General features: G+C 72.5%; 52 protein-coding genes, 1 tRNA gene, 1 pseudogene and 1 riboswitch. Of the genes and pseudogenes, 27 read left to right on the top strand and 27 right to left on the bottom strand.

The window, feature by feature from the left end; translation table 11 throughout:
* Nucleotides 1-118: 118 nt before the first annotated feature.
* Nucleotides 119-457 carry a DUF2516 family protein gene (locus ACFWP3_RS10610; RefSeq protein ID WP_384218545.1) on the top strand — a complete coding sequence of 113 codons (339 nt, stop codon included), beginning with the start codon at nt 119-121 and terminating at the stop codon, nt 455-457.
* 109 nt (nt 458-566) lie between these two features.
* On the opposite strand, the gene ACFWP3_RS10615 is transcribed toward ACFWP3_RS10610, so the two are convergent.
* The 3 genes from ACFWP3_RS10615 to ACFWP3_RS10625 form a co-directional block, all read right to left on the bottom strand.
* Entirely contained in the window at nt 567-1,913 is a 1,347-nt protein-coding gene (locus ACFWP3_RS10615) for a PP2C family protein-serine/threonine phosphatase (protein WP_384218548.1), read from the bottom strand.
* A 484-nt stretch (nt 1,914-2,397) separates the two neighbouring features.
* Nucleotides 2,398-3,501, bottom strand: coding sequence for an NlpC/P60 family protein (locus tag ACFWP3_RS10620; RefSeq protein WP_384218551.1), 1,104 nt, complete (start codon nt 3,499-3,501; stop codon nt 2,398-2,400).
* Nucleotides 3,502-3,777: 276 nt separating this feature from the next.
* Nucleotides 3,778-4,599: a class I SAM-dependent methyltransferase gene (locus ACFWP3_RS10625; protein WP_384218553.1), complete on the bottom strand. Its 822-nt coding sequence runs from the start codon at nt 4,597-4,599 to the stop codon at nt 3,778-3,780.
* A 219-nt stretch (nt 4,600-4,818) separates the two neighbouring features.
* Between ACFWP3_RS10625 and mshA the strand changes: the two genes are divergently transcribed.
* The gene (gene mshA, locus ACFWP3_RS10630) at nt 4,819-6,204 is read left to right on the top strand and encodes a D-inositol-3-phosphate glycosyltransferase (protein ID WP_384218555.1); all 1,386 of its coding nucleotides are present in this window, start codon (nt 4,819-4,821) and stop codon (nt 6,202-6,204) included.
* Nucleotides 6,197-6,685 (top strand): YbjN domain-containing protein, encoded by a 489-nt coding sequence (locus ACFWP3_RS10635; protein ID WP_384218557.1) that lies wholly within the window; start codon nt 6,197-6,199, stop codon nt 6,683-6,685. The genes mshA and ACFWP3_RS10635 overlap by 8 nt, the downstream gene beginning before the upstream one ends.
* Here the strand turns inward: ACFWP3_RS10635 and ACFWP3_RS10640 are convergent.
* Nucleotides 6,657-7,994: an MDR family MFS transporter gene (locus tag ACFWP3_RS10640; protein WP_384218559.1), complete on the bottom strand. Its 1,338-nt coding sequence runs from the start codon at nt 7,992-7,994 to the stop codon at nt 6,657-6,659. The two genes, ACFWP3_RS10635 and ACFWP3_RS10640, sit on opposite strands and share 29 nt — an antisense overlap.
* 150 nt (nt 7,995-8,144) lie before the next feature.
* Here ACFWP3_RS10640 and ACFWP3_RS10645 point away from each other — a divergent pair, with 150 nt between their 5' ends.
* Nucleotides 8,145-8,906 (top strand): phosphoglyceromutase, encoded by a 762-nt coding sequence (locus ACFWP3_RS10645; protein WP_384218561.1) that lies wholly within the window; start codon nt 8,145-8,147, stop codon nt 8,904-8,906.
* A 423-nt stretch (nt 8,907-9,329) separates the two neighbouring features.
* Here the strand turns inward: ACFWP3_RS10645 and phoU are convergent, their stop codons facing one another.
* On the bottom strand, nt 9,330-10,007 hold the full coding sequence (gene phoU, locus ACFWP3_RS10650; protein ID WP_384218563.1) for a phosphate signaling complex protein PhoU: 678 nt from the start codon (nt 10,005-10,007) through the stop codon (nt 9,330-9,332).
* A 214-nt stretch (nt 10,008-10,221) separates the two neighbouring features.
* Between phoU and ACFWP3_RS10655 the strand changes: the two genes are divergently transcribed.
* Together ACFWP3_RS10655 and ACFWP3_RS10660 are read left to right on the top strand one after the other, a co-directional pair.
* The gene (locus ACFWP3_RS10655; protein ID WP_384218566.1) at nt 10,222-11,460 is read left to right on the top strand and encodes a sensor histidine kinase; all 1,239 of its coding nucleotides are present in this window, start codon (nt 10,222-10,224) and stop codon (nt 11,458-11,460) included.
* A complete protein-coding gene (locus tag ACFWP3_RS10660) occupies nt 11,457-12,137 on the top strand; it encodes a response regulator transcription factor (protein ID WP_030387286.1) in 681 nt (226 codons plus the stop codon). Before ACFWP3_RS10655 ends, ACFWP3_RS10660 begins: the two co-directional genes overlap by 4 nt.
* A 113-nt stretch (nt 12,138-12,250) precedes the next feature.
* Here the strand turns inward: ACFWP3_RS10660 and ACFWP3_RS10665 are convergent, their stop codons facing one another.
* Entirely contained in the window at nt 12,251-12,916 is a 666-nt protein-coding gene (locus ACFWP3_RS10665; protein ID WP_384218568.1) for a DUF461 domain-containing protein, read from the bottom strand.
* A gap of 697 nt (nt 12,917-13,613) precedes the next feature.
* Between ACFWP3_RS10665 and ACFWP3_RS10670 the strand changes: the two genes are divergently transcribed.
* From ACFWP3_RS10670 to ACFWP3_RS10695, 6 genes are all read left to right on the top strand, one after another.
* Nucleotides 13,614-14,096 carry a CarD family transcriptional regulator gene (locus tag ACFWP3_RS10670; RefSeq protein WP_003953493.1) on the top strand — a complete coding sequence of 161 codons (483 nt, stop codon included), beginning with the start codon at nt 13,614-13,616 and terminating at the stop codon, nt 14,094-14,096.
* Nucleotides 14,097-14,400: 304 nt separating this feature from the next.
* On the top strand, nt 14,401-15,147 hold the full coding sequence (ispD, locus tag ACFWP3_RS10675) for a 2-C-methyl-D-erythritol 4-phosphate cytidylyltransferase (protein WP_384218570.1): 747 nt from the start codon (nt 14,401-14,403) through the stop codon (nt 15,145-15,147).
* On the top strand, nt 15,137-15,664 hold the full coding sequence (gene ispF, locus ACFWP3_RS10680) for a 2-C-methyl-D-erythritol 2,4-cyclodiphosphate synthase (protein WP_384218573.1): 528 nt from the start codon (nt 15,137-15,139) through the stop codon (nt 15,662-15,664). Before ispD ends, ispF begins: the two co-directional genes overlap by 11 nt.
* Before the next feature lie 94 nt (nt 15,665-15,758).
* Nucleotides 15,759-17,159, top strand: coding sequence for a cysteine--tRNA ligase (gene cysS, locus ACFWP3_RS10685; RefSeq protein ID WP_384218575.1), 1,401 nt, complete (start codon nt 15,759-15,761; stop codon nt 17,157-17,159).
* Nucleotides 17,160-17,254: 95 nt separating this feature from the next.
* A complete protein-coding gene (rlmB, locus tag ACFWP3_RS10690) occupies nt 17,255-18,226 on the top strand; it encodes a 23S rRNA (guanosine(2251)-2'-O)-methyltransferase RlmB (protein ID WP_384218578.1) in 972 nt (323 codons plus the stop codon).
* A gap of 190 nt (nt 18,227-18,416) precedes the next feature.
* The gene (locus tag ACFWP3_RS10695; protein ID WP_384218580.1) at nt 18,417-19,946 is read left to right on the top strand and encodes a DoxX family protein; all 1,530 of its coding nucleotides are present in this window, start codon (nt 18,417-18,419) and stop codon (nt 19,944-19,946) included.
* Nucleotides 19,947-20,122: 176 nt separating this feature from the next.
* Here the strand turns inward: ACFWP3_RS10695 and ACFWP3_RS10700 are convergent, their stop codons facing one another.
* From ACFWP3_RS10700 to ACFWP3_RS10710, 3 genes are all read right to left on the bottom strand, one after another.
* Nucleotides 20,123-20,881, bottom strand: coding sequence for an NDP-sugar synthase (locus ACFWP3_RS10700; protein ID WP_384218582.1), 759 nt, complete (start codon nt 20,879-20,881; stop codon nt 20,123-20,125).
* A 28-nt stretch (nt 20,882-20,909) separates the two neighbouring features.
* Complete coding sequence (locus ACFWP3_RS10705; protein WP_384218584.1) at nt 20,910-21,326, bottom strand: hypothetical protein; 417 nt, start codon at nt 21,324-21,326, stop codon at nt 20,910-20,912.
* Nucleotides 21,327-21,591: 265 nt separating this feature from the next.
* Nucleotides 21,592-22,680 (bottom strand): ABC transporter ATP-binding protein, encoded by a 1,089-nt coding sequence (locus tag ACFWP3_RS10710; RefSeq protein WP_384218587.1) that lies wholly within the window; start codon nt 22,678-22,680, stop codon nt 21,592-21,594.
* A gap of 209 nt (nt 22,681-22,889) precedes the next feature.
* Here ACFWP3_RS10710 and ACFWP3_RS10715 point away from each other — a divergent pair.
* Nucleotides 22,890-22,964 (top strand) — tRNA-Thr (locus ACFWP3_RS10715).
* A 145-nt stretch (nt 22,965-23,109) separates the two neighbouring features.
* Here ACFWP3_RS10715 and ACFWP3_RS10720 read toward each other — a convergent pair.
* A complete protein-coding gene (locus ACFWP3_RS10720) occupies nt 23,110-24,501 on the bottom strand; it encodes an NAD(P)/FAD-dependent oxidoreductase (protein ID WP_384218589.1) in 1,392 nt (463 codons plus the stop codon).
* Nucleotides 24,502-24,656: 155 nt separating this feature from the next.
* Here ACFWP3_RS10720 and ACFWP3_RS10725 point away from each other — a divergent pair, with 155 nt between their 5' ends.
* The 3 genes from ACFWP3_RS10725 (at nt 24,657) to ACFWP3_RS10735 (ending at nt 27,267) form a co-directional block, all read left to right on the top strand.
* On the top strand, nt 24,657-25,427 hold the full coding sequence (locus ACFWP3_RS10725) for a DsbA family protein (RefSeq protein WP_384218591.1): 771 nt from the start codon (nt 24,657-24,659) through the stop codon (nt 25,425-25,427).
* A gap of 328 nt (nt 25,428-25,755) precedes the next feature.
* Nucleotides 25,756-26,667 (top strand): aminoglycoside phosphotransferase family protein, encoded by a 912-nt coding sequence (locus ACFWP3_RS10730; RefSeq protein WP_384218594.1) that lies wholly within the window; start codon nt 25,756-25,758, stop codon nt 26,665-26,667.
* A gap of 123 nt (nt 26,668-26,790) precedes the next feature.
* Entirely contained in the window at nt 26,791-27,267 is a 477-nt protein-coding gene (locus ACFWP3_RS10735; protein WP_384218596.1) for a GNAT family N-acetyltransferase, read from the top strand.
* 64 nt (nt 27,268-27,331) lie between these two features.
* Here ACFWP3_RS10735 and ACFWP3_RS10740 read toward each other — a convergent pair whose 3' ends face one another.
* The 5 genes from ACFWP3_RS10740 to ACFWP3_RS10760 all read right to left on the bottom strand — a co-directional run bounded on the left by ACFWP3_RS10740 (nt 27,332) and on the right by ACFWP3_RS10760 (nt 30,895).
* Nucleotides 27,332-28,513 carry a methyltransferase domain-containing protein gene (locus ACFWP3_RS10740; RefSeq protein ID WP_384218599.1) on the bottom strand — a complete coding sequence of 394 codons (1,182 nt, stop codon included), beginning with the start codon at nt 28,511-28,513 and terminating at the stop codon, nt 27,332-27,334.
* Nucleotides 28,510-28,656, bottom strand: a complete 147-nt coding sequence (locus tag ACFWP3_RS10745; RefSeq protein WP_266817403.1) for a hypothetical protein — start codon at nt 28,654-28,656, stop codon at nt 28,510-28,512. The genes ACFWP3_RS10740 and ACFWP3_RS10745 overlap by 4 nt, the downstream gene beginning before the upstream one ends.
* Nucleotides 28,657-29,012: 356 nt before the next feature.
* Complete coding sequence (locus ACFWP3_RS10750; RefSeq protein ID WP_384218601.1) at nt 29,013-29,216, bottom strand: hypothetical protein; 204 nt, start codon at nt 29,214-29,216, stop codon at nt 29,013-29,015.
* Nucleotides 29,217-29,303: 87 nt separating this feature from the next.
* Complete coding sequence (locus ACFWP3_RS10755; RefSeq protein ID WP_384218604.1) at nt 29,304-30,146, bottom strand: helix-turn-helix domain-containing protein; 843 nt, start codon at nt 30,144-30,146, stop codon at nt 29,304-29,306.
* Entirely contained in the window at nt 30,143-30,895 is a 753-nt protein-coding gene (locus ACFWP3_RS10760) for a DUF6879 family protein (protein ID WP_384218606.1), read from the bottom strand. The genes ACFWP3_RS10755 and ACFWP3_RS10760 overlap by 4 nt, the downstream gene beginning before the upstream one ends.
* Nucleotides 30,896-31,012: 117 nt before the next feature.
* Here ACFWP3_RS10760 and ACFWP3_RS10765 point away from each other — a divergent pair.
* Nucleotides 31,013-31,141, top strand: a pseudogene (locus tag ACFWP3_RS10765) (hypothetical protein); the annotation flags it as partial.
* A 401-nt stretch (nt 31,142-31,542) separates the two neighbouring features.
* Here ACFWP3_RS10765 and ACFWP3_RS10770 read toward each other — a convergent pair.
* The gene (locus ACFWP3_RS10770) at nt 31,543-32,535 is read right to left on the bottom strand and encodes a zinc-binding dehydrogenase (protein ID WP_384218656.1); all 993 of its coding nucleotides are present in this window, start codon (nt 32,533-32,535) and stop codon (nt 31,543-31,545) included.
* 238 nt (nt 32,536-32,773) lie between these two features.
* Here ACFWP3_RS10770 and ACFWP3_RS10775 point away from each other — a divergent pair, with 238 nt between their 5' ends.
* Complete coding sequence (locus ACFWP3_RS10775) at nt 32,774-33,421, top strand: pentapeptide repeat-containing protein (RefSeq protein ID WP_384218658.1); 648 nt, start codon at nt 32,774-32,776, stop codon at nt 33,419-33,421.
* Between the two features lie 341 nt (nt 33,422-33,762).
* Here ACFWP3_RS10775 and ACFWP3_RS10780 read toward each other — a convergent pair whose 3' ends face one another.
* The 3 genes from ACFWP3_RS10780 to ACFWP3_RS10790 are packed head-to-tail and all read right to left on the bottom strand — an operon-like array spanning nt 33,763 to nt 36,236.
* Complete coding sequence (locus ACFWP3_RS10780) at nt 33,763-34,266, bottom strand: hypothetical protein (protein ID WP_384218608.1); 504 nt, start codon at nt 34,264-34,266, stop codon at nt 33,763-33,765.
* A gap of 57 nt (nt 34,267-34,323) precedes the next feature.
* The gene (locus ACFWP3_RS10785; protein ID WP_384218610.1) at nt 34,324-34,947 is read right to left on the bottom strand and encodes a response regulator; all 624 of its coding nucleotides are present in this window, start codon (nt 34,945-34,947) and stop codon (nt 34,324-34,326) included.
* Nucleotides 34,944-36,236 carry a sensor histidine kinase gene (locus ACFWP3_RS10790; protein WP_384218612.1) on the bottom strand — a complete coding sequence of 431 codons (1,293 nt, stop codon included), beginning with the start codon at nt 36,234-36,236 and terminating at the stop codon, nt 34,944-34,946. The genes ACFWP3_RS10785 and ACFWP3_RS10790 overlap by 4 nt, the downstream gene beginning before the upstream one ends.
* A 537-nt stretch (nt 36,237-36,773) precedes the next feature.
* Here ACFWP3_RS10790 and ACFWP3_RS10795 point away from each other — a divergent pair.
* Together ACFWP3_RS10795 and ACFWP3_RS10800 are read left to right on the top strand one after the other, a co-directional pair.
* Entirely contained in the window at nt 36,774-37,364 is a 591-nt protein-coding gene (locus tag ACFWP3_RS10795) for a heme-binding protein (RefSeq protein ID WP_384218614.1), read from the top strand.
* 40 nt (nt 37,365-37,404) lie between these two features.
* Nucleotides 37,405-38,817 carry a M1 family metallopeptidase gene (locus ACFWP3_RS10800; protein WP_384218617.1) on the top strand — a complete coding sequence of 471 codons (1,413 nt, stop codon included), beginning with the start codon at nt 37,405-37,407 and terminating at the stop codon, nt 38,815-38,817.
* Between the two features lie 19 nt (nt 38,818-38,836).
* Here the strand turns inward: ACFWP3_RS10800 and ACFWP3_RS10805 are convergent, their stop codons facing one another.
* The gene (locus ACFWP3_RS10805) at nt 38,837-39,376 is read right to left on the bottom strand and encodes a GNAT family N-acetyltransferase (RefSeq protein ID WP_384218619.1); all 540 of its coding nucleotides are present in this window, start codon (nt 39,374-39,376) and stop codon (nt 38,837-38,839) included.
* Between the two features lie 79 nt (nt 39,377-39,455).
* The gene (locus tag ACFWP3_RS10810; RefSeq protein WP_384218622.1) at nt 39,456-40,031 is read right to left on the bottom strand and encodes a TerD family protein; all 576 of its coding nucleotides are present in this window, start codon (nt 40,029-40,031) and stop codon (nt 39,456-39,458) included.
* Between the two features lie 167 nt (nt 40,032-40,198).
* Between ACFWP3_RS10810 and arfB the strand changes: the two genes are divergently transcribed.
* The gene (gene arfB, locus ACFWP3_RS10815) at nt 40,199-40,624 is read left to right on the top strand and encodes an alternative ribosome rescue aminoacyl-tRNA hydrolase ArfB (protein ID WP_384218624.1); all 426 of its coding nucleotides are present in this window, start codon (nt 40,199-40,201) and stop codon (nt 40,622-40,624) included.
* 200 nt (nt 40,625-40,824) lie between these two features.
* On the opposite strand, the gene ACFWP3_RS10820 is transcribed toward arfB, so the two are convergent.
* Nucleotides 40,825-41,310 (bottom strand): flavin reductase family protein, encoded by a 486-nt coding sequence (locus tag ACFWP3_RS10820; protein ID WP_384218660.1) that lies wholly within the window; start codon nt 41,308-41,310, stop codon nt 40,825-40,827.
* Between the two features lie 387 nt (nt 41,311-41,697).
* On the opposite strand from ACFWP3_RS10820, the gene cdgB reads away from it, so the two are divergent.
* Both cdgB and ACFWP3_RS10830 read left to right on the top strand, forming a co-directional pair.
* Entirely contained in the window at nt 41,698-43,569 is a 1,872-nt protein-coding gene (gene cdgB, locus ACFWP3_RS10825) for a diguanylate cyclase CdgB (protein ID WP_384218626.1), read from the top strand.
* A gap of 68 nt (nt 43,570-43,637) precedes the next feature.
* Nucleotides 43,638-44,672: a CBM35 domain-containing protein gene (locus ACFWP3_RS10830; RefSeq protein WP_384218629.1), complete on the top strand. Its 1,035-nt coding sequence runs from the start codon at nt 43,638-43,640 to the stop codon at nt 44,670-44,672.
* A 12-nt stretch (nt 44,673-44,684) separates the two neighbouring features.
* Here the strand turns inward: ACFWP3_RS10830 and ACFWP3_RS10835 are convergent, their stop codons facing one another.
* The 3 genes from ACFWP3_RS10835 to ACFWP3_RS10845 all read right to left on the bottom strand — a co-directional run bounded on the left by ACFWP3_RS10835 (nt 44,685) and on the right by ACFWP3_RS10845 (nt 47,804).
* On the bottom strand, nt 44,685-45,608 hold the full coding sequence (locus tag ACFWP3_RS10835) for a 1-phosphofructokinase family hexose kinase (RefSeq protein WP_384218631.1): 924 nt from the start codon (nt 45,606-45,608) through the stop codon (nt 44,685-44,687).
* Between the two features lie 100 nt (nt 45,609-45,708).
* Nucleotides 45,709-46,872, bottom strand: a complete 1,164-nt coding sequence (gene nagA, locus ACFWP3_RS10840; RefSeq protein ID WP_384218633.1) for an N-acetylglucosamine-6-phosphate deacetylase — start codon at nt 46,870-46,872, stop codon at nt 45,709-45,711.
* The gene (locus tag ACFWP3_RS10845; RefSeq protein ID WP_384218662.1) at nt 46,872-47,804 is read right to left on the bottom strand and encodes an ROK family protein; all 933 of its coding nucleotides are present in this window, start codon (nt 47,802-47,804) and stop codon (nt 46,872-46,874) included. Before ACFWP3_RS10845 ends, nagA begins: the two co-directional genes overlap by 1 nt.
* 166 nt (nt 47,805-47,970) lie before the next feature.
* Here ACFWP3_RS10845 and ACFWP3_RS10850 point away from each other — a divergent pair, with 166 nt between their 5' ends.
* The 3 genes from ACFWP3_RS10850 to otsB all read left to right on the top strand — a co-directional run bounded on the left by ACFWP3_RS10850 (nt 47,971) and on the right by otsB (nt 50,542).
* Nucleotides 47,971-49,275, top strand: a complete 1,305-nt coding sequence (locus ACFWP3_RS10850; protein WP_384218635.1) for an extracellular solute-binding protein — start codon at nt 47,971-47,973, stop codon at nt 49,273-49,275.
* Nucleotides 49,276-49,374: 99 nt separating this feature from the next.
* Entirely contained in the window at nt 49,375-49,611 is a 237-nt protein-coding gene (locus tag ACFWP3_RS10855) for a DUF3263 domain-containing protein (RefSeq protein ID WP_069921326.1), read from the top strand.
* 82 nt (nt 49,612-49,693) lie between these two features.
* Nucleotides 49,694-50,542 (top strand): trehalose-phosphatase, encoded by an 849-nt coding sequence (otsB, locus tag ACFWP3_RS10860; protein ID WP_384218638.1) that lies wholly within the window; start codon nt 49,694-49,696, stop codon nt 50,540-50,542.
* Nucleotides 50,543-50,919: 377 nt separating this feature from the next.
* Here otsB and ACFWP3_RS10865 read toward each other — a convergent pair whose 3' ends face one another.
* Together ACFWP3_RS10865 and ACFWP3_RS10870 are read right to left on the bottom strand one after the other, a co-directional pair.
* On the bottom strand, nt 50,920-52,278 hold the full coding sequence (locus tag ACFWP3_RS10865) for a trehalose-6-phosphate synthase (RefSeq protein ID WP_384218640.1): 1,359 nt from the start codon (nt 52,276-52,278) through the stop codon (nt 50,920-50,922).
* Between the two features lie 46 nt (nt 52,279-52,324).
* On the bottom strand, nt 52,325-53,302 hold the full coding sequence (locus ACFWP3_RS10870; RefSeq protein ID WP_384218643.1) for a glucosyl-3-phosphoglycerate synthase: 978 nt from the start codon (nt 53,300-53,302) through the stop codon (nt 52,325-52,327).
* A gap of 196 nt (nt 53,303-53,498) precedes the next feature.
* Nucleotides 53,499-53,650: riboswitch (SAM riboswitch) on the top strand.
* Here ACFWP3_RS10870 and thrC point away from each other — a divergent pair.
* Complete coding sequence (thrC, locus tag ACFWP3_RS10875) at nt 53,644-54,942, top strand: threonine synthase (RefSeq protein WP_384218645.1); 1,299 nt, start codon at nt 53,644-53,646, stop codon at nt 54,940-54,942. Its footprint overlaps the riboswitch before it by 7 nt.
* The last annotated feature ends 197 nt before the right edge of the window (nt 54,943-55,139 follow it).

A 55,139-nucleotide genomic window follows, 5' to 3' on the forward strand; every position in this document is an offset into this window, starting at 1 on the left:
GGCACCTTGAGGGTGTCCGGCCCGTTGTCATTCGTGAGGGCGGCCGTGCCGGTAGCGTGGAATCGGGCGGCATTCCGTCAAGGGTGCGAAGCGAGAGCGTGAGAAGGCGGTCCAAACGATGTTGATGGACGGGTTCGATCGAGGCGTGATCCCCATGCTGGGGCTCGCCATGCTGGTGCTCGCCGTCGTGGCCTTCGTGTTCGCGGTCCTCGCGCGCGAGGACGCGTACCGGGCGGCCGGCAAGCAGACCAAGACGTTCTGGCTGGTCATCCTGGGCATCACCGTGATCGTGGACTTCTTCCTGCAGATGCTGTTCCTGCAGATCGCCGGTCTCGTCGCCACCATCGTGTTCTTCGTCGACGTGCGCCCCGCGCTCAAGCAGGTCTCGGGCGGCGGGCGGCGCAGCGGCGGCAGCAGCAGCGACGGGCCGTACGGTCCGTACAACGGCGGCAGGTAGACCGGAGGGGCAGGGCGGTCCGGGGTGGGCGGTCCGGGGCGGTTCGGTCCCGTATCCCCTTGGGGTGGTCCGGTCCCGTATCCCTCTTCCTCCCGTCTTCCTCCCGTCGTCAGGACGCGCCGCGGGAGAGCAGGACCACGGCCACGTCGTCCGTGAGCTCGCCGCCGTTGAGGCGGCGGGCCTCGGTGACGGAGGCTTCGAGCAGGTTCTCGCCCGTGAGCCCCTCGTCCAGGTGGCGGTTGATCATCTCGACCATGCCGTCCTGCCCCAGGCGCTCCTTGCCCGCGCCGATCCGGCCCTCGATCAGCCCGTCGGTGTAGAGCATCAGGCTCCAGGTGCCGCCGAGCTCGACCTGGCGCCGCGGCCAGCGGGCCTTGGGCAGCAGTCCGAGCGCCGGACCGCTGTTCTCGTACGGGAGCAGTCGCGCGGGGCGGCCCGGCCGGGAGATCAGCGGTGCCGGGTGGCCGGCCAGGCACAGTCCGGCGCGGCGGCCGTCGGGGGAGATGTCCACCGTGCACAGCGTCGCGAAGATCTCCTCGCAGGGCCGCTCCACTTCCAGGACCTCCTGGAGGGTGGCCAGCAGGTCGTCGCCGCAGAGCCCGGCCAGGGTCAGGGCGCGCCAGGCGATGCGGAGCTCGACGCCGAGGGCCGCTTCGTCGGGGCCGTGGCCGCAGACGTCGCCGATCATGGCGTGGACGGTGCCGTCGGGGGTGCGGACGGTGTCGTAGAAGTCGCCGCCCAGCAGGGCCCGGCTGCGGCCGGGGCGGTAGCGGGCGGCGAAGCGGAGGTCGGAGCCCTCCAGGAGCGGGTTGGGGAGCAGGCCGCGCTCGAGGCGGGCGTTCTCCTGGGCGCGCAGTTTCGATTCTGCAAGTTTGTACTGGGCGATGTCGGCCCGTTTTCTCTCCACCGCGTAGCGGATGGCGCGGCTCAGCAGCCGGCCGTCGAGCTCGTCCCGGAAGAGGAAGTCCTGGGCGCCGACCCGGACGGCCTCGGCGGCGCGTTCGGCGTCCTCCTCGGCGGTGAGGACGAGGACGGCGTGGCGGGGGGCGAGGCGGAGCACCTGGCGGAGGTTGGACAGCTGGTCCACGGCGGTGGCGCCGGCGGCGGCCGTCGTCCGGGGGCCCAGGTCCGGCAGGGCCAGGTCGAGCAGGATGCAGTGGACGTCGGGCGTGAGCAGCCGTGCGGCCTCGGTGAGGTTGCGGGCGGTGCGGAGCCGGATGCGGTGGCCGTCGGTGTCGAGGATCTCGGGGACGGTGAGGCCGCCTGCGGGGTCGTCCTCGATGACCAGGAGCGTCAGCGGGGTCGTGTGGGTGGTCGCGTGTGCGGCTGCCGACGGGGTCGCCTGCGGGGTCGCCTGTGGCGTCGCCTGCGCCAGGGGCGGGGCGGCGGCGGTCAGAACAGCCTGACCGTTCTCCGTGGCCGGGGTGTCCCTCTGCCGCGGTACGGGTACGGGCATCGTCTCCGGTTCCTTCCCTCCCCCCGAGGGTGCGCTCGTGCGCCGACCCTAGCGGCCCGGCCCGGCGGGCGGAATGCCGTGCCGGGTCAGGGCCTCCGTCATATGCCGTTATCGCGGGGGAAAATCGGCCTCACTGGATGACAAAGGTCACGGCGGGGCCGCGTTCCGTCCCGTCTACCGAGACGTCCGGGGGCCTCCTTTGGTTGCCTGGCCACCCCCTGGCCCGCCGAACCCGCCGATCCCGCGCGGCGGTCCGCCGAGTGGCGTCCGCCACACCCGGCCCGGCCCCTGCCGCGCAGGCGGGCGGGTGTGCAGGCGGGCCGGTGTGCAGGCGGGCAGCCGAGCTGCCGGGCGCGCCGAGCCGACGGGCACGCCGAGCCTCCGGGCACGCCGAGCCGCCGCGCAGGCAGGCAGGCTGGCGCGCACCCCCGAGTGCCCCGGTGGGACCGGCGCGGCCCGGGGTGGGTCGGCGGCCCCGCAGGGGTTACGCGTCGGGGCGGACGACCGCCTTGATCGGCATGGAGCCCGCGCCCGCCATCGTCACGTGGCGGCCCGGGCGCGGGGCGTGGACCATCGCGCCGTCGCCGACATACATCGCGACGTGGCTCGCGTCGTCGAAGTAGATGATCAGGTCGCCCGGGCGCATGTCCTTCAGCGCGACCTTCGGCAGCAGCCGCAGCTGCTCCTGCGAGGTGCGCGGGATCGACTTGCCCGCCGCCAGCCACGCCTGCGAGGTCAGGCCGGAGCAGTCGAACGCGGCCGGGCCCTCGGCCCCCCAGATGTAGGGCTTGCCCATCTGGGCGGTGGCGTACTGCACGGCCCGCTTCCCGGCGTCCGTGGCCACGCCGTTGACGTCCTTCATCGCGCCCGTCGACAGCCAGGCCGTCTGCGCCTTGTACTGCGCTTCCTGCTCCAGCTGGATCAGCCGGGCCTTCTCCTCGGCCTCCAGCTTGTTCTCCAGCTCCTCGGCCGCCTTGATCTTCTCCTCGATCTGCTTCTTCGAGTTCTCCTGCTTGATCCGGTTGTCCTCGAGCAGCGCCCACTGCGCGCTCGCGTCCTCCGCGTACCGCTTCAAGTCGTTCTGCGTGCGGTCCAGTTCCGTCAGCATGTCCGAGGCGGCCTTCTCGCCCTGGCGCAGCCGGTTCGCCCCGTCGAGGAACTGGTTCGGATCGTCGCTCAGGGCCAGCTTCGCGCCGGGCGGCAGGCCGCCCGAGCGGTACTGGGCGCGGGCGGCGGCGCCCGCGCGGCCCTTCAGGGTCGAGATCCGCTCCTGGCCGGCCACGATCAGGTTGGCGATCTCGACGATCTTGTCCGACTGGGCCTTCGCTTCGGCCTCGGCCTGGTTGTAGGCGTCCGTGGCGGTGCCCGCCTGCCGGTACAGCTCCTCGATCTCCTTGCGGACCTCTTCGAGCGACTTCGCGCCCGGCTGCGGAGCAGGAGCCGCCGGGGTCCCGGGAGTTGCCGGTGCCACGGGCACGGCCGGCGCCGCGTACGCCATACCCGTCGCCAGGCCCGGCGCCGTCAGTATCGCCATCGCGCACAGCAGTACGAGCCCGCTCGCGCCGCGCCGTCGCCGTTCGGCTCCCATGGTCCCCCCAGGCACCCGGAGTCAGATCCCGCAGTACCCTGCATCAGATCTGACTATTCATCAGTAACTTGTCTCTGCCTTCGGGATGGTGCCACGAGCCGGTGAATTCCGACACCCTTGTGGATGTCCTTCGGATCTTGTCCGCCCCAACGGACCCCACCCCTCACGGCTCAACGGGCGATCCCTATCACCGGTTCCCCGCCGCCCCGTATTCACCCCTGAGCGCCCCGATCATCCCACTTACCCCGAGTGCCCCACTCACCCCGGTCACCCCACTCACCCCGTCGGGCGCAACGCCTCCCACCGCACCGTGAGTTCCCCCTGCCGCCACCGCACCGGCCCGTCCGCCAGCGGCCAGTCGCCGGACAGCGCCCGCGCCGTCCGGATCCAGCGCTGCCGCGCCCCGTACGAGGCGTACGGAGCCGCCGCCGCCCACGCCCGGTCGAAGTCGCGCAGGAACGCGTGCACCGGCTCGCCCGGCACGTTGCGGTGGATCAGCGCCTTCGGCAGCCGCTCCGCCAGGTCCGAGGGGCGCTCCAGGGAGCCCAGCCGGGTCGCGAACGTCACCGTGCGCGCCCCCTCCGGCCCCAGCGCCACCCACACGTGCCGCCGCCCGATCTCGTCGCAGGTCCCCTCCACCAGCAGCCCGTCCGGAGCCAGCCGCGCGCACAGCCGCTCCCACACCGCCGCGACCTGCTCCTCGTCGTACTGGCGCAGTACGTTCGCCGCCCGGATCAGCGCCGGGCGGACCCCGTCCTCCAGCGGCACCTCGAACCCGCCGTGCCGGAAGCTCAGGCCCTCCCGCTCGTACGGCTTCGCCCCCGCCACCCGCGCGGGCTCGATCTCGATGCCGACCACCCGCACCCGCGGAGCCGCCTCGCGCAGCCGCGCCAGCAGCTCGACGGCCGTCCAGGGCGCGGCCCCGTAGCCGAGGTCCACCGCGACCGGCGCCTGCGCGCGCCGCAGCGCCGTCCCGTGCGTGGCGGCGATCCAGCGGTCCATCCGGCGCAACCGGTTCGGATTCGTCGTCCCGCGCGTCACCGAGCCCACGGGACGGCCGGGGGCGCGGCTCGGGGTCGGAGGGGTGCGGGGGGCCATGAGCCGAGGGTAAGCGGAGGGCACTCGCCGGATGAAAAACGTGCTCCGGCCGAGAAAAAGACAGGGAAATCCGGCCACCCCGGAATGCGCGGGACGGCCATCCGGGTTGCACTCCATGCAGGGCGCCCGGCGCGCCCCTGTCGGCATGCCCGGCAGCCGTCCGAGTGGCGTCCCCGCGGCGTCCCGTCCCCGTGTCGTCGAGCGAGAGGAACTGCTCCCTTGAGCCAGTACGTGTCCCGCCTCGGCGGCAGCCTCACCGGCCGCCTCTCCGCCGCCCGCGTCGTCACCCGGCACGAGCCGCCGCGACTGCGCCTGCCGGCCGTCGGCCACCACCGCAAGCCGCGCCGCGTGGCCATGCTCAGCGTCCACACCTCGCCGCTGCACCAGCCCGGTACGGGCGACGCCGGCGGCATGAACGTCTACATCGTGGAGCTGGCCAAACGCCTCGCCGCGATCAACATCGAGGTCGAGATCTTCACCCGGGCCACCGCCGGCGGCCTGCCGCCCGTGGTCGAGCTGGCCCCCGGGGTCCTCGTACGGCACGTGGACGCGGGGCCGTACGAAGGCCTCGCCAAGGAGGAGCTCCCGGCCCAGCTGTGCGCCTTCACGCACGGCGTGATGCAGGCCTGGGCCGGCCACCGCCCCGGCTACTACGACCTCGTGCACTCCCACTACTGGCTCTCCGGCCACGTCGGCTGGCTCGCCGCCGAGCGCTGGGGCGTCCCGCTCGTGCACGCCATGCACACCATGGCCAAGGTCAAGAACGCGGCGCTGGCCGAGGGCGACACGCCCGAGCCCGCCGCCCGCGTCATAGGCGAGACGCAGATCGTGTCCGCCGCGGACCGGCTCATCGCGAACACCGCCGAGGAGGCCGACGAACTCGTCCGGCACTACGAGGCCGACCCGGGCAAGGTCGCCGTCGTGCACCCCGGTGTGAACCTCGACCGCTTCACCGTCGGCGACGGCCGGGCCGCCGCCCGCGCCCGCCTCGGCCTGCCGCAGGACGTCGTCATCCCGCTCTTCGCCGGGCGGATCCAGCCGCTGAAGGCACCCGACATCCTGCTGCGCGCCATCGCCGAGCTCGTCGACCGGGATCCCTCGCTGCGCGGCCGCCTCTTCGTCCCCGTCGTCGGCGGGCCCAGCGGCAGCGGCCTGGCCAAGCCGGAGGGCCTGCAGAAGCTCGCCGCGAAGCTCGGCATCGCCGATCTCGTGCACTTCCACCCGCCGGTGGGCCAGGACAGCCTCGCCGACTGGTTCCGCGCCGCGTCCGTGCTGGTCATGCCCTCGTACAGCGAGTCCTTCGGGCTGGTCGCGATAGAGGCGCAGGCCAGCGGCACGCCGGTGCTCGCCGCGGCGGTCGGCGGACTGCCCGTCGCCGTCAACGACGGGGTCACCGGCATCCTCGTACCCGGCCACGACCCGGTGGACTACGCGCGTGAGCTGCGGCGCTTCGTGGACGACCCGTGGCTCGCCGACCGGATGGGCGCCGAGGCCGCGCGCCACGCGCAGTTCTTCGGCTGGGACACGGCGGCCGGCGGCACGGCGGATGTGTACACCGCGGCGATGCATGATCACCGCCGTCGCGTACGCTCCCACCATGGCTGACACCGCCGAGATCATCGAGGCCACGCTCGCCGGCGCCGAGCTGAGCTGGGAGAGCCCCGAGCCGGGCTCGTACGTCGTCCAGCTCCCCGGCACCCGCAAGCTGAGCACCACCTGCTCGCTGCGGGTCGGCCGGCACTCGCTGTCGGTCAACGCGTTCGTCATCCGCCACCCGGACGAGAACGAGGCCGGCGTGCACCGCTGGCTGCTGGAGCGCAACCTCAAGCTGTACGGGCTGGGCTACGCGGTGGACCGCCTCGGCGACGTCTACCTGACGGGCCGGCTACCGCTCGCCGTGGTCACCCCGGAGGAGCTGGACCGGCTGCTCGGCACGGTGCTGGAGGCGGCGGACGGGGCCTTCAACACCCTCCTGGAGCTCGGTTTCGCCGGGGCGATCCGCCGCGAGTACGAGTGGCGCGTCTCCCGCGGCGAGCCGACCCACAACCTGGATGCGTTCAAGCACCTGACGCAGCCGTCGGCCTGACCTCGGCGGGGGCCCCGGCAGGGGCGGCTTCCACGGGCTCGGCGCGGGCGGTTGCCACGGCCTCGGCGACCAGCCCCGGCCCGGGCCCCGGCCCCGGCCCCGTCTCCGGCGGGAGCGCGCGCATCAGCAGCCAGTATCCGAGCGCGGCGACGGTCCCCAGGACCGCCGTCGACCCCCACAGCCAGCCCGCGCCGAACCGGTCGATGACCCCGCCCGCGAGCAGCGGCGCGATCAGCGAGGCCACCGCCCAGGACATCGTGTACATCCCCTGGTAGCGGCCGCGTCCGTGCAGCGGGGAGAGCCGCGCGACCAGGCCCATCTGAGTGGGCGAGTTGATGATCTCGCCCAGCGTCCACACGCAGACGGTCAGCGCCAGCACCCCGAGCGAGCCGCCGAACGCCGTCAGCCCGAACCCGTACCCGGCCAGCAGCGCCGAGACCACGAGCAGCCGCTTCGGGTCGCGGTGCTCGATGAACCGGGTGACCGGGATCTGCAGCACCACGATCATCACGCCGTTCACGGCGGCGACCAGCCCGTAGTCCCCGGTGGAGAAGCCCGCGGTGCCCATCGCCAGCGGCAGCCCGAACGACCCCTGCATGAAGATCAGCGAGATCAGGAACGACAGCCCGACCACCGCCATGAAACGCCCGTCGCGCAGCACCGCGCCGAGTCCGATCTCGGGCTCGTCCGCCGCCGTGGCCGGGTCGCCCTTCTCGGGACGGGACTCGGGCAGCTTCACGAAGACGAGCACCGCGCACACCAGCGTCAGCGCCGCCTCGCCCAGGAACCCGGCCAGGTAGCTGTACTCGGCGATGAAGCCGGCGACCGTGGCGGAGATCGCGAAGCCGAGGTTGATGGCCCAGTAGTTCAGCGCGAAGGCCCGGACCCGGTCCTCGGGGCGGACGATGTCGGACAGCATCGCCTGCACGGCGGGCCGCGAGGCGTTGGAGGCCATGCCGACCAGCAGTGCGACGGCCGCGATCGCCGCCGGGTGCTCCATGAATCCGAGCAGCGCGACCGACAGGGCGGTCGCGACGTTCGCGGCCATCAGCGTGGGCCGGCGCCCGAGCCGGTCGGTCATCACCCCGGCGACGAGCGAGGAGATCACACCGCCGAGCCCGTGCAGGGCGACCACAAGTCCCGCGAAGGAGGCCGAGTAGCCCCGGTCCAGGGTCAGGTACAAGGTCATGAATGTGGCGACGAAGGCCCCGAGCCGGTTCACCAGGGTGCTCGTCCACAACCACCAGAACGCGGGCGGCAGACCCGACACGCTCTCCCGGGCGGCCCGTCTCAAACTGGCAGCGGACATAAGGAATCCCCCCGCGATGTAAGTGCCTCTTCGGTGATCCGCACGTTACGAGCGGCGGTCTGCCGACGCCAGTCAATTGACGTCCGGTGTCAATCGACGGCCCCGGACGCCGCGCGCGAGCGCCCCGGGCCGTCCATTAGGCTCGTACGCATGGCCGACGCACCGTACAAGCTGATCCTGCTCCGCCACGGCGAGAGCGAGTGGAACGCGAAGAACCTGTTCACCGGCTGGGTGGACGTCAATCTCAACGAGAAGGGCGAGAAGGAGGCGGTCCGCGGCGGTGAGCTGCTCAAGGACGCCGGCCTGCTCCCCGACGTGGTCCACACGTCCCTCCAGAAGCGCGCGATCCGCACCGCGCAGCTCGCCCTGGAGTCCGCCGACCGCCACTGGATCCCCGTCCACCGCTCGTGGCGCCTGAACGAGCGCCACTACGGCGCCCTCCAGGGCAAGGACAAGGCCCAGACCCTCGCCGAGTTCGGCGAGGAGCAGTTCATGCTGTGGCGCCGTTCGTACGACACCCCGCCGCCGGCCCTCGAGGACGGTACGGAGTTCTCCCAGTCCGAGGACCCGCGCTACGCGACGATCCCGCCGGAGCTGCGCCCCAAGACGGAGTGCCTCAAGGACGTCGTCGTCCGCATGCTGCCGTACTGGTACGACGGCATCGTCCCGGACCTGCTCGCCGGCCGCACCGTCCTGGTCGCCGCGCACGGCAACAGCCTGCGCGCCCTGGTCAAGCACCTGGACGGCATCTCCGACGCGGACATCGCGGGCCTGAACATCCCGACCGGCATCCCGCTCGCCTACGAGCTCGACGCCGACTTCAAGCCCGTCAAGCCCGGCGGCACCTACCTCGACCCGGACGCGGCCGCGGCCGCGATCGAGGCGGTCAAGAACCAGGGCAAGAAGAAGTAGCCCTCACGTACGAAACGGCCCCCTGCCTGCGGTTCTCCCGTCGGCAGGGGGCTTTTTGCCGCCGTGGGGCAGGGGCTGGGCGACGGCCGCGCGCGCACGTGGGCCCCGTCCCGCCTGCTCGGCGTGGACGGGGCCCTCGGGGTACCGGAGGCGGCGGGGATCAGCCGCCGCACTGGCACGGCGCGCCGGACTGGCATCCGCAGCCGCAGCCCGAGCCGCAGCCACACGCTGCGAGCAGCGGGAGGCGCAGCGGCTCCGGTCGGGGCGGCTGCTCCTGATCGGGCGTGATGGGGACGGGGGAATCGGGCATGGTTCCTCCTCGCGCAGGCGGCGTACGGGCCGCCGTACGACGGACCGCCTCCGCCTCATTCATACCCAGCCGCACCGGCGCGTCAACGGCGCACGGGGGCTCGTGCCCGTGCGTCAGACGCCCTCGACCTGGGTCGGAGGCTGGAGCTCGTCCGCGTGCTCGCCCGTCACCAGGTACACCACGCGCTTGGCCACCGACACCGCGTGGTCGGCGAAGCGCTCGTAGTAGCGGCCCAGCAGCGTCACGTCGACCGCCGTCTCGATGCCGTGCTTCCAGCGGTCGTCCATCAGGTGCTGGAACAGCGTGCGGTGCAGCTGGTCCATCTCGTCGTCGTCCTGCTCCAGCTGGAGCGCGAGGTCGACGTCCTTGGTGATGATGACCTCGGCCGCCTTCGCCATCAGGCGCTGCGCCAGCTGACCCATCTCCAGGATGGTGGCGTGCAGGTCCCGCGGCACGGCCGTGGCCGGGAAGCGCAGCCGGGCGAGCTTCGCCACGTGCTGGGCCAGGTCGCCGCTGCGCTCCAGGTCCGCGCTCATGCGCAGCGAGGTCACGACGATGCGCAGGTCGGTGGCGACCGGCTGCTGCCGGGCCAGCAGGGCGATGGCCCGCGCCTCCAGGTCGTGCTGGAGGTCGTCGACCTTCTGGTCGGCGGCGATGACACTCTCGGCGAGCTTCAGGTCGGCGTCGAGCATGGACGTCGTGGCCCGCCCGATCGCGGAACCGACCAGCCGGGCCATCTCGACCAGGCTCTCTCCGATCGAGTCCAGTTCCTCGTGGTACGCGTCACGCATGTCTGGTGTCCCTCTCTTGACCTACAGCACTACTGCCCGGGGGCCGGCCGGGGCGGCCGCTGGCCCCACGTTGACACGGTGACCCGCGAACGCGTCCGACTCCGGCATCACAAATGAATCAACCCCGTCGCCAGGGTGAACTCTGGGCGACGAGTGTTCGAGGTGGCACCCGAACGGCTGTGGAAGTGTCGTCGTGCCTGCTTAACCTGGATGCATGGACGTGAACGCGGCGGTCGCCGCAGCTGCAGCGATCGCCGGTCTTTGCACCGGTGTGATCGCGATGCTGGCGTTCCGCTGGAGCGAGCGCGACCAAGCCCGCCCCACCCGGAGCTCCATGCGCCCCGACATCAACGCGGTGCTCCCGCCCGGCGTGGACACCGTCCTCTCCGTGCTCCGCTCCTCCGCCGTCGTCCTCGACGAGGGCGACGCGGTGGTCAAGGCCAGCTCGGCGGCGTACGCGCTGGGCCTGGTCCGCGGCGGCAAGCTCGCCGTCGAACCCATGCTCCACATGGCCCGCGACACCCGCCGCGACGGGGAGATACGCCAGGTCGAGCTGGACCTGCCCCGGCGCGGCACCGGCCGCGGCGAGGCCCTCGCCGTCTCGGCGCGCGTGGCCCCGCTCGGCTCCCGCCTGGTGCTCCTCCTGGTCGAGGACCTCACCGAGGCCCGCCGCATCGAGGCCGTGCGCCGCGACTTCGTCGCCAACGTGTCCCACGAGCTGAAGACCCCGGTCGGAGCGATCTCGCTGCTCTCCGAGGCCGTCATGGACGCCGCGGACGACCCCGAGGCGGTCAGCCGCTTCGCCGGCCGCATGCAGATCGAGGCCACCCGCCTGATCAACCTCGTGCAGGAGCTCATCGACCTCTCCCGGGTGCAGAACGACGACCCGCTGGAGGACGCCGAGCCCGTCCGCGTGGACACGCTGGTCGCGGAGGCGATCGACCGCTGCCGCCACACGGCCTCGTCCAAGCAGATCATCATGGCCGCGGGCGGCACCGCCGACCTGCGCGTCTGGGGCAACCGCGGACAGCTCGCGGCAGCCCTCGGAAATCTGGTCGAGAACGCCGTCAACTACAGCCCGGCCCGCACCCGCGTCGGCATAGCCGGGCGCAGGGTCGCGGCTCCCGGGGGAGACTTGATCGAGATCGCCGTGACCGACCAGGGCATCGGCATCCCGGAAAAGGACCGCGAGCGCATCTTCGAGCGCTTCTACCGCGTGGACCCGGCCCGCTCCCGCGCCACGGGAGGCACGGGCCTCGGCCTTGCGATCGTGAAGCACGTGGCCGCCTCGCACGGTGGGGAAGTGTCGGTGTGGAGTTCGGAGGGCCAGGGCTCCACGTTCACGCTGCGACTCCCCGAAGGGGGCGCGCCGGCCCCGGCGACGACCCCCGCACCCGCCCCATCCCTGACTGAACCAGCAACAGCCATTCCTGCCCCGGAGGTCCTTCCGTGACCCGAGTGCTCGTCGTCGAGGATGAGGAATCATTCAGCGACGCCCTGTCCTACATGCTCCGCAAGGAGGGTTTCGAGGTCGCCATCGCCGCGACCGGGCCCGACGGGCTGGACGAGTTCGAGCGCAACGGCGCCGACCTCGTCCTCCTCGACCTGATGCTCCCCGGCCTGCCCGGCACGGAGGTCTGCCGGCAGCTGCGCGGCCGCTCCAACGTCCCCGTGATCATGGTGACCGCGAAGGACAGCGAGATCGACAAGGTCGTCGGGCTGGAGATAGGAGCCGATGACTACGTCACGAAGCCCTTCTCCTCGCGGGAGCTGGTCGCCCGCATCCGCGCGGTCCTGCGCCGCCGCGGCGAGCCGGAGGAGGTCACCCCGGCCGCGCTGGAGGCGGGCCCCGTACGGATGGACGTCGACCGCCACGTGGTCACCGTCGCCGGCGGGAAGGTGGACCTCCCGCTGAAGGAGTTCGACCTACTGGAGATGCTGCTGCGCAACGCGGGCCGCGTACTGACCCGCATGCAGCTGATCGACCGGGTCTGGGGCGCGGACTACGTCGGTGACACCAAGACCCTGGACGTCCACGTCAAACGCCTGCGCGCCAAGATCGAGCCCGACCCGGGCGCGCCGCGCTACCTGGTCACGGTGCGAGGCCTGGGCTACAAGTTCGAGCCGTAAGCCGGCGGCGCGGGCGCGGCTCCCGTTCGGGCCGTGGCCGACGGCGCACGTTGCAGGGATGAGGGAAGGCCCCGGTCGCGGATGCGACCGGGGCCTTCCCTTGTGCGATGTGCTCAGTGGCCCGCGGCGTGCGAGGCCGAACCCGACGGGCTGCCCGCGGGGGCGCCGGCCGGCGTGCCCGAGGGGGTGCCGGACGGGCTGCCCGAGGGGCTGCCGGACGGGGTGCCCGCGGCGCTGCCCGACGGGGTGGGGCCCGCGGCCGGGGGCGCGGTCGGGCCGTAGCCCGCGTACATGCCGGTGGCCGGGACCACGAAGGCCTGCAGGCCGACGTCGCCGGTGCTGCTCAGCTGGAAGACGACCTCCTGGACGTCGCCGTCCTTGGGGCCCTCGGCGCCGTTCTCGATCGTGGCGGACGGGTTGCCCTTGCCGCCCAGGACCACGGAGCCGCCGGCCGGCACGACGATCTTGCCGGTGCCGGTGGCCGCCTTCAGTACGACCTTGCCCTTGCCACCCGGGAGGGTGATGCCGTCAAGCGTCTGCTCCTTGGTGCCCGAGTTGAAGACCGTCGCGGAAACGGCGGCCGGGCCCTTCTTGTCCTTCGCGCCCTGGCTGATCACCAGTGCGTTCTGGACCTTGATGTCGCCCTTGGTGGCGGCGGCGTTGTCCGGCTTGATCTGGAGGGTCTCCGCGTCGTTGCCCGCTGCGCATGCGGCCAGCGAGGCGATCGAGAACACGACGGCGGTGGCGGCGAGGGCGCCGCGTCGAAGGCTGCGGCTCACGGCGGCGGCAACTCCTTGGACGTACGGAACGGGAGGGTGGGCTCCCTTGGGAACGGCCGAGGTAAAGCCGCTCTAAGGGTGTGTCAGCGGGCCTTAGGTTACCGAGCCGCCGCCCCGCCCCCGCACCCGACCCTCCGCAGTACGGCGGCCGCCCTGCCGGGGCTCCGCGCCCGCTCCCGCGATCTCGTAATCCGCAGGTCGATCACGGTGCCGATCACCAGTCGATCACCGGGCTGATCGCGAGTCGATCACCAGGCCGATCACGGTGCCGATCACCACGCCGTTCACGCGGCGATCACGCGCCGATCATGTGGCACCCGCATATCACCCGACGCGCGTCCGGTGATCAATTCCGGGATTCCGCCGAACCCCTCCGAGTGATCAATTCGGGATTGGGCCGGAACCGCTCCGCCCGAGGTGGCCGCCAGTCGAACGGAGTAGTTCGGTTTCCCGACTCCGAAACCGGCAAAACGGGATGTACCTCACACTGACGGGGGAGCCGGACGGGTGTAGCGTGGCCCTTTCGCCCGGTCCGCACAGCACCCCCGACCTGCGAATACCCCCTTCCGGAAGCCCTCCGCAGCACGTTCCTGTCGCTGTTGTCAAGCCCTGAGATGTGCTCTGACCTGCGAAAACGCCATTCATAACAGTCAGTTCTCGTGTTACCCTGGATAGCCACGGAAGGGGTACCTGTCACATGACGTTCAAGGTTGGCGACACCGTGGTCTATCCCCATCACGGGGCCGCGCTGATCGAGGCCATTGAGACTCGTCAGATCAAAGGCGTGGACAAGACCTACTTGGTGCTCAAGGTCGCCCAGGGCGACCTGACGGTTCGTGTGCCTGCGGACAATGCGGAGTTCGTCGGCGTTCGCGACGTAGTCGGCCAGGACGGGCTGGACCGGGTCTTCGAGGTGCTCCGCGCACCGTATGCAGAAGAGCCGACGAACTGGTCCCGGCGCTACAAGGCAAATCTGGAGAAGCTCGCTTCTGGCGATGTCATCAAGGTCGCCGAAGTGGTGCGTGACCTGTGGCGTCGTGAGCGTGAGCGCGGGCTTTCCGCGGGTGAGAAGCGCATGCTCGCGAAGGCGCGCCAGATTCTGGTGAGCGAACTCGCGCTCGCCGAGAACACGAACGAGGACAAGGCCGAGGCCCTCCTCGACGAGGTGCTCGCGTCCTGACGCGAGACCCCGTACAGCAAACAGTGTTCATCAGAACAATGTGTACACAGTTGTGCCGCGGTGCCCGCTGACAAGGCCTCTCCTCCACGAGGGGCCTGTTGCCGGGCGCTGCGGCATGTCTGTACCCACACCTTCTGTACTCACACCTGCTTGCACCACCTGTTGCACCACCTCACTGGCGTGCCGGGTCCGGGCAGCCTGCTCGACCGGTCGTCACGGAAGGGGCGAGGGCGTCGCACCCGGCACCCTTCAGGCCATACCCATGTCGGCCGAAGTCACAAACCTGGCTCGGAGCTACCTACTGATGTCTGACGAAACGCGTCCCCACCGCACCGCCGCGGTGATCCCGGCCGCCGGCCGCGGCGTACGCCTCGGCCCCGGCGCCCCCAAGGCCCTGCGCGCCCTCGGCGGGATCCCGATGCTCGTGCACGCCGTCCGCGCGATGGCCCGCTCCCGCGCGGTCTCCCTCGTGGTCGTCGTCGCACCGCCCGACGGAGCCGAGGGCGTACGCCTCCTCCTCGACGAGCACGCGCTGCCCGAGCGCACCGAGATCGTGGTCGTGCCCGGCGGGGAGACCCGCCAGGAGTCCGTACGCGCCGGTCTCGACGCCCTGCCGCAGGACGTCACCTCCGTACTCATCCACGACGCGGCCCGCCCGCTGGTCCCCGTCGACACCGTGGACTCGGTCATCGAGGCCGTACGCGACGGGGCCCCGGCCGTGGTGCCCGCCCTGCCGCTGGCCGACACCGTCAAGGAGGTCGAGCCCGGCAAGCCCGGCGAGCCCGAGCCGGTCGTCGCCACGCCCGAGCGGGCCCGGCTGCGCGCCGTTCAGACCCCGCAGGGCTTCGACCGCGCCACCCTCGTCCGCGCGCACGAGGAGATCGCCGTGGCCGGCGAGGGAGCCACCGACGACGCGGGCATGGTCGAGCGCCTCGGTGTCACCGTCGTCGTGGTCCCGGGCCACGAAGAGGCCTTCAAGGTCACCCGCCCCCTCGACCTGGTCCTCGCCGAGGCCGTACTCGCCCGCAGGAGGGCCACCGATGCGTACTAGCCCCACCGGCCCGGCCGACCACGGCGCGGGCGCCCCGCTGCTGCCGCTCGTCGGCATCGGCACCGACGTGCACGCCTTCGAGGCCGGCCGCGAGCTGTGGTGTGCCGGACTGCTGTGGGAGGGCGAGGACGGCCTCGCCGGGCACTCCGACGGCGACGTCGCCGCGCACGCCGCCTGCGACGCCCTGTTCTCCGCCGCCGGCGTCGGCGACCTCGGCGCGCACTTCGGCACCTCGCGTCCCGAGTGGTCCGGAGCCGCGGGCGTCACCCTCCTGGCGGAGGCCGCCCGCATCGTCCGCGCCGAGGGCTTCGAGATCGGCAACATCGCCATCCAGGTGATCGGCGTACGCCCGAAGATCGGCAAGCGGCGCGAAGAGGCACAGAAGGCGCTCGCCGCCGCCGCGGGCGCCCCCGTCTCGGTATCGGGGACCACCACCGACGGACTGGGCCTCACCGGCCGCGCCGAAGGGCTCGCCGCCATCGCGACAGCCCTCGTCTACCGGACGAATCCCGCGTAGTGCCCCGTACGAAGACACTTCTTCCGCAACAAAGAAGCCCCCGCGTCCCCAAAGGGTCGCGGGGCACTGCTACAGGCGCACTACCCTGGATGCCGTGACTATTCGCCTGTACGACACCAGCGCCCGGCAGATCCGTGACTTCACCCCGCTCACCGCGGGCTGCGTCTCGATCTACCTCTGTGGCGCCACGGTGCAGGCCGCCCCGCACATCGGGCACATCCGGTCGGGTCTCAACTTCGACATGATGCGCCGCTGGTTCGAGTACCGGGGCTACGAGGTCACCTTCATCCGCAACGTCACGGACATCGACGACAAGATCATCGCGAAGTCCGCTGAGCAGCGCCGCCCCTGGTGGTCCATCGGCTACGAGAACGAGCGTGCCTTCAACGACGGCTACGCCGCGCTCGGCTGCCTCCCGCCCACCTACGAGCCCCGCGCCACCGGCCACGTCACCGAGATGGTCGAGATGATGCGCGGCCTCATCGAGCGCGGCCACGCCTACGAGTCCGAGGGCAACGTCTACTTCGACGTGAAGTCCTACCCCGGCTACCTCTCGCTGTCCCGCCAGGAGCTCGACAACATCCGCCAGCCGGAGTCCACCGGCGAGACCGGCAAGCGCGACCCCCGCGACTTCGCCATGTGGAAGTCCGTCAAGCCCGGCGAGCCGTCCTGGGAGACCCCGTGGGGCCGCGGCCGCCCCGGCTGGCACCTGGAGTGCTCCGCCATGGCGCACAAGTACCTCGGCGAGGCCTTCGACATCCACGGCGGCGGCCTGGACCTGATCTTCCCGCACCACGAGAACGAGATCGCCCAGGCCAAGGCCTTCGGCGACGAGTTCGCGAACTACTGGGTCCACAACGCCTGGGTCACCATGTCCGGCGAGAAGATGTCCAAGTCGCTGGGCAACTCGGTGCTCGTCTCCGAGATGGTCAAGCAGTGGCGTCCGATCGTGCTGCGCTACTACCTCGGCACCCCGCACTACCGGTCGATGATCGAGTACAGCGAGGAGGCGCTGCGCGAGGCCGAGTCCGCCTTCGCGCGGATCGAGGGCTTCTACCAGCGCGTCATCGAGAAGGCAGGCAAGCCCGTCGAGCCCGCCGCTGAGGTCCCGCCCGCCTTCGCCGAGGCCATGGACGACGACCTCGGGGTCCCGCAGGCGCTCGCCATCGTCCACACCACCGTCCGCCAGGGCAACAGCGCACTGGCCGCCGACGACAAGGACGCGGCCATCGCGCGCCTGTCGGAGGTGCGCGCCATGCTGGACGTCCTCGGCCTGGACCCGCTCGACCCGCACTGGGCGGGCGAGGCGGACCGCGGCGAGGACCTGCACGGCGCCGTCGACACCCTCGTGCGCCTCGTACTGGAACAGCGCGAGTCCGCCCGGTCCCGCAAGGACTGGGCGACCGCCGATGCCATCCGCGACCAGCTCCAGCAGTCCGGACTGGTGATCGAGGACAGTCCGGCGGGCCCGCGCTGGACGCTCGGTCCCCGCTGAGCCCGGGCAGCTGAGCTTGGTGTGCCGCCCGGCGCTCCGGGCGGCACACTCTTCATACGTACATACCGCAGCATCAACGAAAACAGGTAGAAGTCATGGCCGGGAACAGCCAGCGCAGGAACCGCCGCACGTCCAACAAGAAGGGCGCGACGGTCGGCAGCGGTGGCCAGCGGCGCAAGGGCCTGGAAGGCAAGGGCCCCACGCCCAAGGCCGAGGACCGCAAGAAGCACAAGGCGAACCGCATCGCCAACGCCATGGCACGCCAGGCCGCCAAGCGCCGCCCGGCCCCCCGCCGCGGCGGTCCCAAGGGCACCAGCGAGATGGTCGTCGGCCGCAACCCGGTCTTCGAGGCGCTGCGCGACGGTGTTCCGGCCACGACGCTCTACGTCCAGCAGTTCATCGACAACGACGAGCGCGTCCGCGACGCCCTCAAGCTCGCCGCCGACCGCGGCAACATCAACCTGATGGAAGCCCCGCGCCCCGAGCTCGACCGCATGACCAACGGGCTCAACCACCAGGGTCTGGTCCTCCAGGTCCCGCCGTACGAGTACGCGCACCCCGAGGACCTCACCGCCGAGGCCTACGACAACGGCGACGACCCGCTGATCGTGGCCCTCGACGGGGTCACGGACCCGCGCAACCTCGGCGCGATCGTCCGCTCCGTCTCCGCCTTCGGCGGCCACGGCGTGGTCATCCCCGAGCGCCGCGCCGCCGGCATGACCGCCGGTGCCTGGAAGACCTCGGCCGGCACCGCCGCCCGCACCCCGGTCTCCCGCGTCACCAACCTGACGCGTGCCCTCCAGGACTACAAGAAGGCCGGCATCACCGTCGTCGGCCTCGCCGCCGAGGGCACGCACGAGGTGCAGGACCTGGAGGCGCTCGGCGGCCCGGTCGTCATCGTCGTCGGCTCCGAGGGCAAGGGCCTCGGCCGCCTCGTGGGCGAGAACTGCGACTACCTCGTCCGCATCCCGATGCCGGGCGGCGCCGAGTCCCTCAACGCCGGTGTCGCGGCCGGTGTCGTCCTCTACGAGGCCGCCCGCCGCCGCGCCGAGCGCGGCCGGGTCTGATCCACGGGATCGGGTCGGCCGAGCGGGCCGATCCGCTGATCCACTTGATTCACTTGATCCACTTGGCTCACGGAAAGTGACCCGTGAGGCTGTCACCCCGCCCGTTTCGGGCGGGGTGGCTTGATCTTGACGGGTCTCGGACAGATCCCTGCTGTCAAGGCAGTGTCCTAAACACTGATCACTCGGTTAGATGAGTGTGGACACCAGAACGTCAGGGTTCGACGACCAGCCCGCGCTGAGCATGGTCAAGGTGCCGTGCGACCCCGCACAGGTCATCGTCAACCACGCCAGCTTCCGCGTGCGGCTCGCACCGAGCCCGAGCGCGCGTTCCAAGCCCGCGAACGCCCCCGGCCGCGCCCCCGTCCTCGGCGGTGCCGTGGTCGCCGCGGCCGGAGCCACCCGCCGCAGAGCCCCCGTGGTCTGGAGCGGCAAGGCCGCCCCCGGCGACGGAGCGGCCATGGGCGGGCTCCTCCAGGCCGTACGCGAGGCCGGCCGCGGCAACGACGAGTACGACGGCGGCGCCACCCAGGTCATCCCGCGCATCGACCTGGCGCACGACCTCGCCGACGACACCCTCACCACCCCCACCGTCATCGGCCAGCGCACCTACGGCGACCCCGACGAGACCCGTCCGCTGGCCGCCGTGCGCGACCTGCCGCACGGGCCCGCCCACGGCGGCGCAGGACCCGACCACGGGTCCGACACCCGGCGCGGCGCCGCCGATTCCCGCGGCCAGGCCTCCTACTACCCGGGCCGCCGCATGAACCTCGGCGTCGTCCTGCTCCCGCTGCGCGTCTTCCTCGGCTTCATCTCCATCTACGCCGGCATGGGCAAGCTGTGCGACCCCGTCTACTTCGACGGCGGCGAACGCGGCTCCATGGTCACCTGGCTGCACACCCTCCACCCCTGGGCGCTCGCCGAACCCCTGCGCGACTTCGCCCTCGCCCACCCCGTCGGCGCGGGCCTCAGCGTGGCCTTCCTCCAGGTCATCGTCGGCGTCCTGACCGTCTTCGGGCTCTGGCAGCGGTTCGCCGCCTGCTTCGGGGCGCTGCTCTCCGCCGCCCTCCTGATGACCGTCAGCTGGAAGACCGTTCCCGCCTACGACGCACCCGACATCATCTACCTCGCCGCCTGGAGCCCGCTGATCATCGCGGGCGCCCCCGTCTACTCCCTCGACGGACGCCTCGCCGGCGAGGCCTGGCGCACCCTCGGTCCGCGCTCCGAGATCTGGCGGCTGCGCCGGCGCGTCCTGCGCCGCGGAGCCCTCATGGCCAGCGTCATCTGCGGACTCACCCTGCTCATCGGCTCCCTCCTCGGCGGGGCCGTCCGTTCCACCACCGTCGTCACCGTCCCCGGGCCCGGCCAGGCCCCCAGCAACTACCTGCCCGGCCGTCCGCTGCCGCAGGAGCCGGCCCGCCGGCCGCAGCAGCAGTCCCCGCAGGAGCAGCCCGCCAAGCCCGCGCAGCCCTCGGCCAGCGCCTCCGAACCCGCCGCGAAGTCCGGCAAGGGAGCGTCCGGCGGCCCCGCCCGCGAGACCGCCGGTACGGGCTCCCAGTCGCCCAGCGCCACCAAGGGCGCCACCGGCCGGCAGACCCCCCGCAGCACCCCCCGCCAGTCCGCCCCGCAGAAGCCGCCGACCTCCTCCGGGAGCAGCGGCACCGGCGGCGGCAGCAGCACCCCGACCAAGCAGCCCGGTCTGGTCGGGGGTCTCCTCGGCTGAACCCGGCCGTCCGGAACCGACCGGCATCGACAGCACAGGGGCCCGGCGCGCACGGCGTGCCGGGTCCCTCCGCGCGTTCCGAGTGCGCGAAGCATCGTAAGAGAAGAAGGGGTTGGAGGGGTTGCAGGGGTGGAAGGGCTTGTGTGAGCGGATCGGGTGCAAGTGTGCGAAAAGGCTCAGGAGGCCGTCTGAGCGGCCAACTCCCTTGCGGCCTCGGTGAGGTCCTTCGCCGTGTCGATCGCCCGCCAGTAGGCCCCCTGGGGCAGCGGAAAGCCCGCCAGCCGCCGCTCCCGCGCCAGCCGCGGGAACGTCGTGCGCTCGTGGTCCCCCAAGTCCGGCAGCAGCGCCGCGAATTCGGGCCCGAAGACGTACACGCCCGCATTGACCGGATACGGCGACGGCGGGGCCTCGATGAAGTCCAGCACCTGCCCGAACTCGTTCGTCTCCACGACGCCCCACGGAATCCGCGGACGGGCCAGCGCCAGTGTCGCGACGGCGCCGCGCTCCGCGTGGAACGCGGCCATCTCGCGCAGCGAGAACCGCGTCCAGATGTCACCGTTCGTCGCGTACCAGGACCGGTCGGGGTGCGGCAGGCGGCGCGCCGCGTACTTCAGGCCCCCGCCCCGCCCCAGCGGCTCCTCCTCCACCACGGTGGTCACCCGCAGCGGCAACTCGGCCTGCTCCAGCCACGCCTGGAGCACTCCCGCCAGGTGCCCGCACGAGACCACGGCGTCCGTCACCCCCTCCGACGCCAGCCAGGCCAGCTGGTGCCCGATGATCGGCACGCCCGTGCCCGGGATCTCCACCATCGGCTTCGGGCGGTCGTCCGTGTACGGGCGCAGCCGCGAACCCTGGCCGCCGGCCAGGACGACTGCCTGGGTGGGGGCGGCGGGGAACGCGGCTGCGGGAGGGGCGGATCGGGGGGTGTCGGTCATGCAGGCCAGGGTAGGGACGCGGGGCGTCTCAGCCCATGGAGGCGACGCCGGACGCGTAGGAGGTGTCGCACACCGGGCGGGCGAAGGACTGCGCCTTCGTCGGACCGTAGGCGTCGACCGCGGCCCGGCCCAGCGCGCGGGCGATGCCCACGCAGTGCGACGCCAGCGACGGCCGCTTGTCCACCTCCTGCTGGAGGTGGGTGAGCACGTCGCCCGGCTCCTTGCCCTGCTGGATCTCGCCGACGAGCGTGTCGCGCAGCACTTCGTGCGGGGCGGGGCGCGGCTTGGCGGGGACGGAGACGTCCTCGGCGGAGGCGGTCAGGATCTGGGACGAAGAGGTGTCCGCCCAGGGGACCATGGTGACCGCGAGGGTCCCGGACAGGACCAGGACGACGGGCAGGACCAGGGCGAGGGAACGGCCGATACGGCGGGCAGTGTGGGTCACGAGGGCGAGAGTAGCGCTCGGTGAAGATTTGGCGACATTTAGTCACCCTGTCGGGGGATGGTTCGACGTGGCTTTTCGAATTAGGGGTTGACGGTTGGGGCCGAATGGCCCGGTCTGCCGGGGTTCCGGCAGCGCGGATCAACCCTGGGATGCGGGCGGTGGGCGACGGGCGGTGGGCGGTGGGCAGTGGGCGGGGGCAACGAACGCCGGAGGGGCGCCCCTTGACGGGACGCCCCTCCAACCCTGCTGAATCCCGCGGGAGCTGCTACTTGGACAGCCGCTCGCCGGAGGAGGTCGAGAAGACGTGGATCTCGTCCGCGCGCGGCACCACGTGGAGGCTGGCGCCCTTCTCCGGGACCTGGCGGCCGCCGACGCGGACCACGAGGTCCTGCGTGCCCTCGGCGGTCGCGGTGGAGCCGTAGACGTAGCCGTCGGCGCCGAGTTCCTCGACCACGTTCACGGTGATCGTCAGACCGCCGCTCTCGGCGATGTCGAAGTGCTCGGGGCGCACGCCGACCGTGACGGTGCGGTCGCCCGCGTCGGCCGCGGCCGACAGCGCCTCGCGCGAGACCGGCACCACGCTGTCGCCGAACTTCACACCGCCGTCGGTGATCGGGACCTCGACCAGGTTCATGGCCGGGGAGCCGATGAAGCCGGCGACGAACAGGTTCGCCGGGCGGTCGTACATGTTGCGCGGGGTGTCGACCTGCTGGAGCAGCCCGTCCTTCAGCACGGCCACGCGGTCGCCCATGGTCATGGCCTCGACCTGGTCGTGGGTGACGTAGACGGTGGTGATGCCGAGGTCGCGCTGGAGCGCGGCGATCTGCGTACGGGTGGAGACGCGGAGCTTGGCGTCGAGGTTCGACAGCGGCTCGTCCATGAGGAACACCTGCGGCTTGCGCACGATGGCCCGGCCCATGGCGACGCGCTGGCGCTGGCCGCCGGAGAGCGCCTTCGGCTTGCGGTCGAGGTACTGGGTCAGGTCCAGCATCTTCGCCGCGTCCTCCACCTTCTTGCGGATGGTGGCCTTGTCCTCGCCGGCGATCTTGAGCGCGAAGCCCATGTTGTCGGCGACGGACATGTGCGGGTAGAGCGCGTAGTTCTGGAACACCATCGCGATGTCCCGGTCCTTGGGCGGCAGGTGCGTGACGTCGCGGTCGCCGATGCGGATGGCGCCGCCGTTGACGTCCTCCAGGCCGGCGAGCATGCGCAGCGAGGTGGACTTGCCGCAGCCGGAGGGCCCGACGAGGACGAGGAACTCGCCGTCCTCGATCTCCAGCTCCAGCTGGTCGACGGCGGGCTTGTCGCCGCCGGGGTACAGACGGGTCGCCTTGTCGAAAGTGACAGAAGCCATGGGTGATGAATCCCTTCTACCGGCAGGAACGTGCCGGACGATCCGAGTGGAAGGTCTAGTCCAGTGCCCTGGACTCCGCTCGACGCTACCCGCCCGCCCGCCTCCTGTCAGCACCCGGCGGGGATCGATTCACAACGTGATGGCTTCGGGATTGGCCTGCTGTGTAGAGTGAAGCCGCTCCGTGCCCGGCATCCGGGCACGCGGCACGCGCCTCCTTAGCTCAGTCCGGCCAGAGCAACGCACTTGTAATGCGTAGGTCGTCGGTTCGAATCCGACAGGGGGCCCTGCGGAAAGCCCAGCTCAGATGTGGTCTGAGCTGGGCTTTCGGGTGTCGTCCGAGCTGGGCTTTCGGGCTGCACCGCGTCACAAAGACCGTCGGGAGCATCCTCGACAGCGCGTAGCGCGGCCCGGGGCCACCGGCGGCCGGGGTCAGTGGCGGCCCGAGATGTGGTTGGCCAGGCGGGCCAGGGGGGTTGTGGTCGGGGTGTGGGTGGCCGTTTCGTGGCGGTCCGCCTGGCGGTAGGCGGCGTAGAGGGCCTGGACGCCGAGCCAGCGGAAGGGCTCCGGCTCCCAGCGGCGGACGCGGTGGTTGACCCAGGGCAGGGCGGTCAGCTCCGTGGTGTCGCCGAGGACCAGGTCGCGCAGGGTGCGGCCGGCGAGGTTGGCGGTGGCCACGCCGGAGCCGACGTAGCCGCCCGCCCAGCCGAGGCCGGTGGCGGCGTCCAGGGTGACGGTGGCGCACCAGTCGCGGGGTACGCCCAGCACGCCCGACCAGGCGTGGGTGATCTCCGTACCCGTGAGCATCGGGAAGAAGGAGAAGAGCAGGTCGCGCAGGGAGTCGATGGTGGCCGGCTGGGTGCGGCCGTCGTTGTCCGTGCGTGAGCCGAAGCGGTACGGGACCCCGCGGCCGCCGATCGCGATGCGGCCGTCGGCGGTGCGCTGGGCGTACATGTAGGCGTGGGCCATGTCCCCGAGGAGCGCCGAGTCCGACCACGACAGCTGCTGCCAGACCGATTCAGGGATCTGGGCCGTCACGATCATCGAGGAGTTCATCGGGAGCCAGGCGCGCTTCTGGCCCTTGAGGGCGGCGGTGAAGCCCTCCGTGCAGCGCAGTACGTACGGGGCGCGGACGGTGCCGTAGGGGGTGACGGCCTTGCGCGGGGTGATCTCGGTGACGGGCGTGGACTCGTGGATGACGACGCCGAGGGCTTCGCAGGCCGCGGCCAGGCCGCGGGCCAGCTTCAGGGGGTGGATGCGGGCGCCGTGCGGGCTCCAGCTGGAGCCGACGGCGTCGGCGATGTCGATGAGGGCGCGGGTGGCGGTGGCGTCGTGCAGTTCGCGGTCGGTCTCGCCGAAGGCGAGTTCGGTGGCGTGGAAGGCCTTCAGCCGGGTGAGCTGGGCGGGGGTGCGGGCGACTTCGAGGACTCCGCCGCGGTGGATGTCGGCGTCGATGCCTTCCTTGGCGGCCACGTCGATGACCTCGGTGACCGTGGCGTTCATGGCCTGCTGGAGGCGCTGGGCGGCCTGGTGGCCGTGGAGCGCGGCGTAGCGGTCGCGGCCGGCGATGCCGTTGTAGAGCCAGCCGCCGTTGCGGCCGGAGGCCCCGTAGCCGCAGAACTTCTGCTCCAGGACGGTGACGCGGAGGTCGGGGGCGGCGGTCTTCAGGTAGTAGGCGGTCCACAGGCCGGTGTAGCCGCCGCCCACGATGACGACGTCGGCCGTGGCGTCGGCGGTGAGGGGTGCGCGGGGTGGGGTGGTGGGGGCGGTGTGGTCGGTGCGGTCGGTCGCGTACCAGAAGGAAATGCCGCCGTTGATCGTCATGGGGGAGTTGGTACACCCCGTTCCGGTGGTGCGTCCAGGGACTGGTTGTCGCGCTTCGGGGTGGGATTCCAGGCCGGATGGTCGATGTGGGCGGGGCGGCGGGGGCCGTAGGGTGGCGAGGGTTTTGTCATGTTTTCGGGTGAGAGGTTCGGTTGATGGTGGGCGTACGCGGGGCAGGGCGCGCCGGGCGGATCGGCGCGGCGGCCACGGCGGCGGCGATGGTCGCGCTGCTGGGCGGTGCGGCCGTCGGCTGTGGATCGGACGGTGGGGGCCGGTCGTCGGCGGCCTCGGGCGGGGCGCCGGGCGCGGCCTCGGACGGGGCCTCGGACGGGGTGCGGACGAGCCCCGTCGCGGACGTGCTGGCGAAGCTGCCGGCGCGGGTCGAGGGGGCGAAGGTGGTCGTGGGGCGGGCGGACGCGCCGCACACCGCGCAGGTGCTGGTGGACCCGAAGTGCGGCTACTGCGCGAAGTTCGAGGCGGCGGGCGGCGAGACGCTGCTGAAGCGGGCGGCGGACGGCGCGGTGAAGGTGGAGTACGTGCTGGCGTCCTTCCTGGACCGGGGCGGGGCGAGCGGTTCGGTGAAGGCGGTGAACGCGCTGCGGGCTTCGGTGGACGCGGGCAAGTTCGCCGAATACCACGCGGCGGTCTTCGCGAGCCAGCCCCGCGGCCGGTTCACGGACGAACTGCTGCTGCGGATCGCGGACCGGGTGCCGGGGCTGCGCGGCGAGGCCTTCGACAGGGCGGTGGCGGGGATGACGTACGAGGGCTGGGCGGGCGAGGTGGAACGGGGCTTCGAGGCAACGGGGGCGGAGGGCACGCCGCTGGTCCTGGTGGACGGCCGGCCGGTGGGGGCGAAGGACCGCGCGATGTTCGACGCGGAGGCGTTTGGCGCGGCGCTGGCGGGGGTGGGGGTGGGGGTCGGGTAGGGGGTGGCTGGGGGCCGGTGGGTGGGGGCCGGGGGGCCGGGTCCGGTGGGTCGGGGGCCCGGTGTCCCGGGGGTCGGGTCCGGGTGGCCGCAGTGGCCGGTGAGCCGGGTGGTTCGGTGGTCGGGTCCGGGTGGCCGGTGGCGGACGCCGGTGGGCTGGTGGCCTGGTGGCCGGGTCCTGGTGGCCGGGTTCGGTGGGCGGTCGCCGGGGTCGAGGGGCGACAAGGGCCGCCGGGGAGGAGCGCGGGATGCCCGAACGTGCGTGTTTCGAAGCCTGTTGTGACGGTGCGTCAGAGCGGGCGGGGGTCGAGTGGCGCTATCTTCGGGGCATGGTGGACATCGCGGAGATTCCGGACGGGCTGGTTGAGGCGCAGATCAGGTGGAACGGCGATGAGGGGCGCGAGTTCATCGCGGCCCTGCCTGCCCGGGCCGCGAGGTTCCTGGAGCGGTGGGAGCTGCGCCGCACGGGGCCGCTGATGCACGGGGTGACGGCGCTGGTGCTGCCGGTGGTCCGGGCCGACGGGAGCGCGGCCGCGCTGAAGTTGCAGCGGGTGGACGAGGAGAGCGCCGGGGAGCCGGCCGCGCTGCGCGCCTGGGGCGGGGAGGGCGCCGTACAGCTGCTGGAGCACGACGGGGAGACGGGCACGCTGCTGCTGGAGCGGCTGGACGAGGGGCGGCACCTGTCGGCGCTCGCCGAGCGAGATGCGCGCCGGGCGGTCCGGGTGATCGGCGAGCTGCTGGCCCGGCTGACGGCGGTGCCGGCGCCGGCCGGGCTGCGCGGGCTCGGTGCGATGGCCGCGCAGATGCTGGACGACGTACCGCAGGCGCTGGGGCAGCTGGCGGACGGGCGGGAGCGGCGGCTGCTCGGGGACTGCGCGGCGGCGCTGGCGGAGGTCGCGGGGGAGCCGGGGGACCGGCTGCTGCACTGGGACCTGCACTACGACAACGTGCTGGCGGGGCACCGGGAGCCGTGGCTGGCGATCGACCCGAAGCCGCTGTCGGGCGACCCGGGGTTCGAGCTGCTGCCGGCGATCGTGAACAACTTCCGCGCGGAGGAGGTGCGGTGGCGCTTCGACCTGCTGACGGAGGCGGCGGGGCTGGACGGGGACCGGGAGCGGGCGCGGGCGTGGACGTTGGGACGGGTGGTGCAGAACTGCCTGTGGGACATCGAGGACGGGGAGGAGTGGCTGGGGGAGGAGCAGGTGGCGGTGGCGGAGGAACTGCTGGGTCGGACGCCTTGAGGGCCCGGCCGCGACAGGTGCTCGGCGTACGGGGCTCGGGGGCGCAGGGTTGGGGCGCCGGGTACCGGCCACCGGCTCGGGGCTCCGGGTACCGGGTACCGGGTACCGGCTTAGGGTGCGGGGATGATCCGGAACGCTGAAATCACCGATGTCCCCGTCATCCAGGCGATGATCCGCGAGCTCGCGGAGTACGAGAAGGTGCCGCACGAGGCGCGTGCGACCGAGGAGCAGCTGCGGGAGGCGCTGTTCGGTGAGCGGCCGGCGGCGTTCGCGCACATCGCGGAATCGGCGGAGGGCGAGGTGGTCGGATTCTCGGTGTGGTTCCTCAACTTCTCGACGTGGCGCGGGGTGCACGGCATCTACCTGGAGGACCTGTACGTCCGCCCGGGCACCCGCGGCGGCGGTTACGGCAAGGCGCTGCTGCGGGAGTTGGCGCGGATCTGCGTGGAGCGCGGGTACGGGCGGCTGGAGTGGTCGGTCCTCGACTGGAACGAGCCGGCCATCGACTTCTACCGGTCGCTGGGCGCGGTGCCGATGGACGAGTGGACCGTGAACCGCCTGACGGACGACGCGCTGCGCGCGCTGGCCGGCGCGGAGTAGTCGCAGTCGCCGGACACCTGCCCGGGACCGCGAGACGCCGGCACCGGGCGAGTGCGTCGGGTGGCTACCCGACGGACGGGACCGGGTGCGCCGGGGAGTCGAGCCACGCCCAGGGCGTGCCGTCAGGGCGCACGGTGAGGCCGAACCGCTCGAACCTTGGACGGCCCTGGTCGTCCCACCAGGCGTGGGCGGCGGTGACTTCGCCCCAGAGTTCCCGGGGCCCGGACTGGTAGACCTCGAACTCCTCCGCGTCGGGTTCGAAGTCGATCGACGACCAAGAGGTGACCCCGGTGTCCCGGAGCCAGAGCGTGTAGCGCCCGCCGTCGAGCTGCTCCGGGTAGGGGAACATCCCCTGGGTCTGGAGCCCGATGGCGAACATGGGAAGCCAGTCGGCCACGTCCTCCGGGGACAGGGAGGTGGTCGTCCGGCGGCCATCGGCCGGCCACGGCTTCCCGACCAGATACGTCTTCACGTGCCTCCGGTAGGCGCGTTGCTGCCGCAGACGCATGAAGGCGGAGGCGCCGACGAACGGGCCGGACGCGCTCCCGTCCTCCTGGACGGTCAGGCGGACCACGGCCTCCCCGCCGTACTCCGTGGCATACGGGGAGACGATGATTCCGCCGGGTCGGGTCTGCCGGATGATGTCCGACGGGATCTCCCGGAGGGAGGCCGTGATCAGAACACGGTCGTACGGGGCGCATGCGGGCCAGCCCTGGGAGCCGTCCCCGACGATGGCGACCGGGTTGTACCCGGCGACATCCAGTCGGGCTCGGGCCGTGGATGCGTTCTCCGGGTCGAACTCGATGGTGGTGACGTTCTCCGAGCCGACCCGTTCGGACAGCAGAGCCGCGTTCCAGCCGGTTCCTGTGCCTACTTCCAGGACGGTGGAGCCCGGCTGGACGTCCAAGGCCGCCAGCATGGAGAACACCATGGCGGGCTGGGAGTTGCTGCACGTCGGGATGTTGCCCCGGTCGGGTCCGGTGTGGTTCCCGTCGTCCCACTGCGTGGTCAGGGAGGTATCCGAGTAGACCGCGCGGAACCATCCCTCCGGGTCGGCCTGGCGGTCGATGCTCGCCACCGGTCCGCCGTCGGCCGGGCCGACGCCGGGCCAGATCACATCCGGGACGAACGACTCCCGGAGCACGGCTTGATAAGCGGGGAGCCAGTCGGAGGTCAGGGCCCCGGAGTCCATGAGCCGGGAGGCCAACCCCTGGGGGCCGGCCTCCGTCGTGGCGCGTTCGGTCACTTGGTGCCGCTGCCCTTCGTGTCGCTGTGCCCGGAGTCCTGGCCCTCCGAGCCGCCTCCGCCGTGCCCGGCGCCCGACTGGCCGTCGTCCTGCTGGCTTCCGCCCTGGCCCGAGCCGCTGCCTCCGCCGTGCTGTCCGCCCATGAACGTGCTCCTTCTCGTGAGGGATGAGTGGTGCTGTGTGCCGCCCCGGCAGAACGGTGGATCGGTCACCGGGGCGGAGTCTGCGGGGTGGGGTCAGTCGGGCCGCTATGTCGTCCCAGGACTCTGGCGGCGGTCCCGGCGGGGCGCTCACTGCGCAGTCCCCTGACTCCGCCGGTTCGCTTCGGTCACCTTGGCGCTCAGCCGCTGGGTACTCCCGGTGGCCGGGCGGTACGCGGGACACACCGGTCGGCCGCACTCGCACGGACGCCGCTTCAAGGCGTTCCCGAGATTCAGGTCCGGGCCCTCGAACCGTGCCCAACCGGGTTCCGTACCGTCCGGATGGCTGTCGCGTGCGCTCATGCGGTCCCCCGCTTCACGACCTGCGCCAGCTTCACGGCGACGTCGGGGCGGACACGGCCCAGCTTCACCAGCCCCGGGCCGGGCGGTGCCGGGTCGATGCCCAGCGAGGGGAGAACGATTCCGGCGGCCATCAGCGATTCGCGCAGCGACTCCACGACCGTGCTCGGGGTCACTGTCTCCAGTTCGTGCGAGCTGTCCATGGGAGGGACGCTAGGGGTGGTTGCCGGGCTCTGTGGGGGCTGATTCGCCGGGATTCTCGGTCCGGTCCGTGATCTTCCGGGGGATTCTCAGGCGGTATCGAGAGCCCGCCGGGCGCGGGCGATCACGCGGTGGGCGTCCGCGCCGTAGACCGCGGAATCGGAGAGTGCCTGCCAGACCTTCCGGTACACGCCCACGCTGTCCGCGTCGTCCAGCCAGAGTTCCGCGTGCCAGTCCTCCGCGATCACCAGGCGATCGTCGTAGAGCCAGAAGCCGTTGGCCGGCGGGATCTTCAGGGAGGCGCCGAACGGGACGATGCCCAAGGAGACGGTGTCCAGCCCGAGGACGCCCGCCAGGCGGTCGAGCTGGGCGGCCAGTACCGGCGGAGGGCATACGAGAGCCCGGAGCGCGGCCTCCCACATCACGATGTGGAACGTGCGCCCCGGCTCGTACAGCATCTCCTGGCGCTTCACACGGGCCCGTACGGCTTCCTCGGTGTCCCGGACGGACTGGTGGAGGTCGGCGTAACGGGTGAAGACGTGGCGGGCGTACTCGGCGGTCTGGAGCATGCCCACGACCGTGGAGCCCTGCCAGACGTGGAACGTCCTCGTGCGTTCGTACTCCGCTGTCAGCGTGTCCTGGACCGGCTTGTGGCCCGCGGCGAGCTGTCTGCGCCACGCGCGGGACCGGGACTCCAGACTCCGGAGCCGGGTGATCAGCTCCTCCGCCGCCTGCGGATGGCCGGTGGCGTCCGCCCACGCCAGCAGGTCGTCCGCCGTCGCGGTCTGGCGGCCGGTCTCCAGCTTGCTGATCTTGGACTGGGCCCAGCCCAGCAGGACCGCCAGCTGGCGGCCGGTGAGACGCCGATCGGTGCGCAGCTCGCGCAGCCGCGCACCGAGGGCAACTCGTGCTTGTTGGAAGTCGGTGCTCACTCGGCGGACGGCACCTGTTCCGCGAAGGTCTCGTACGGCACGGCGTGGTGCCACGCGGCGTCCCTGACCTGGCAGGCGCGGGCCACCTCGACGGGGTCCGTGACCAGCTCGACGCCGGTCATCGCGTCGTCGTCATCGAAGTGGAGCCGGGCGATGACCCGGGAGTCGAAGAGCCAGAAGTCAGCGTCGGGTAGTTGCAGGGCTTCGGCCTCGGAGCGCCACAGGTTGCGGATGTCCTCGCCGACCGCGCTGTTGCGGCGGGCGTTGTCGAGCAGGTAGCGCTGGCCGGGGGTGGGCGGATTGTCGGCGATCCGCACCCGCTCGAAGCGCTTGCCCAGAGCGGACTGCTCGCTCCGGGATACGCACCAGGGGTCGTCCAGGTCCCAGTCGACGTCCTCGCCCCGGATGAACCGCTGGTACGTCTCGGTCTCCTCGTCCGACTGGTAGCGACGCCGGGTCTCCAGGCGCCAAGCCGTGTGCGCGAAGGTCCGGAACATCCCGGCGAACTCCTCGAAGTCGATCAGCACGGGCGTCCTTTCCGCGTCCCGGGGCGCGAAGTCGGCCAGGAGTACGCGTGGGACGACCACGAACCCCTCCCCATCCTTGACGCTCCGAAGTTGCGCCACGTCCTGGGGGTCGGTCACCGCGTTGCCCTGGACCAGGACCTCCCCGGTGTCCAGGTCCTCGTACAGGGTCGGGCATCCGTCGTTGCCGGAGTTGGTACCGATGAATCGGAGCCGCCGTGCCATTGCCGTTCCCCTCCCACCAGCGGACAAGTCCCGACCAGGATGGGGCGGGTACGGGCTCCCTGTCCTGCGTGATTCGCAATGATTCTCGGGACGCGACGCAAGAATGCCCCCTGGGGGAGCCACTCCGTCGTCGAGGTGGTCACCGACGACATGCCGTTCCTGGTGGACTCCGTGACGAACGAGCTGTCCCGCCACGGGCGCGGCATGCGCATCGTGATCCACCCGCAGGTCGTCGTCCGCCGCGATAGCCCGATGACGTGATCAGCGCGATCGTCCGGAGGGGCATCGAAGCCCTCACCCAGCGGACGCATCCGGCGCGTCGCCGCGTTTGACCACCCCGTGCTGTCCTACCTGCGCGCGGGCCCGTGTCGCGGCGTTACGCCCCCCTCTACGTCACGCAACGGCGCGCGACAGGAGTCAGAGGACATGCGACCCGAGCAGGGCCTCGCCCAGAGAGAGGACGACAGGATGAGCCGCAGCACGAAACCCGTCACCCCGCTTCCGGCACTCGAACTCCGCTGTGGAGGGCTCCACCTGACCATTCAGCGCGTGCCCGTGTGGCTGGTCACTCTCGTCGCCACTGCCGCCGGCACGGGCGCCGGATGGTGGGCTCACCAGTGAGCAGCGTGTACGCCTGCACCTGGGGGTCAGGGTTCCAGGACCACCTTGCCCGTCGTGGCGCGGGATTCCAGGGCCCGGTGGGCGGCTGCGGCCTCGGCGAGGGGCAGGCGGTGGAGGGCCGGGCGGAGGCGGCCGGCGGCGGCTTCGGCCAGGGCGCGGGATTCCAGTACGCGGAGGGGGTCGGGGGCGCCGACGGCCTGGAGCATGGCGGGGCCGAGGACGTGGTGGGTGGTGATGGAGCGGGCGGTGAGGTAGGCCTGTTCGGCGTCGGTGAGGGTCAGGGGGCCCGAGGACCAGCCGAAGACCAGGTGGAGGGCGCCGGGGGCGAGCAGGCCGAGGGCGGTACGGGCGGCGTCGCCGCCGACCGAGTCGAAGAGGACGGTGGCGCCGCCCGGGTGCGCGGCGCGTACGGCGTCGGCCCAGCCGGGGGCGGTGTAGTCGAGGGCGAGGTGGGCGCCGTTGGCGGCGGCGAGGGCGGTTTTGGCGGGGCCGCCCGCGAGGGCGATGACGGTGGCGCCGGCGTTCCTGGCGTACTGGACGAGCAGGGTGCCGATGCCGCCCGCGGCGGCGGGGACCAGGGCTACCGAGCCGGGGCCGAGGTCGGTGAACTGGAGGATCCCGAGGGTGGTCCGGCCGGTGCCGATCATGGCGACGGCCTGGGCGGGGTCGAGGCCGTCGGGTACGGCGTGCAGGCGGCCGGCATCGGCGACGGCGTACTCGGCGTAGCCGCCGGGGGCGAAGCCGAGGTGGGTGACGACGGGCTTGCCGAGCCAGGCGGGGTCGGTGCCGGGGCCGACGGCGTCGACGGTGCCGGCGACCTCGCGGCCGGGGATCGTCGGGAGGTCGGGGAGGGTGGGGGCCGGGCCCTGGGCGCCTTGGCGGAGGGCGGTGTCGAGGAGGTGGACCCCGACGGCGGCGACGGCGATGCGGACCTGGCCGGGGGCCGGGACGGGGGTGGGGACGGTCTCGTACGTGAGGTTCTCGGCGGGGCCGAAGGCGTGGAGGCGGATGGCGTTCATGTGGGTGGGGGTGGGGGTGGGGGTGGGCGTGGTGGCGGGGGTGGGCGTGGGTGTGGGGGTGGGGGTGGCCGTGTGCGGGGTGCTCTGCGTGGTCATGGGGTCAGCCTCTGACCTCGAGCGTGGTTGAGGTCAAGGGAATGTCGGTGGCGTGGGCCAGGATGGGGTGATGGCGCGCAAAGGGCAGTGGGAGCAGCGGGAACAGCGGGCGCAGCGGGAGCGGCGGGAGCAGCGGGCGACGGTGAAGGCGGCGCGGCGGCCGGAGGTACGGCTGCTGGAGACGGCGGTGTGGGAGGGCGGTGAGCTGGAGCCCGACGGGGACTACGACGGGCTGGAGTTCGCGGACCTGGACCTGACGGGTCAGGAGGGGGCGGGGGCCCGCTTCATGGACTGCGCCGTGCGGCGCTGCGTGCTGGACGAGGCGGGGCTGGCGAAGGCGCGGATCCTGGACTCGGTGCTGGACGGGGTCCGGGGGGTGGGGACCGACCTGTCGGGGGCTTCGGTGCGGGACGTGGAGGTGGTGGACGCACGGCTGGGCGGTGTGCAGATGCACGGGGCCGTGCTGGAGCGGGTGGTCGTGCGCGGGGGCAAGATCGACTACCTGAACCTGCGGGAGGCGCGGCTGCGGGACGTGGTCTTCGAGGCGTGCGTGCTGGTGGAGCCGGACTTCGCGGGGGCGGTGCTGGAGCGGGTGGAGTTCGTGGACTGCGTGGTCCGGGGGGCGGACTTCGGCGGGGTGCGGATGTCCGACGTGGACCTGCGGGGCGTGTCCGAGCTGACGCTGGCGCGGGGGCTGGAGGGGCTTGCGGGGGCGGTGATCAGCCCGGCGCAGCTGCTGGACTTGGCTCCGGCGATGGCTGCGCAGCTGGGGGTGCGGGTGCTGGGGTAGGGGGCCGACGCGGCTCGGGCTTCGCCCGGACCCGGGACCGGGCCGGTCAGGCTGCGCCTGGGCTTGGTCGTGGCTGGTCGAGCCTGGGTCGGTGCGGCTCAAGAACCTGGGGCTCCGCCCCAGACCCCGCGCCTCAATCGCCGGCGGGGCTGAAATTGGCTCGCGCCGCTGCCATGTGCGGAGCTGGATTTGGCTCGCGCCGCTGCCGTGTGCGGGCTGGGACCCCAGGGCTTTGGGCCGTCGCCTGCAAGGTGTGGCAGCAGAGATCAGCCCCGTCGGCGATTGAGGCGCGGGGTACGGGGCGGAGCCCCGGGGTGGGGGTGGGGGTTCGTCGCAGGTGGTTAGGCCGGGACTCGGGGGAAGCGGGACTGGAGGGTCCAGATGGCCGGGTTGTCGGCCAGGGGCTCGTGCATGTCGACCAGGTCCGCGATCAGGTCGTGCAGGAAGTCGCGGGCTTCGCGGCGCAGCAGGCGGTGGCTGAAGGTCAGCGGGGCTTCCTCCGCCGGCATCCAGTCGGCCTCGACGTCGACCCAGCCGAAGCGGCGCTCGAAGAGCATCCGGTCCGTGGACTCGGTGAAGTCGATCTCGGCGTACTGGCGGTGCGCGGAGCGGTTGCCGCGCGGGTCGCGGTCGAGCTGCTCGACGATGTCGCACAGCGCCCAGGCGAAGTCCAGTACCGGCACCCATCCCCAGGCTGTGGACACTTCCCGGTCCTTGTCGGTGTCCGCGAGGTAGACGTCCCCGCAGAACAGGTCGTGGCGCAGGGTGTGGACGTCCGCCGAGCGGTAGTCGGTCTGCGGGGGGTCGGGGAAGCGCCGGGAGAGGGAGTAGCCGATGTCGAGCACGTACCTGATGGTGTCACGGCTGCGGGGGCGTCCCCACCCCGGTGGAGCGGGGGCGGCTCAGGACGGCAGGAGGCGCTGTTCCTTGGCGACGGATACGGCGCCGGCGCGGGTGTCGACGCCGAGCTTGTCGTAGATCCGGCCCAGGTGGGTCTTGACGGTGGCCTCGCTGATGAACAGTGCGCGGGCGATGTCGCGGTTGCCGAGGCCGCGGGCCAGCTGGCCGAGGATGTCCAGTTCGCGGTCGGTGAGGGTGGGGCGGGTGCCGCGCATGTGGGCCATCACGCGGCTGGCCACCGGCGGGGAGAGCGTGGTGCGGCCCTGGGCGGCCGAGTGGATCGCGGCGAACAGCTCCTCGGGGCGTTCCGCCTTGAGGAGGTAGCCGGTCGCGCCCGCGCCGATGGCCCGGGTGATGTCCGCGTCGGTGTCGTAGGTGGTGAGGACGAGGACGTGCGGGGGGTTGGGGGCGGCGGTGATGCGGCGGGTGGCCTCCACGCCGTCGATGCCCTCGCCGAGCTGGAGGTCCATGAGGACGACGTCGGGGTGCAGCTTGGCGGCCAGGGCGACGGCCTCCTCGCCGCTGCCCGCCTCGCCGAGCACCTCGATGTCGGGCTCGCTGCCCAGCAGGGCCAGGAGTCCGGCGCGGACCACGACGTGGTCGTCGCAGAGCAGGATCGTCGTCATGGGGCCGGCTCCAGGGGGATGGCGGCGGAGAGGACGGTGCCCTCGCCGGGGGTGGATTCGATGGTCAGGGTGCCGCCGAGCTGGCGGACGCGGGCCCGCATGGCGGGCAGGCCGTGGCCGCGTTGGGCGGCGGGGCCGGGGCCGGGGGCGGGGCTGGTGCGGGTGCCGGTGCCGGTGCCGGGGCGAGGGCGGGGGCGGTGGTCGGTGAGGCCGTGGCCGTCGTCGGCGACGTCCAGGACGACCTGGTCGCCGAGGAAGCTCAGGGTCAGTGCGGCCGTACGGGCGCCGGAGTGCTCTCGGACGTTGGCCAGCGCGCCCTGGGCGATGCGCAGCAGGGCCGACTGGACGCGGTCGGGGAGCGGGGCCGGGGTGCCCTCGAGGTGGAAGCGGACCTCGATGTCCGGGCCGGCGTCCAGGGCGCGCAGGGCCTCGGCGAGGCCGGTGCCGTCGGCGAGTTCGGCCGGGGCCAGGTCGTGCACGAGGCGGCGGGCCTCGGCGAGGCCGCGGGCGGCGATGCCGGTGGCGGTACGGACGTGCGCGCGGGCCGTGCCGGGGTCGGTGTCCCAGGTGCGGTCGGCGGCCTGGAGCAGCATCTGCTGGCTGGAGAGGTTCTGCGCGAGGGTGTCGTGGATCTCCATGGACAGCCGCTGGCGCTCGGCGAGGGTGCCTTCGCGGCGTTCGGTGGCGGCCAGTTCCCGGCGGGTGCGGATCAGGTCGTCGATCAGTGCGCGCTGGGCCTGGGCCTGGCGCTCCATGTGTACGAACACGGCGGTGGCGAGGGCGGCCACGGCGGGCGGGGCCAGGAGCAGGTTGGGGTCGAAGGAACCGGCCAGCTTCAGCTGCGCGATGACGACGAAGAGGGTGAGCAGGGCGACGAGGACGATCGCGGCGCGTGGGGGGAGGGTGCGCAGGGCGGTGAAGAAGAGCGGTACGGCGCACCAGGCGAAGCTCGGCGCGAGGACGACGAGGACCACCCAGGTGGTGACGACCAGGCCGAGCCAGACGAGGCGGCCGGGGGGTTGGCGGGCCGGGTCGTTGGCCGTGGCCGTGGCCGTGGCCGTGGGTGTAGGTGTGGGTGCGCCGGGGGGTTGGGGGGTTCCGCCGAGGGCCGGGCCGAGGACGTAGAGCAGGGCCAGGGTGATGCTGAGGGCGATGACCCAGGGGGTGCGGGGTTCGCCGGGGTGGCGGAGGAGGAAGCGGGCCACGGAGGCGCCGAGCAGGAGGAAGAACGCGGTGTGGGCGACCGTGGCCAGCGTGCGGGTGTCGCGGTTCCGCGGGGGCTGGGTCACGGGGGCTCCTGGGTTGGGGGGCGTACGGCCATTCTCGCCTGGGCGGTGGTGCCGGGGCTCGGCGCCGGGCCCCGCGCCTCAAGCGCCGGCGGGGCTGGGTTTGGCTCTGGCGGGGCCGGTGTGGGTTCGGTGGGGGGTTCTGGGGTGGGTGCGGCGCCGTTGCCGGGGCTCCGCCCCGGACCCCGCGCCTCAAACGCCGGCGGGGCTGGGTTTGGCTCTGGCGGGGCTGGATTTGCCCGGCGCGGCCTGAGGGGGCTGGGTGCGGGTCTGAGGGGGTGGGCTTGGTTGGGAGTTGGTGGGGGTGGTCTGATCAGCCAATACCGCCGCGGAGCGGTGCCGCATCGGCTGATCGGTTGACCTCTGGGTCAGCCGGTGGGGTGGGCGGGGCGAGCCGGTACGGGGACGGGGTGGCGGGGGGTTCGGGGTGAGGGTTGGAGCAGGGCGGGGGAAGGGCCGGGCCGGTGCGAAAGCAGGCCGGGCGCCGATCGCCAGCCGTCCGCCGATGCCGTCACCGTTTCACCGTTCTCAGGAGCAGAGATGAACACCCGCACCCGCGTCCTCACCGGTACCGCTCTCGCCGTCGCCCTGGGCGCCGGGGCCTTCGGCGCCGTCAGTGCCAGTGCCACGCCCGCCGCCGACTCCGCTGCCGCTTCCGCTTCGGCCGCCGTCTCGACCGCCTCGAAGCACGACTCGAAGCAGGACTCGAAGCACGACGACAAGAACTTCACCACCTCGACCCACCTCACCGTCGACGCCGCCACCCGCGCCGCCCAGGCGGTGCTGCAGGCCGCCAAGGCCGAGAACCAGAAGGTGACGGTCGCGGTCGTCGACCGCAACGGCAACACCATCGTCACGCTGCGTGGCGACGGCGCGGGCCCGCAGTCCTACGAGTCGGCCCAGCGCAAGGCCTTCACCGCCGTGTCCTGGAACGCCCCGACCTCGGTGCTCGTGGGCCGCCTCGCCCAGACCCCGAACCTGAAGGACATCCCCGGCACCCTGTTCCTCGGCGGCGGCGCCCCCGTCCAGGCGAACGGCGCCCCGGTCGCCGGCATCGGTGTGGCCGGCGCCCCGAGCGGCGACCTGGACGAGAAGTTCGCCAAGGCCGGCGTCGACGCGCTCGCCAAGTAGTCCCCGGGGCCGAGCGCTCGGCCCGCCTAGGATCGAGTGCGTGGACCACCGCGCGCTCTCCCGCCTCGCCGCCCCTGCCGTCGCCGCCCTGCTCGCCCTCACCACAGGGTGTACGGGGGGCACGGTGCAAGGGCGGCCGGGTGCGTCGGGGCTGCGCGACCCGTACTTCCCCAAGGCGGGCAACGGCGGCTACCAGGTCGAGCACTACGCGCTGGACCTGGACTACGACCCCGCCGACGGGCGCCTCGAGGGCACGGCGGTGATCACCGCCCGCGCCGAGCAGGGGCTCAGCTCCTTCAACCTCGACCTCAGCGGCCTGAAGGTCGAGGGCGTCACCGTCCAGGGCGAGGGGGCCCGGTACAACCGGACCGGCAACGAGCTGACCGTGCGTCCGGCCGAGGACCTGGAGAAGGGCGAGGTCTTCCGTACGGAGATCGACTACTCCGGCCGGCCCAAGGCCCTCAAGGACGCGGACGGCACCGAGGAGGGCTGGGTCACCACCGGGGACGGGGCCGTCGGCGTCGGCCAGCCGGTCGGCTCGATGACCTGGTTCCCGGGCAACCACCACCCCAGCGACAAGGCCGCCTACGACATCACGATCACGGTGCCGAAGGGCTACGAGGCCGTGTCGAACGGCGAGTTGCGCGCGCGGACCACGCGGTCCGACGGGAAGACCACCTTCGCCTGGCACAGCCCGGAGCCGATGGCGAGCTATCTGGCGACCGCGGCCGTCGGCAAGTACCGGGTGGAGACCGGGCGGACGCCGTCCGGGGTGGCCCTGTACAACGCGGTGACGCCCGCGGAGGCGGCGGCGAGCGCGCCGGACCTCGCGCGGCTGCCGGAGATGGTGGAGTGGGGCGCGCGCCGCTTCGGTCCGTACCCCTTCGGGACCGCCGGGGCGATCGTGCTGCCCGCCGGGACGCTCGAGTACGCGCTGGAGACGCAGACCAAGCCGGTCTACCCCGGTGCGCCGGGCAGCGAGGAGCTCGTGCTGCACGAGCTCGCCCACCAGTGGTTCGGCAACTCGGTGTCGCCGAAGTCCTGGAAGGACATGTGGCTCAACGAGGGCTTCGCCACGTACGCGGAGTGGCTGTGGACCGAGGACCACGGCGGGACCACGGCGCAGCAGGAGTTCGACGCCTTCCTGGCCGGCGACACCGGGGTCGACGAGGCCGCCGACTCCGACTGGGACGCCTTCCCGCCCGCCGACCCGCCTGGCCCCGAGCACATCTCCGGGAACCCGGTGTACTACCGCGGCGCGATGGTGCTGCACCGGATCCGGCAGGAGGTCGGGGACGAGAAGTTCTTCGCCCTGGTGCGCGACTGGGCCGCCGAGCACCGGCACGGGAACGCGAGCACGGCCGACTTCACCGCCTTCGCGGAGCGGCACACCGGGCACGACCTGAAGAAGGTCTGGGACGTCTGGCTGTACGGGAAGGCCCGCCCCCGCTGACCAGCGACCGCCCGCCCCGCTAGGCCTGTTCGGCCCCTTCGGGAGTCAGCTCCTTGCGCAGTACGGTGCACTCCCGGCCCAGTTCGCGGTCCTTGCCCTTGCGCACGAGCCGGTAGCCCTGGGCCTGCCAGAACGCCAGGGCCTTGGGGTTGTTGTCGAGTACGGCGAGGCGCACGCCCGTGCGGCCCGCGGTGCGGAAGCGGTCCTCGACCAGGGCGGCCACGGCGCGGCCGTACCCCTCGCGGTGCGCGGTGGCATCGATGAGCAGCAGGCCGATCCACGGGTCCGGGTCCTCGGCGGCCGGATCGGGGTGGTGGGCCAGGGTGGTGGCCAGGCCGACGAGCCGGCCGGCGGAGCGGGCCAGGATGACCTCGGCGCCGTCCTGGGCGAGTTCGTCGGCGAGGGAGGCCGCGACCTGTTCGACCGTGATGCGGTCCGGGGCGGGGAAGTCGCCGCTGAGCTCGAAGAACGCGTGGTTCGTCGCGTACAGGGCGGCGATCTCGGTGAGGACCGGACCGGGCAGGGCGCCGTCCACGGGGACGAGCGGTTGAAGAATCACCTGTCGAACGGTAGCGAAGCCCCCTCCCCGGACGGCCGGGAGGGGGCTTCACCGTAAAACCGCTGGTGTCAGGCCTTCATCAGACGTTGACGCCGAAGTCCTGCGCGATGCCGGTGAGGCCGGAGGCGTAGCCCTGGCCGACCGCGCGGAACTTCCACTCGGCGCCGTTGCGGTACAGCTCGCCGAAGACCATGGCGGTCTCGGTCGCCGCGTCCTCGGAGAGGTCGTAGCGGGCGATCTCGGCGCCGCCGGCCTGGTTCACGACGCGGATGTACGCGTTGCGGACCTGGCCGAAGTTCTGGCTGCGGGCCTCGGCGTCGTAGATGGAGACGGGGAAGACGATCTTGTCCACGTCGGCGGGGAGGCCGGCGAGGTTGACGTTGATGGCCTCGTCGTCGCCCGCGCCCTCGCCGGTGCGGTTGTCACCGGTGTGGACGATGGTCTGGTCCGGGGTGGACTTGTTGTTGAAGAAGACGAAGTGGCCGTCCGAGACGACCTTGCCGGTCGGGTTGACCGCGATCGCCGAGGCGTCGAGGTCGAAGTCGACGCCGGTGGTCGTACGGACGTCCCAGCCGAGGCCGATCGTGACGGCAGCGAGGCCCGGGGCCTCCTTCGTGAGCGAGACGTTGCCGCCCTTGGACAGGCTGACAGCCATGGGAATGTCCCTTTCCTCATCCGACATGCACGTACGGCGGTCAAGTTACCGCTCACCCCTCTAACGCCACGAGAGGGCCGCCGGGTTCCCGGGGTGAAATACGCGTGGCCGCGCGCGGCTTTTTAATGGGGGTGACGGGGCGCGGGCGGGCACGGATCATAGGGGGCATGCCTGGTCCCTATGTCATCCGCGGTTCGGTCGTGCTCCCCGAGGGCGAGCTCGCCTGGCGCTTTTCGCGGTCCTCGGGACCCGGCGGCCAGCACGTGAACACCTCGGACTCGCGCGTGGAGCTGCTGTTCGACGTGGCGGCGACCAAGGCGCTGCCGGAGGTGTGGAGGGCGCGGGCGCTGGAGCGGCTCGCCGGGCGGCTGGTGGACGGGGTGGTGACCGTACGGGCCTCCGAGCACCGCTCGCAGTTCCGCAACCGGGAGATGGCGCTGGTCCGGCTGGCTTCGCTGCTGGCCGAGGCGACGGCGCCGCCGCCGAAGCCGCGCAGGGCGACGAAGATCCCGCGGGGGATCAACGAACGGCGGCTGCGGGAGAAGAAGGCGCGCGCCGAGACCAAGCGCGGCCGCACCGGCCGCGACTGGTAGCCCGCGGCGCGGGACAGCCGGCCGGGCCGTCCGCGGGCCGGGGCCTGAGCCGCGCTTCGGCCGCCTGAACCGCCTCAGCCCCCTGACCTGCCTCAGCCGCCTCAGCCCCCTGACCCGCCCCAGCCCCCTGACCCGCCTCAGCCCCCTGACCTGCCTCAGCCGCCTCAGCCGCCTCAGCCGCCTCAGCCCCCTGAGCCGCCTCAGCCGCTCAGGTGCCGGTAGCGGCCGCGGAAGTACGTCAGGGGCTGTCCGTCCGGGGAGGGCAGGCCCGCGCTCAGGACGCGGCCGATGACCAGCGTGTGGTCGCCCGCCTCGACGCGGTTCTCCGTACGGCATTCGAGGGTGGCCAGCGCGCCGCTCAGCAGCGGGGCGCCCGAGACCTCGCCGCGCACGGACGGGAGGTCGGCGAAGAGCAGCCGGTCGCTGATCCGGCCCTTCATGGCGAACCGGCCGGCGATCTGGAGCTGGTGGTCGGCGAGGAGCGAGACCGCCCACAGCGGCTGCTCCGCCAGCAGGTCGTCCATCCGGGAGCCCTCGCGCAGGCTCACCAGCACCAGCGGCGGGTCCAGGGACACCGACATGAAGGCGGTGGCCGTCATCCCGACGTCCTCGCCGCGCGGTCCGTCCGCGGACAGGGGGGCCTCGTGCGCGGTGATCAGGCACACGCCCGCCGCCAGCCGGGACATGGCGGCCCGGAACTCTTCGTTGCTCACTCCCTCAGCATGGGGGCTGTCATGGGGCACCGTCGGTACGGGGGTCGTCTTCAGCACGCTCCGAACGCTAATCTCGCCTCCCCGCACGCACATCGGGCCCTGGTCCGAGTCGCGTCCCCGCCCCTTGCCCTAGGCCTCAGGCGTATCGTTTGCTCCCGGGAACGACGGGGGAGGACTCCCGGCCGGCACCCGCTCCCGACGCGTTCATATTCATCTCATGTGACTTGAGTCACAGAGAGCAAGATTTGTTGACCCTGTGTACCTGCCGCACAGCTCACTGTGATTCAGTGGACGGGACACCGCAACGAAACGCCGATGACAAACCTGGAGTTGCTGTCGAGGTCTCGGGGAGAGCGAGCAATGGAGACCGAGTCGGAGCCGTACGTCCGTCTTGCGACCCTGCGGCAGCTGCACCGGGTGGTGGCCGAGCTCAATACGGCCCGGAGCCTGGCGGACACTCTGCAGACCGTCGTGGACGGCATCGTCGTGGGCCTCGGCTACGAACTCGCCTGTGTCAACCTCGTACGCCCTGACGGTGATCTCGTCGTCGCCGCCTTCGCCGGCGACCCCGCCGCGGAGGCCCTCATCACCGGCCGGGTCGGCTCCCGGGCCTCCTGGGAACGCCGCCTGACGATGGGTGAGAACTGGGACGGGCTCCGCTTCATCCCGCACACCGAGGGCTGGGTCCTCATGGAGGACGACGTCCCCCAGTGGCACACGGACGGCCCCGAACCGCGCTTCGAAGACGAATGGCACCCCGAGGACCGGCTCTACGCGCCCATGTACGCGTCCGGCGGGGAACTTCTGGGTGTCATTTCGGTGGACAGACCGCGCAACGGCCGCCGCCCCGGCGCCTGGGGCCGCGAGGCCCTCCAGATGTACGCCTTCCAGGCGGCGATTGCGATCAGCAACGCCAGGCTCCGCGCGAACATGCAGCGGGCCCTGGTCCGCCTCGAGCGCGAGCAGCAGGCGCTGCGCGCCAGCGAGGAGTCCTTCCGGCAGGCCTTCGAGTACGCGCCCAGCGGCATGGCCATCGCCGAGATGGGCGGGGACCAGCACGGCCGGCTGCTGCGGACCAACGACGCGCTGTGCCGGCTGCTGGGCCGCCCGGCCTCGGTGCTGCGCCGCTACTCCTTCTCCGACCTGGTCCACCCCGAGGACATCGGGACCCTGCTGCGGACCTCCGCCGAGGGCGGGCGCGCCGAGCTGCGGCTGGGCCGGCGCGACGGCACGTATGTATGGGTCTCGCTGCGCAATTCCGTGGTCGCCGACGCCGCCGACGGGCCGCGGTTCCTGCTGACGCACGTCGAGGACATCGAGGAGCGCAAGCGCCACGAGCTCCAGCTCGCCCACCGGGCCAGCCACGACTCGCTGACCGGCCTGCCCAACAGCGCCGAGCTGCGGGCCCGGCTCGCCGCCCGGCTGTGCCGCAGACCGCAGTCCGTACGGGCCACCGCCGTCGAGGCCCTGGACGCGGCCTACGAAGGGCGCGACGGGCACGAGGTGCGGGTGGGGTCGGGTGGTGCGGGCGGTGCGGGTGGTGCGGGCGGTGCGGGTGAGCACGGCTTTCGGCCCGACGGCCCCGGACCGGGCCCGGGCCCGGGCCACGATCCCGGCCACGATCCGGCCCACGGCTCCGGCTACGGCCCCGGGCCCGGCTACGGCCCGGGACCCGGCTACGGCCCGGGCCCTGGCCCGGGGCCAGGACCCGGCCCCGACCGGTTCGGCGCGCCCGACTCCTACGAGTACCCCGGGGCGGTGCCCGCCCAGGCGGACGGCCCGTACGACCACCACGTGCACACGGTGGCGCCCGCGTCCGACGTCGACGACGGGACGAAGGGGCTCGCGGTGCTCTTCTGCGACCTCGACGGCTTCAAGTCGATCAACGACCGGTTCGGGCACCACACCGGTGACGCGGTCCTGATCGAGGTGGCCCGGCGGCTGACGACGGGCGTCAGGGACGGTGACACCGTCGCTCGGCTGGGTGGTGACGAATTCGTCGTCCTCGCCGACGGACTCGGCGCCGCGGACGCCGCCGACCTCGCCGTCCGGCTGCGCAACGCGATCATCCCGCCGATCCGCGTCGACGGCCGTGCGGTCCGTGTCGGAGCCAGTTTCGGCATCGGCTGGGCCAGCTGCGGCATGTCGGCGGACGAGGTGCTGCGCTCCGCCGACCAGCGCATGTACATCGAGAAAAGGTCCCGCTCCAAGGCGCACCGCCGGGCCGGCTGAGGCGATCGGCCGCTCGTGGGTGCACGTGTTCGGGGTAGGCTCCCGGGGGTCGAAAGGAGTGACCTGCGATGACGACGCCCGCGAACAACGGCCCGCACGGTGGGGCGAACAAGCCCGAGGACGACGATCCGTTCGGCTATCTCTACGCGGACGGCCAGGCCGCCGGAGCCACACCGCCCGGTCAGGGCGGCGGATACGGCTACCCCGGCCCGACGGGCGGCGGTCAGCCGGGTGCACAGCCGGGCGTTCCGCGTACCTCGCACCACCAGGTGCGCACGGTCGGTGACCGGCGCAACGGCGGCCAGCGCGGTCCCGTGCCCCAGCAGCAGGGCCCCGCGCAGCCCCCGTACCAGGCGCAGTACCAGGCCCCGGAGGCACTCCAGGCGGGCGGCTACGGCGTCCCGCCGCAGCAGCAGCCCCCGCAGCACCAGACGCAGTCGATCTCGCACTCCGGCGGGCACGGCGGCGGCAACGGCGGCGGCGGTTCGAGCCGCAAGGGCCTGCTCATCGCGGCCGTCGCGGTGGTCGGCGCGGTCGCGATCGGCATCGGCGCGGCCCTGGCGTTCGGCGACGACGGCAAGGAGAAGAGCGGGGATACGGCGGGCAAGGGCCAGCAGTCGCCGGCCCCGCAGAACCCGTCGAGCCCGGCCCCGAGCGACTCCCCGAAGCCGTCGGAGGCACCGCTGCCCAGGGGCGAGGCGGCCGGCGCGGGCATGGTGATCAGCGGCGGTGCCAAGCTGGAGACCACCGTGCCGGGCGCGAAGAGCTCGGGCGGCCAGTACGTCGGCCAGTTCAACCAGCCCGGTGCCGCGGTGACCTGGACCCTGGACGTGCCGAAGGCGGGCACCTACCGGTTCTACGTCCGGTTCGGAATCCCTGGTGAGGAGGCGAACGCCACCCTCGCCGTGAACGGCAAGCCCAACAGCACGCCGCTGAGCATGCGGAACTTCGCCAACTCGCCCAAGGGCGACTGGGAGAAGGGCTGGCAGAGCACGTGGGGTCAGGTGACCCTGGACAAGGGCACCAACACGATCAAGGTGTCCTGCGAGGCCGGCAACAAGTGCAACGTCAACATCGACCAGCTGTGGCTGGAGCAGGGCTGAGCCGGTGGTCGGCTAGTCCGCCCGCGTGACCTTCACCGACCCCCGTACCTCCTCGTAGGTGCGGGGGTCGAACTCTCCCGCCGCCGGGGCGTGCACGGTGGCCGCCGACAGGGCGACCGCGCGCGTCAGCCGCTCCGGCCAGTCCAGGCCCTCGGCCAGGGCGGACAGCAGCCCGGCGACGGCGGAGTCGCCGGCCCCGGTGGGGTTGCCGGCCAGGGCGCGCGGCGGGGCCGCCCGCCAGGCGCCCTCGGGGGTGGCGGCCAGCAGGCCGTCCGGGCCGAGCGAGGTGACCACGGCGTGGGCGCCGCGGCGGCGGGCGTCGCGGGTGGCGGGCAGCGGCTCGCGCGATCCGGTCAGCTCGGCGAGCTCGGCGGCGTTCGGCTTGATGATCTCGGGGCGGGCGGCGACCCCGCGGCGCAGGGCCTCGCCGCTGGTGTCGAGCAGGACGGGGACCCCGGCCGCACGGGCGGCCCGTACGAGCACCGCGTACGCGCCCACCGGCACGCCGGGCGGCAGGCTGCCGCACAGGGCCACGGCGCGGGTCCCGGCCGCCAGCAGGTCCTCGTACCGGTCGAGGAAGCCGGACCACTCCGCGGCGGTGATCAGCGGGCCGGGCTCGTTGAACTGCGTGGTGTCGCCGGAGCTTTCGTCGACGACGGCGACCGTGCGGCGGGTGGGGCCCGCGCAGGGGAGCAGGGCGTCCGTCACGCCGGCGGACCGTGCGAGCAGTTCCCGTACGACGGCGCCGACCGGCCCGCCCGCGAAGCCCGTCGCGGTCACCTCGTGGCCGAGGGCGGCCAGCACGCGGGCCACGTTGACGCCCTTGCCGCCGGGCCGCTCGGAGACGGCGGCGACCCGGTGCGAGGCGTGCGGGAGCAGCCGCGGCACGTGGTAGGTGACGTCGAGCGCGGTGTTGAGCGTGACGGTCAGGATCATTGGGCTCCCCCGGGTCTGTTGCTGCCGGGATCATGCCAAAGAGAAAGCGGTCGGCCCAGTCCCGCGGGCCGACCGCTTGCCGTCTACAGCCGGTTGGCCGTCAGACGCCCTGCTGTGCGGGCGGGCTGACGATCCATTCGCCGCGCCGCATGACGCCCCGGACGTCGAAATCGGCGTCCAGGACGACCAGGTCGGCGTACTTGCCGGGCTCCAGCGAGCCGATCTCGTCGTAGAGGCCGATCAGCTTGGCCGGATTGGCGGAGATGGCCTGGACCACGGACTCCACGGGCAGCTTGTCGACGGTGACCGAGCGCTTGAAGGCGGTGTCCAGGGTCAGCGTCGAGCCGGCGATGGAGCCGCCCTCGACGAGCCGGGCCACGCCGTCCTTGACCTCGACCTCGAGCGGGCCGAGGTGGTAGGTGCCGTCGCCGAAGCCGGCCGCGTCCATCGCGTCGGTGATCAGGGCCACGCGGTGCGCGCCCGCGTGGTGGAAGGCGAGTTCGAGGGCGGCCGGGTGCAGGTGGGTGCCGTCGTTGATGAGCTCGACGGTGATCCGCTCGTCCTCCAGCAGCGCGGCGATCGGGCCGGGTTCGCGGTGCGCGAGGCCGGGCATCGCGTTGAAGAGGTGGGTGGCCACGGTCGCGCCCGCGTCGATGGCCGCGCGCGTCTGCTCGTACGTGGCGTCCGTGTGCCCGATCGCGGCGATGACCCCGTGCTCGGCCAGCAGCCGTACGGAGTCCAGGCCGCCCGGGAGCTCGGTGGCGAGGGTGAACATGCGGGCGGCGCCGTGCGCGGCGTCGATCAGCTTGCGGACCTCGGCCGGGTCGGGGTCGCGGAGCAGGTCCGCCTTGTGGGCGCCCTTGCGGCAGGCGTTGATGAACGGGCCCTCGAAGTGGATGCCCGCGATCTCGCCCTGCTGGGTGAGCTCGGCGAGCAGACCGGCGCGGCGGGCCAGTTCGTCGAGGTCGCCGGTGACGGTGGAGGCGACCAGGGTGGTGGTGCCGTGCTCGCGGTGGGTGCGGACGCCCTTGAGGACCTCGTCGGCGGTGCCCGAGGTGAACGAGGCGCCGCCGCCGCCGTGGTTGTGCATGTCGACGAAGCCGGGGACGATCCAGTGCCCGGACAGGTCCACGACCTCCGCGCCCTCCCGGGCGCTGCCGGCGATGCGGTCGCCGTCGACGATGACCCGGCCGTTGGCCACGGTTCCGGTGGGCAGCACCACCCTGGCGCCGGAGAGAACAGTGCTGTGCGCGCTTCCGGACATCAGGCAGGTACCTCCGTGGCGAGTAGGTCCCAGGCGAGCAGCCCTGCGCCCAGGCATCCGGCGGTGTCCCCGAGGGCCGCCGGAACGATGTGGGGCAGCCGCTGGAACGTCACGCGCTCCTCGACGGCCGCCCGTAGTGGTGTGAACAAGGTTTCCCCCGCCTCCGCCAGCCCGCCACCGATGATCAGAGTGCGCGGGTCCAGCAGGGTGATCGCGGTGACCAGGCCGTCGGCGAGGGCGCCGACGGCGGCCGTCCACACCTCGAGGGCGCGTGCGTCGCCGGATTCGACGGCCTTGGCGCAGTCGGCCGCGTCGGCCTCGGGTTCGCCGCTGGCGGCGGCCCAGGCGCGGGAGACGGCGGAGGCGGAGGCGAGGGTCTCCAGGCAGCCGTACTGGCCGCAGCCGCAGGCGGGGCCGCCGGGGCGGACCACGATGTGGCCGATCTCGCCCGCGTAGCCGTGGGCCCCGGCCTCGATGCGGCCGGCGATGCCGATGGCTCCGGCGATGCCGGTGCCCAGCGGTACGAACAGGAAGCGGTCGGCGCCCCGGCCCGCGCCGATGCGGCCTTCGGCGAGGCCGCCCGTGCGCACGTCGTGGCCGAGGGCCACCGGGATGCCCCCGAGCCGGCCGCTGAGCAGCGCCCGCATCGGTACGTCGCGCCAGCCGAGGTTCGCCGCGTAGACGGCGATCCCGTTCTCGGCGTCGACGATGCCCGGGACGGCGACTCCGGCGGCCGAGGCGGCCTCTCCGCAGCGCTCCCGGCCGATGGCGAGCAGCTCGGCGGCGAAGTCCTGGATCGTCTCGACGACGGCGTCGGGGCCCCGCTCGCGGCCGGTGGCGCGGCGCGCCTCGTGGAGCAGGGTGCCGTCGGCGGCGACCAGGGCGGCCTTCATCCCGGTGCCGCCCACATCGAGGGCGATGACGTGTTTCACGGGTTTCACAGGGGACAGTCTCGCGTGCTTCACGGGGAAAGGTCTAGTCCATTGAGAGGGATTGTTGAGTGGCCATACAAATTCGGGACCAAGGATGTGGACCAGCGGCCAAAGTGGTGTAGACCTTACGTGGATCGTACGTACAACAAGGGGTGGACCGAGAACTGTGAACCGCCGAAACCTGCGCCTGGCCGCGTCCGGCGCCGCACTGTGCCTGACGGCCGTGACACTGACCGGCTGCGGAGCCGTCGGCGGACTCACCGGGGACAACGAGGTGACCCTGCGGGTCGTGGCGGCCGAGTACGGGGACAATCCGCAGAACTCGTCGGCCACCTACTGGAAGTCGCTCGCCGAGGACTTCGAGAAGACCAACCCCGGGATCAACGTCGAGGTCAGCGTCTACTCCTGGTCCGAGGTCGACGCCAAGGTCGCCGAGATGGTCAAGGCGGGCAAGGCCCCCGACATCGCGCAGATCGGCGCCTACGCCGACTACGCGGAGGCCGGCAAGCTCTACACGGCCGACGAACTGCTCTCCGTGAAGACCGAGGCCGACTTCCTCGGGCCGCTCGCCGACGCCGGCAAGGTCAAGCGGATCCAGTACGGGCTGCCCTTCGTGGCCAGCACCCGGCTGCTCTTCTACAACGAGAAGCTGCTGGGCGACGCCGGGGTCATCCCCAAGGACGCCAAGAACGGCTGGCAGCCCAAGAGCTGGACGGAGCTGGAGGCGGCCGCGAAGAAGCTCAAGGGCGCGGGCGTCGCCACCCCCTTCGCGCTGCCGCTGGGCCGCGAGGAGGCCCAGGCCGAGACGATGATGTGGATGCTGGCGGGCGGCGGCGGCTACACCGACAACGAAGAGCAGTACTCCATCGACTCCACCGAGAACGTCAAGGCGCTGGAGTTCCTCCGGGACAAGATGGTCGGCCAGGGCCTGACCGGGCCCGTGGAGCCGGGCAAGCTGGACCGGCAGGCCGCCTTCGACGCCTTCACGCGCGGCGAGGTCGGCCTGCTCAACGGCCACCCGACGCTGATCAAGCAGGCGGCCGGCAAGGGCGTGAAGTTCGGCATGGTCACCATGCCCACCGCCGACGGCACCGAGCACTCGGCGATGGGCGTGGCGGACTGGGTGATGGCCTTCAAGAACGGCCACCGCAAGGAGTCCGGGAAGTTCCTGGACCACCTCTACGAGGCGAAGAACGTGACCGCCTTCACCACCATGTACGACCTGCTCCCGGTCACCACCACCGGCTACCGGGCCGCGCAGAGCGGCACGGCGGGCGAGACCGCGCCGCAGCTGAAGACCTTCCTGGACGCGCTGCCGTCCTCGCGGCTGTACCCGGTCGGCAAGAAGTCCTGGGCGGGCGTCAGCGAGGACATCAAGCAGAACATCGGCAAGTCCGTCGAGCCGGGCGGGCAGCCGGTGAAGGTGCTGGAGGAGATCGCGACGAAGGCCAGGGCCGCCGACCCGCGCTGAGCGGGACCCGGGGCGCGGCCGCCGGGGCGGGCCGGGGGCGGGCCGGGCGGGCCGGGGGCGGGCCGGGCCGGTGTCGGTGGGCGGCGTTAATCTGGCGGTATGACGGACGACGGGCGGCTGACGGCCACGGAGGCCGCGGTGCTCGCGTACGAGGGACGCACCTGGCCCGGGCCCGGGGCCAAGGAGCGGGCGATACGGGAAGGGCTGGGGATGACCCCGGTCCGCTACTACCAGCTGCTCAACGTGCTGATGGACGACCCGCGCGCACTGGCCCACGCACCGGGCACGGTCAACCGCCTGCGACGGATCCGCGAGGCCCAGCGGGCCAGGCGCTAGCCGGACGGGGCCGGACGGGGCCGGACTGGCGGCGTGGTCGGCGCCGTAGCCGTCGCCCCGCGCGGCCGTTAGGGTCGTCCGTATGGGGAGCCATCCGCACGACTTGCCGATGCCCGTCACCGCAGCCGGACGCGAGGGCCTGGACGCCCTGCTCCGCGCACCGCGCCGTTCCGTGGTCGCCCTGGACTTCGACGGCACCCTCGCCGAGATCGTCCCGGACCCGGACCAGGCGCGGGCCCACCCCGGAGCCGTACCGGCGCTGTCCGTGCTCGCGCCCGAAGTGGCCTCCGTCGCCGTGATCACCGGCCGGCCGGCGGGCGTCGCCGTCCGCTACGGGGGCTTCGCCGGGGTCCCGGGCCTGGAACACCTCGTCGTCCTCGGCCACTACGGGGCCGAGCGCTGGGACGCCGTCAGCGGGATCGTGCACGCCCCCGCCGAGCACCCCGGGGTGGCGGCGGTCCGGGCGGAGCTGCCGGGCTTCCTGGACTCCATCGGGGCCTGGCAGGGCACCTGGATCGAGGAGAAGGGCCGGGCGCTGGCCGTGCACACGCGGCGCGCCGAGGACCCGGAGGCGGCCTTCGCGGTCCTGCGCGAGCCGCTGGCCGAGCTGGCGGCCCGGCACGGGCTGATGGTGGAGCCGGGCCGGGCGGTCCTGGAGCTGCGGCCGCCGGGGATGGACAAGGGGGTTGCCCTCACGGAGTTCCTGGCGGAGACGGGGGCGGAGGCGGTGGTGTACGCGGGCGACGACCTGGGTGACCTCGCCGCGTACTCGGCGGTCGAGAAGCGGCGGGCCGACGGGGTGCCGGGGCTGCTGGTGTGCAGTGGCTCTGCCGAGGTCCCGGAGCTCGCCTCCCGAGCCGACCTGGTCCTGCCGGGCCCCGCCGCGGTCGTGGCCTTCCTGACCACCCTGGCCCAAACCCTGCACCCCTGACCTGCGGTCCGCGGCACGGCTCCGGCGCCGCCGTCAGGGGCTCCGCCCCCGAGCCCCCGCGCCTCAAACGCCGGCGAGGCTGAATTTGCCCCCGGCGTCGCGGATCGGGTGCGGCGCCGCTGTCGGGGGCGCTGCCCCCGAACCCCCGCGCCTCAAACGCCGGCGAGGCTGGGTTTGGCCCCAGGCGGGGCTGGGGTTGGCCTCGGTTGGGCTGGGTTTGGCCCCAGGCGGGGATGGGGTTGGCCTCGGTGGGGCTGGATGTGCTGTTGGGCGAGGCCGGGGAAATTCAGCCTCGCCGGCGTTTGAGGCGCGGGGTCTGGGGCGGAGCCCCAGGAGCGGAGCCGGGCCGGGTGTCCGAATGCCGAGCCGACCGCAGGTCAGGTGGTGCGCAAGGCCGAGAGTTGGGCCTCGAACCAGGCCGACGGGGGGAGGGCCGTCGCCGCGGCGGCCAGCCGTTTCGTGCGCTCCGCGCGCTCCGGCTCCGGCATGGCCAGCGCAGCGTGCAACGCCGCGGCCGTCTCCGTGACGTCGTACGGATTCACCGTCACCGCGTCCCCCCGCAGCTCCTCGTACGCCCCCGCCCCCCGCGACAGCACCAGCGCGCACCCCGCCTCCGACACCACCGGGATCTCCTTCGCCACCAGGTTCATCCCGTCCCGCACGGGATTGACCAGCGCCACGTCCGCCATCCGGTAGGCCGCCAGCGACCGCGCGAAGTCGTCCTGCACGGACACCAGCACCGGCTGCCAGTCCTCCGTGCCGAACTCCTCGTTCACCGCCGCCGCCAGCTCCCGCACCGCCTCCGTGTAGTCCCGGTACACCTTCAGGTCCTGCCGCGAGGGATACGCCGACGCCAGGTGCACCACCCGCCCCCGCCACTCCGGGTGCTCCGTCAGCAGCTCCCGGTACGCCAGCAGGCCGCGCAGGATGTTCTTCGACAGCTCCGTCCGGTCCACCCGGACGATCGTCTTGCGGTCCCCGACCTCCGCCCGCAGCCCCGCCAGCTTCTCGTCCACCTCCGGCCGGTGCGCCAGCGCCCGCAGCTCGTCGGCGTCCACGCCCAGCGGGAACACCGCCACGTTCCCGCGGCCCGCGCCGTCCAGGAAGGCCGAGGCCCAGGCCCCGGTGTGGAAGCCCACCACGTCCGCCCCGAGCATCCCGTCGAGCAGCTGCTCGCGGACGTCGTCGGGGAGCATGCCCAGGTACTCCTTCGACGCCCACGGGGTGTGCGTGAAGTGCGCGATCCGCAGGTCGGGCCGCAGCGCGCGCAGCGCGCCCGGGACCAGCGCCAGGTGGTAGTCCTGCACCAGGACGCACGCGCCCTGCGCCGCCTCCTCGGCCAGCGCCCGCGCGAAGGCCTCGTTGTACGCGGCGTACGAGGCCCAGCGCCGCCGGAACTCCGCGTCGAAGACCGGCTCGCGCGGGACGTCGTACAGGTGGTGGTGGGTGAACCACAGCACCGAGTTCGCGATGCCGTTGTACGCGTCGTCGTACATCGTGGGATCGATGTCCAGCATCCGGACGCCCGGCTCCGAGACGCCGCGCCGGACCGCCTCCCGGTCCGCGTCCGACAGCGCCGCGCAGATCCACAGCGCGTCCGGCTGCCGCGCCAGCGCGGCGGAGAGGCCGGAGACGAGGCCTCCGCCGCCGCGCCGGGCGCTGAGCGTGCCGTCCGTGCCGAGCGAGTACGAGAGGGGGCCGCGGTTGGCGGCGACGAGTACCTGGGATGCAGCCATGTCGCGAACCTAGCCCGGCCCGGCCTCGCGCAAACTTCCGAACCCGTCAGGCCGCGCGGCGCAGGGCGTACTCCTTGATGCCCAGCATCGGCGGCCGCTCCTCGGTGTCCACCGGGTAGGTGTGCGGCACGAACCCCTCCGGGCCCCGCTCGAACTGCGTCAGCTCCGGCCGTACGAGATGCCCGCGCGAGAGCCGCAGCTGCGCGGTGCGGTAGATCGCCGCGGCCATCCGGCCCAGCGCCTGCCCGTCCTGGTGGCGGTGCAGCCGTACGCCCACGTCCACCTGGGCCAGCGCGTCCAGCCCGACCGTGTGCAGGGCGTCGACGAGCAGGCCGAGCTCGACGCCGTACCCGACGGGGAAGGGCAGCCGCTCCAGCAGGGAGCGGCGTACGGCGTACTCGCCGCCCAGCGGCTGGACGAAGCCGGCGAGCTGCGGCCAGTGCAGGTTGAGCAGCGGGCGCGCGACGAGCTCGGTGACCCGGCCGCCCTGGCCGGGGGTCTTGCCGGAGGCGAGCCCGTCGAATTCCGGGCCGAGCGGCCGGTCGTACATGGCCTTCACGAACTGCACGTCCGGCTCGGTCAGCAGCGGCCCCACGATCCCGGAGACGAAGGCGGCCGAGAAGTCCCGCAGATCGGCGTCGACGAAGCAGACGATGTCCCCGGTGGTGGCCAGCAGGGAGCGCCACAGCACCTCGCCCTTGCCGGGCAGCGCCGGGATCCGCGGCAGGACGTCGTCCCGGTGCACCACGTGGGCGCCGGCCTTCGCCGCGACTTCGGCCGTAGCGTCGCTGGAGCCCGAGTCGATCACGACGAGCTCGTCCACCAGGGGGACCGGCAGTCCCTCGATCAGCTCGCGGCGGATCACCTCGACGATCGCGCCGACCGTCGCCTCCTCGTCGAGCGCCGGCAGCACGACGCTGACCGTGGTCCCAGCTGCCCGTTTCCGGTCCAGCAACTGGTCGAGCGGTCGGTCGGCGGCGGACCAGGAGCGGTCGGCCAGCCAGCGCTCCACCTCTTCCAGCACTCTGAGACTCCTTGCACATCGGTTGGCCTGCGGGTCGGATTGACCGAAAAGTGATCCATCTCGCGGTTCGGACGGCTGTCTCAACCGCATGGACCTTCGGTTACAGTCTTGAACAACGCGCAGGACCACCGCATGCCGGGGGGCCTCGCGTACAAACGCACCGGCGCGCCATAGAGCGCGTGTGCCGGTGCCATACCGCTCATCCAGAGGGGCAGAGGGACACGGCCCGTTGAAGCCCCGGCAACCCTCCAGTCGGTTCTCGCGATGCGATACGCATCCTGCGGGGCCCCGGCTAGGGAAGGTGCCAATTCCGTCTCATGGCGAAGTGCGCCATGGGGAAGATGAGGAGAAAGGGCCTCGCCATCATGGCTGCACAGACTGTCGCCACCTCTGTCGATCTCGGACCTGCCACCGCGCTTTCCTGTCGCGAGTGCGGTACCCGTTTCGAACTCGGACCCATCTTCGCGTGCGCCGAGTGCTTCGGACCGCTGGAAGTCGCCTACGACCTCCCCACCGGCGACCCGGCCGCCCTGCGCGCGGCGATCGAGGCCGGCCCGAACAACATCTGGCGTTACGCGCCGCTGCTGCCGGTCCCCGCGGACGTGGCCGCCAAGCCCAGCCTGAACCCGGGCTTCACCAAGCTCGTGGACGCGGCCAACCTGGCCAAGGAGCTCGGCGTCAGCGGCAAGCTGTACGTCAAGGACGACTCCGGCAACCCGACGCACTCCTTCAAGGACCGCGTCGTGGCGATCGCCGTCGAGGCGGCCCGCGCCTTCGGCTTCACCACCCTGTCCTGCTCCTCCACCGGCAACCTGGCCGGCGCCGTCGGCGCCGCGGCCGCCCGGGCCGGTTTCCGCTCCTGCGTGTTCATCCCGCACGACCTGGAGCAGGGCAAGGTCGTCATGGCCGGTGTCTACGGCGGCGACCTCGTCGGCATCGAGGGCAACTACGACGACGTGAACCGCTTCTGCTCCGAGCTCATCGGCGACCCGCTGGGCGAGGGCTGGGGCTTCGTCAACGTCAACCTGCGCCCGTACTACGGCGAGGGCTCCAAGACCCTGGCGTACGAGATCTGCGAGCAGCTCGGCTGGCAGCTGCCCGACCAGATCGTCATCCCGATCGCGTCCGGCTCACAGCTGACGAAGATCGACAAGGGTCTGCAGGAGCTGATCAAGCTCGGCCTCGTCGAGGACAAGCCGTACAAGATCTTCGGCGCCCAGGCCGAGGGCTGCTCCCCGGTCTCCTCCGCCTTCAAGGCCGGTCACGACGTGGTCCGCCCGCAGAAGCCGAACACCATCGCCAAGTCCCTGGCGATCGGCAACCCGGCGGACGGCCCGTACGTCCTGGACATCGCGCGGCGCACCGGCGGCTTCGTCGAGGACGTCAACGACGAGCAGGTCGTCGAGGCCATCAAGATCCTCGCGCAGACCGAGGGCATCTTCGCGGAGACCGCGGGCGGCGTGACCGTCGGCGTGACGAAGAAGCTCATCGAGAACGGGCAGCTCGACCCGACGCTCACCACCGTCATCCTGAACACCGGCGACGGCCTCAAGACCCTGGAGGCGGTGGCCGCGGACAGCGGGCAGACCGCCACCATCCGCCCGAGCCTGGACGCGTTCCGCGCCGCCGGCCTGGCCTAGGGGGTGTCCGGCGGGTCAGGGCCGGGTCCCCGGCCCGCCCGGCACCGCGCCTTGCCGCGTTGTCGTCGGTCGCCGACGTCCCCCAGCTACCGCTGGGAGGTGCCCCCACCGCGTCGACTCCCTCCTCCGCCTTGCAATGCACGGCACCAGACGACCCGGGGACCCGGCCCTGACCCGCCGGACACCCCCTCTCCCCC

This window comes from Streptomyces sp. NPDC058525, assembly GCF_042719495.1.
Taxonomy (GTDB): domain Bacteria; phylum Actinomycetota; class Actinomycetes; order Streptomycetales; family Streptomycetaceae; genus Streptomyces.

Coding starts and splice junctions, on each gene's coding strand:
- ACFWP3_RS10610 (WP_384218545.1), top strand. CDS start 119: ATGTTGATGGACGGGTTCGATCGAGGCGTGATCCCCATGCTGGGGCTC.
- ACFWP3_RS10615 (WP_384218548.1), bottom strand. CDS start 1,913: ATGCCCGTACCCGTACCGCGGCAGAGGGACACCCCGGCCACGGAGAAC.
- ACFWP3_RS10620 (WP_384218551.1), bottom strand. CDS start 3,501: ATGGGAGCCGAACGGCGACGGCGCGGCGCGAGCGGGCTCGTACTGCTG.
- ACFWP3_RS10625 (WP_384218553.1), bottom strand. CDS start 4,599: ATGGCCCCCCGCACCCCTCCGACCCCGAGCCGCGCCCCCGGCCGTCCC.
- ACFWP3_RS10635 (WP_384218557.1), top strand. CDS start 6,197: ATGGCTGACACCGCCGAGATCATCGAGGCCACGCTCGCCGGCGCCGAG.
- ACFWP3_RS10640 (WP_384218559.1), bottom strand. CDS start 7,994: ATGTCCGCTGCCAGTTTGAGACGGGCCGCCCGGGAGAGCGTGTCGGGT.
- ACFWP3_RS10645 (WP_384218561.1), top strand. CDS start 8,145: ATGGCCGACGCACCGTACAAGCTGATCCTGCTCCGCCACGGCGAGAGC.
- phoU (WP_384218563.1), bottom strand. CDS start 10,007: ATGCGTGACGCGTACCACGAGGAACTGGACTCGATCGGAGAGAGCCTG.
- ACFWP3_RS10655 (WP_384218566.1), top strand. CDS start 10,222: ATGGACGTGAACGCGGCGGTCGCCGCAGCTGCAGCGATCGCCGGTCTT.
- ACFWP3_RS10670 (WP_003953493.1), top strand. CDS start 13,614: ATGACGTTCAAGGTTGGCGACACCGTGGTCTATCCCCATCACGGGGCC.
- ispD (WP_384218570.1), top strand. CDS start 14,401: ATGTCTGACGAAACGCGTCCCCACCGCACCGCCGCGGTGATCCCGGCC.
- ispF (WP_384218573.1), top strand. CDS start 15,137: ATGCGTACTAGCCCCACCGGCCCGGCCGACCACGGCGCGGGCGCCCCG.
- rlmB (WP_384218578.1), top strand. CDS start 17,255: ATGGCCGGGAACAGCCAGCGCAGGAACCGCCGCACGTCCAACAAGAAG.
- ACFWP3_RS10695 (WP_384218580.1), top strand. CDS start 18,417: ATGAGTGTGGACACCAGAACGTCAGGGTTCGACGACCAGCCCGCGCTG.
- ACFWP3_RS10700 (WP_384218582.1), bottom strand. CDS start 20,881: ATGACCGACACCCCCCGATCCGCCCCTCCCGCAGCCGCGTTCCCCGCC.
- ACFWP3_RS10710 (WP_384218587.1), bottom strand. CDS start 22,680: ATGGCTTCTGTCACTTTCGACAAGGCGACCCGTCTGTACCCCGGCGGC.
- ACFWP3_RS10720 (WP_384218589.1), bottom strand. CDS start 24,501: ATGACGATCAACGGCGGCATTTCCTTCTGGTACGCGACCGACCGCACC.
- ACFWP3_RS10725 (WP_384218591.1), top strand. CDS start 24,657: ATGGTGGGCGTACGCGGGGCAGGGCGCGCCGGGCGGATCGGCGCGGCG.
- ACFWP3_RS10730 (WP_384218594.1), top strand. CDS start 25,756: ATGGTGGACATCGCGGAGATTCCGGACGGGCTGGTTGAGGCGCAGATC.
- ACFWP3_RS10735 (WP_384218596.1), top strand. CDS start 26,791: ATGATCCGGAACGCTGAAATCACCGATGTCCCCGTCATCCAGGCGATG.
- ACFWP3_RS10745 (WP_266817403.1), bottom strand. CDS start 28,656: ATGGGCGGACAGCACGGCGGAGGCAGCGGCTCGGGCCAGGGCGGAAGC.
- ACFWP3_RS10750 (WP_384218601.1), bottom strand. CDS start 29,216: ATGGACAGCTCGCACGAACTGGAGACAGTGACCCCGAGCACGGTCGTG.
- ACFWP3_RS10760 (WP_384218606.1), bottom strand. CDS start 30,895: ATGGCACGGCGGCTCCGATTCATCGGTACCAACTCCGGCAACGACGGA.
- ACFWP3_RS10770 (WP_384218656.1), bottom strand. CDS start 32,535: ATGAACGCCATCCGCCTCCACGCCTTCGGCCCCGCCGAGAACCTCACG.
- ACFWP3_RS10785 (WP_384218610.1), bottom strand. CDS start 34,947: ATGACGACGATCCTGCTCTGCGACGACCACGTCGTGGTCCGCGCCGGA.
- ACFWP3_RS10795 (WP_384218614.1), top strand. CDS start 36,774: ATGAACACCCGCACCCGCGTCCTCACCGGTACCGCTCTCGCCGTCGCC.
- ACFWP3_RS10810 (WP_384218622.1), bottom strand. CDS start 40,031: ATGGCTGTCAGCCTGTCCAAGGGCGGCAACGTCTCGCTCACGAAGGAG.
- arfB (WP_384218624.1), top strand. CDS start 40,199: ATGCCTGGTCCCTATGTCATCCGCGGTTCGGTCGTGCTCCCCGAGGGC.
- ACFWP3_RS10820 (WP_384218660.1), bottom strand. CDS start 41,310: ATGTCCCGGCTGGCGGCGGGCGTGTGCCTGATCACCGCGCACGAGGCC.
- cdgB (WP_384218626.1), top strand. CDS start 41,698: ATGGAGACCGAGTCGGAGCCGTACGTCCGTCTTGCGACCCTGCGGCAG.
- ACFWP3_RS10830 (WP_384218629.1), top strand. CDS start 43,638: ATGACGACGCCCGCGAACAACGGCCCGCACGGTGGGGCGAACAAGCCC.
- ACFWP3_RS10835 (WP_384218631.1), bottom strand. CDS start 45,608: ATGATCCTGACCGTCACGCTCAACACCGCGCTCGACGTCACCTACCAC.
- nagA (WP_384218633.1), bottom strand. CDS start 46,872: ATGTCCGGAAGCGCGCACAGCACTGTTCTCTCCGGCGCCAGGGTGGTG.
- ACFWP3_RS10855 (WP_069921326.1), top strand. CDS start 49,375: ATGACGGACGACGGGCGGCTGACGGCCACGGAGGCCGCGGTGCTCGCG.
- otsB (WP_384218638.1), top strand. CDS start 49,694: ATGGGGAGCCATCCGCACGACTTGCCGATGCCCGTCACCGCAGCCGGA.
- ACFWP3_RS10865 (WP_384218640.1), bottom strand. CDS start 52,278: ATGGCTGCATCCCAGGTACTCGTCGCCGCCAACCGCGGCCCCCTCTCG.
- thrC (WP_384218645.1), top strand. CDS start 53,644: ATGAGGAGAAAGGGCCTCGCCATCATGGCTGCACAGACTGTCGCCACC.